Genomic DNA, 57,671 nt, shown 5'->3' with positions numbered 1-57,671 from the left:
CAATGCAGTGTGGCTCAACAGAAATATTTTAATGATGTGACGTTAACAAATATTCCACAAGATACAAAAGCGCATGCTTTGGATGTAATCCTTATCGATGTTGATGCTGATGGAGATCTTGATCTTGTACTTGCTCTAGAATCTGAACCCAACAGATTATACCTTAATGATGGAAGTGGTAAGTTTTCTTGGAAGAAAGGTGTTTTTGCTGAAAAACCGCATGACACCGAGCATGTAAGGGCGGTAGATTTTAATAAAGATGGTTTTATAGACCTTATTTTTGTGGCTGAGGATGATCAGAACCATGAGTATTATCTAGGTAAAGGTGATGGCACATTTATCGATGTATCCGATCGGCTATTAGGCAAAAGCGAAGCTAACGGCCTAGACATAGCAGATGTCAACGGAGATGGTCTTATGGATATTGTTATCGGTAATTCGGGTAAATCACCACAAAATTTTTTATGGATAAATGATGCTAAACGACCTGGTTATTTTTTAGACCATACTTCAATTTCACTTCCACAGGTTGAAGATCAAACTCAATCCATCAAATTTGCAGATTTGGATGCTGATGGTCACATGGATATGATTATTGGTAACGAAACTCCGCCAAATCGCTTATTATTTAATGATGGGAAAGGAAATTTCATAGAACATACCGCAGGATTACCGCTCATGGTCCCCTTACACACCCGCGAGGTGATTGTATTTGATGCAAATGACGATGGGAAACCCGATATACTTTTCGCCAATCTAACAAGTAATGGTGGCGCAAAAGATAAAGATCCCAGAGCCCGATTGTTTATAAATCAGGCGACCGTCGTTTTGTAGATGAAACAGAATCTAGAATGCCAGAACAAACATTTTCTACGTATGCTGCTACTGCAATTGATTTTGATCATGACGGACACTTAGACATTATACTGAGTGCGATCAAGATTCCTCCTTTTGAAGAGATGCAAGTGCAAGCTTTAAGAAACGATGGAAAGGGTCACTTTTCTTTTGTTACTGACAAAACAATCCCTGAGATTACACGTGGTAGAAGCTGGGGTATTGCAGTTGGCGATGTCAACGCTGATGGGATAGCTGATATGGTGATCGGCGGATGGGGCTCTCAGGTTCGTCTGTTATTGGGTCAAAAATAAATTTTAACAAATAGGCTGGGAAAGTCCCAGCCTAAACATTCATTTATAAAACAATAGTACTTTATTGTGCTAATATCTTATTCTTCTTTACATCATCATAAATGACGCTCGTCTTATTTCCTTCAATAAGTAATCCACGACTTTTGCCTCCTAATCTATTTGCTTCATTATTCACATTTACAGCAACAACGCGACCTTTATAAAAAGAGGTAACTTCTGGAAAAATTGTATGTCCAAGATATATTCTTTTTGCACTGTAAATCTGCAGTATTTTTTCTAAATCTGTTTCGTTTAAAGGCTCATACTTTTCTTCTTGACGAACCATGCCGCGATACCACAAAGGTCCTTCACTACCAAATAGAAAAGTACCTGCACGCGACTTATGTCTCTCTTCTTTGGTTTGAAACAAATAGAAACGAACAGAATCATTTACTGCAGGTATTGTCCATTGTGGATCTAGCATGGTATGACTAAGTCCTGCATGTACAAAAAGATGATCTCCTATCTTCTCCATCGTATTTTTACTTTGTAGCCATTTTCCTAATTCAGTATCTAATGACCAGAAATCACGATAATCTTTTCCAATAGCGTCAGCAAGTACCTTATACTTATCTTGGGCATATTTATAATTACCCCGTAAGATCATTTCTTCATGATTACCCAAAAGAAAATGCACCTTACCGCCAGCTTTTTCGGCTTCATTTTCCAATTTATAGATTAACCAAAAGATGGGTAATACGTCTTTACCGCGATCAAATACATCTCCGATAATGACAAGGTTATTTTTTCCAAAAGTCCATTGATAATTACTTCCTATTACTTTCTGCGCTTTTAGAATAGCATAAAAAGATTGAAAATCGCCGTGAGGGTCTGACAAAACAAGGATCTTACTACTTTTTGGAGAATTCCAGCTAGGTGTCTTAACCGGGTGTCGCTTTATTTCAAACTGATGTTCACCATCTTCTGTCACTACTTTAAATGATGATTTAACCGGTACTTCACTTCGAATCTCACCATTCTCGACACGCACTAGCTTCGTTCCTCCATTTTCATAAAAGAAATAGGGACCATCGTTATTTCCCAATGTTGTTTGACTATGTGTATCGGCAATCTGAAAAAGAACAAATACAGCTGTCAAAGCACAAGTTATACTGATCCTAGAAGGACCAGTATAATTGACTTTAAGATATTGTTGAATGCAGTTATACATCATAATATAGTTTAATATCCGTCGTTTGAACGATGTTTTTATTCGCATCAATCTCAATTCGTGGAATAGCCATCAATGTTTTGAAAAAAGTACGATCAAAAGATTTAGTTTCAGGTCTTAAAGATGGCGAAACATGAGCACTACCTTTACGCTCTATACGCATATTGTTGCGTAATGCATCAAATAGTCGATGTCCCTCACCTACAAGTTCACGACGGCGCTCTTCCATAACTCGTTCTAAAGTCACAACACCAGTAACAGATTTTGCAGGATTTGCACGCGAAACTATTGCATTTAGGTATTTCAACGCATTACTATTGTCGTTTAGTTTAACGGCAGCTTCAGCTGCAATTAAATATCCCTCCGAAAGACGAAGGACAGGAACATCTGCAAATTCAGGATTTTCACCATCAGAAGTATTTCCAGGATATTTGTTCAAATAATAATAGTCAACCTGTTTACTGGTATATTTTGTAATGACCTTATGACGGACATCATTGGAGTCATCTTTGATTAACTTCATATAATCGTCCGATAAAATAATGTCATTATATCCATTTCTCCACAATAGGTACCCTATTCCTTCTTTTCCAGGACCGTTTTCAGTCTTTACAATAGATAGCTGAAACAAAACTTCATTTGTAAAATCCTTTGACCAAACAGAAGCGTATTCACTATTTGTCCATAACAGATATTGACCTTTAGTCGAGCTCTGGGTTGTTTGCGCTTCTTTGATCAATTGCATCGCGACAGTTAAAGCTTTGGAATTTTCGCCCATATAAAGATAAGCTCTTGCTAATAGTTGCTGTGCACCAAATTTATTAAGTTTGCCATTTTTTTCGCAGTACTCAATAATATTACAGCATTTTCCAAATCATCTACAATCTGTGTATAGACTTCTTTTACTGAATTACGTGCAGGTTTATTAGTTGAATTATGTTTTTCTATTTCAATCGGTACCCCTAGTGAGGCCCCGTTGTTTTTTGTATAAGGATCTCCAAACACTTTAACCAGATCAAAATGTGCCAACGCGCGAAGTGTTAATGCCTGTCCTTTTATGTCATTGAGTTCATCGGTCAATTGTTCTTTCTCAACTCCATTAACGAAGGCCAAAACACCATTCGCATTTCTTAAAACACGATAAGGCTGATACCACAGTGATGAAGGAGTATTGTCCTTGTTAAAATCAAAAAGATAATATTTTGCAGCACGTTTTGTGTCACCGTTCGACAACATATCTTCTCCAGTTACATCGCCATAATAGGTCATACGAGCTCCATAATATTCATAACCACGTAGAATATCATAAATGCCATTTAAAGCATATTGAGCTTCTCGGGCAGATTTAATTGCTTCAGAACTTTCTGTAGAAGTACTTGGCTGGGATTTCTCCAACCATTGGTCCCCACATCCAACTAACAAAGTACAAGATATCAGAACCGTTGATAATATAAGTTTCATAGTCTTTTTTTAGAATTTAATATCCAAACCAAAAGTAACCGTCTTCAGTTTTGGGGATTCAAAATATACTGTACCATTTACAGGTACCTCAGGATCATAATTATTATAAGCCGCAAAAGTCAAAAGATTGACTCCTGAACAATATGCTCTGATATTACTCACTTTAAGACGACGTGCAATGTGTTTCGGAAGAGATACTCCGAAAGTCAAGTTTTTCAATCGGATATGATCTGTTGAATGAACACGACGTGTATTGGCTACACTGCTCATATCGTAAGTATTTCCAACCATAAACATCTCGATATCGGTATCATCACCTGGCTTTTGCCATCTGCGTTCATAATATTGCGGAATATTATCATAACCCGTTTTTCCAGCAAGCTCTGTTTTACTAGCACCGCTATCGTATGAATAACCACCCAGAGAATATGTCCATGTAAAGTTTAGATCAAAAATCTTATAACGAAGGGTATTAGTAAAACCACCGATCAACTTAGGATCAACACTTTTATAAAGAATTCTGTTTGCTTTGGTATAATCTTCTGTGATATCTCTTGAATCTAGATTAGCTGGATCATTGATGTAATATTGTGGAACACCCGTTTCCTTACTTATCCCCGCAAATTCGATCAGATAATAGCTATACCATGGTTGGCCGACACGGTGAATCAATGTACCGTCCCTTAACTCAGAACTTCCATCAGCTAATGATACGGTCTTATTTCTGTTCATTCCAAAATTTAGATTTGAAGTCCATTTAAATTCAGAATCTCTTAAAATATCTGCATTCAAATCAACTTCTATTCCTGAGTTACGAAGTGCTCCAATATTGGTTAGATAAGCAGAAAAACCTGTTGTATAGGAAGTAGGCATATCGTTCAATAGATCTGACGACTGGCGTCTGTACCATTCGAAGGTAGCTCCCAGACGATCAAAAAGACGAAGATCTAATCCAATATTTAGATTATTTTGTTTCTCCCATTGTAAAGCCGGATTTCCAATCTGAGTTTCTCTTATACCAGGATTATTAAGATAAGGAAAACCAAAACCGGTCAAATCCATATAAGTATAATACGTATTGGGTAGAGTACCATTAGTACCATATGACACCCGAATCTTACCGTCAGTTACAACGTCGCCTACTGATTCCATAAAGTTTTCTTTTGAAAACTTCCATGCTCCTGATAAGGACCAGAATTTTCCCCAACGACTATCACGATGAATACGAGAGCTACCATCCATACGAACGCTACCACCAAAGAAATATTTATCATCATAATTATAGTTTGCTCTGGAAAGGTAAGACAACAAACGCCATTCTGAATTGGAACCAGAAAGATCTGTAATTACAGAACCATTTGAAAGAACAACTTTATCTACTGAAGGAAAATTATCTTTTGCACCATCAATTCCATCTTTGCGAAATTTATTAACCTCATATCCGCCCAATATATCCAAATGATGTTTGTTAGCAAAAGTCTTATTATAAGTTAAACTATTCCGCCATACGATCTGATTATAATCTGTAAAACTTGTAGTTAAAGAACCATTTGTTTTCTCACCGTCTGATGTACGTGGATCTGACCAAGAATTATATTTGGTATTGGTATGGTCTAAACTAAAAGTTGTATTAAAGACTAAACCATCAAAGAACTTATAATTGGCAAATACGGTATTAAAAGAACGATCACCCTGCTCTCTTCGGTAATTATACAAAGAAGTTGCTTTAGGATTACGCGGTCCATTAGAAAAGAAATCTGTGAAAAATGAACCATCTTCATTGTACACCGGCTCCGAAGCTGTAATCTTATGACGAGTTGAATAGATCGGTGAAGTATAAGCTCCTCCTTCTGAATTCACATCTTGAGCAATGTTTGAGTATAGAATATTAGCTCCAAGTTCTATTTTATCGCTCATTTTATATTTAACATTCAAACGGCCAGTTATACGCTCAAAACCAGATTGATAAGACAAACCTGTTTGATTGACATACCCCATCGATGTGTAGTAAGAGAGCTTACCATCACCTCCTGAAGCAGAAAGATCTGCATTTCTAAAAGGAGAATTTTGGCGAAACAATTCTTTCTTCCAATCTGTCCAACCACTCCAAGGTTTAGGTGCATACTTATCGATGTTCGCTTGTGCATATTCTTCTATTAAGTTATCATCGATCACCTTATCAATATAACGAGCGCGGTTTCGAAGTCCTTCCAAAAGCATCTCGCGTCGTTGGGGACCATCCATGACCTCACGGAAATCTGTTGCTTGACTTGAAAGACCATAAGCACCCTTAAATGAGAATACTGGCTTTCCAGCTTTTCCAGACTTTGTGGTAATCAAAATTACTCCACCAGCAGCACGTGATCCATAAAGTGAAGCTGCTGCGGCATCTTTAATTACTGTAATCTGCTCAATATCGGCATTACTCAAAGTAGACATGACATCCAATCCAGCATTATTTGAACTACTTGATGAAATATCATTAGACATTACCGGAACACCGTCGATGACAAATAAAGGTTTGCTAGAAGCATTAATAGATCCCATTCCTCTAATACGGATATCAGTCGCACCACCTGGCTGACCGGAAAGTGAATTAACTTGCACCCCAGGCGCATTTCCCTGAAGCATTGTCGAAAAATCGACAGCAGGCACGTCGGACATGCGCTCAGTACGGATTGTTGAAGCAGATCCAGTATAATCTGATTTCTTAAACGTACCATACCCCGTTACAACAACCTCTTCTAAATTTGCTTGACTAAACTGCAGGCTCACATTTACGGTCTCAGAAACAACTTCTACTTCTTTTCTTTCATAACCTAAAAAGTTAAACTGTAAGATAGATCCTCGTGATGCTACAATCGAAAAATTGCCATTTTGGTCTGTTCCTACAGTATTTTTTGTTCCTTTAATCGAAACACTGACACCAGAAAGCACCTGTCCACTTTGGTCTGTTACTTGTCCATGTACCGATTTTTGTTCGCTTAAGATTGTGATTTTGGAATTCTTAATAGTTTGTTGGTTATCAAAATCAGGTTTACCCGATTTAACGACGATAGACTTTCCATCTTTAATATAAGTCAGTCCACGTGGAGTTAGCAACTCGGAAAGGGCACGGTCTAACGTTACATTATCAAAATCTACACTTACAGAAGGCGTATTGTTGATAATTTCCGATTTACAAAGAACTGTATATCCAGTCTGCTTTTTTATTTCACGGAATACGTCAACAATAGCACTATTCTTCTTCTTAATACGTACCGTTTGAGCAAAACTTCCTGCATGAAGCTGTCCCACGGTAAACAAAAGAAGCATAATAATCATTTTCATAATAATGAGGTATTTATACTTTTTCATTACATTTGGTTGGTTTTGTTAGTTTAATAAATAGTTAGCAAGTATTTTTTAATTTTCGAACCAATTGCTGGGGAAGTACCACCTTCCTCAGCTACTTAAGATTACGAAATATTAGATTCTGAGTGTAATCATTATTTCATAAGCTTTACCCTCCTCCCTTCGATTTGAATTTTAATTTTATCGTCAGTCATTTTTATAATTTTTAACACTTTATCAAAAGTATCAAGTCGGGAAACGGATCCCCATAGCGTAATTTTTGAAAGACTAGGGTCTATATCGATATCTATATCATACCATCTTGCTACCTGTGTCAGCACTGTACCTAGAGGTTCATTATTAAACATAAACTCATCATTTGTCCAAGAGATACTTTCATCTATAGAGACTTGTTGCACACGAAGGTTTTCTCCATTGACCACTGCCTGTTCGCCTGGTGCAAGTACTTTCTCTTCTCCAGTGGGAACAGAAACTTTAACTTTACCTTCTTTTAAAGAAACTTTGGATTCTTTCTCATTTGGATAAGAATAGACATTGAAATGAGTTCCTAACACTTCTATTTTTTCCTTTGCAGTAATAACAATAAATGGTCTACCTTGCGATTTCGCTACTTCAAAGAAGGCTTCACCGTCTAATTCCACTAAACGTTGCTGTTCTGTAAATTTATCTGGGTATTTTAGACTTGTAGATGCATTTAGCCATACTTTTGTACCATCCGACAACTGAATCTCATATTGCCCTCCCCGCGGTTGATAAGGTCATCATCTGTCTTTTATCCGTCGAGCTACCTAAGGCTACGGAACCATCATTATAGGTGATACTACTGCCTATAACTATTCCATTATGGCTTTGATCTAATCCTAAACTGCTCCCGTCAGAAAAATGAAGTGTTGCTTTGTTTCCACCAGGGTGCAGGTTTTCTGCTAATTTTGTAACATCAATATTGTTATTGTGATCTTTACTTTTGATGGTCCAAATACCAAATATTGCTAATCCAATGAAACAAGCAGCAGCTATATACCATAGTGGTAACTTTTTATAACTTGTCGTTTTCTTTAAAGATGGTTTCTCAATTTTTGTCATGATATTAGAGAGTACTCGAGATTCTCTTTTTTCGATATCTTTGACGTGCACACTATAATATTCTAGTTCTTGACGCAAATGATCAGCATTTTCCAACTTTTCTACCATGATTCGTAAATCTGGATATTGTTGAAAAAGCATCCGAAGCTCTCTATCTGTAGTTGGATGAATATTCCCTTTCAAATATTCTTGCAATAGGATTAAGGTGTTGTCTATATGATGCTTCGTGTTTGCCATTATTCATTTTGATAATAGAAACACGAGTTACTTAACAATCTTACAGCATATTTGAGAAAAAAACCTAAATATCTAAGAATGAGTTAAATAAAATATATATTTACTTTTGGCCAACAAAAGATAAAAAAGCAAAAAGTGCTAATGTATTTTTTGTCTTTAACAGGTGTCTAATTGTGTTAATTGCCCGAGAACGGTTAGTGTATACGGCGGAAGGACTCATTGCCAGTTCTTCTGCAATTTCCTCAACGGTCTTATCTTCTAGGAAAGTTAAATTAAAAACTTCTTTTTGTTTTTCAGGTAATTTTTCTACTTCTGTAAAAATAGCATGAACAAGTTCGGCATGAATCAAATTTGAAAAAGCATCCTTGTCATCAACTAAAAGATCTTCATAGTCTGATAAAGATTCATGAATACCTTTCGAACGTTTTGCCCGGATCGTGTTAAGACTTGCATTTTTTGCTGAGATATAAACAAATGCACGTAAATTTTCCATAGTAGGGAAATCCATCCTACGATTCCATACCTTAACAAATACGTCAGCTACGATCTCCTCCGCAACATCTGCTTCCTTGATATACTTCAGTATAAAAAAGAATAATTGCTTATAAAATCGATGATAGATGATAACAAATCCCGTTTGATCGTCTCCTTTCAAACTGTCTATCAATTGTGAATCTGTCATAAGGCAGTGTGAAATTAGATTATTTTTATCAACAAAAACGAAAAGGCATCTTTTTAAAGTGATACATAGGTTAGAATCACTATTTTGGACTAAAATAGAAAAGACTTTTTAGAATATCAAGTTGTTAACAATTATTTAAAACACTCATATCATACCGTTAACTGTTCAAATGCATTAAAACACCGATAAGTTGTATAAACCTCTTTACCATTTAGTCAATATTAAAATTGAAAACTGTTGATTTACTACTTACCAAAAGCTAAATCTAATTACTAGATATTCAAAATCAATGCATTACAAACTGAAAGTTTGAATTATAAATTCCGTTTACCATATATTAAATGATATATAAATAAAAAAAACTAAATTAGTATCCATAATGACATACTCAACCAATATATTTCTCCAAAATTATGGAAGCATCGTACTGCTTATTGTAGGTATCCTCGCAGGGAGTATCTTAGGAATATATTTACCTAACATAGTTCCATATATCAAGCCTATAGGTGATATTTTCTTGAACCTGTTATTTGTTGCTGTCATTCCTCTAGTTTTCTTTGCTATCTCATCATCTGTAGCTAATATTGAAGGAACAAACCAACTCGGCAAGATCATCGGGGCAATGACCGGCGTCTTTTTAATGGGTGTACTCATCTCTGCATGTGCTACGATTGCCGTCCTTTATTTCTTTCCTCTTGACGCTCCCATAGTACCAAATGGTTCAGAACTTCTGGACAATAATCCTGATGACACCTGGAGTGATAAGATGGTTCGCTTTTTAACCGTTTCAGAGTTTGGTAAACTACTATCACGAGAGAATATGCTTGCTCTTGTAATTTTCTCATTTTTAGTGGGTATCGCTACGCGAAAATCAAGTGCTGTTGCACAGCCATTCCTATCTTTCTTAAATGCTGGAAATGAAGTCATGAAAAATCTGTTGATTTTGATCATGAAAATTTCACCGATCGGTTTAGGTGCTTATTTTGCTTATCAAGTCAGTAGTTTAGGACCACAACTTTTTGGTTTCTATGCCAAACCCTTAGGGCTTTATTATTTATTTGGAACCTGTTATTTTTTTGTGGGTTTCACTGTCTTTGCATTTATTGCGAATGGCAAGTATGGAATTACCTCTTATTGGAAAAATAATATTGTTCCCACGCTGACTGCATTAGGTTCTTGCAGTAGTTTGGCAACAATGCCTGCTAACTTACTGGCTGCAAAAAAATTGGAGTTCCAGATACAATCGCTAATGTGGTCATTCCTTTGGGAACAACGCTACATAAACAAGGATCCAGTATATCTTCTATTTTTAAAATATACGTTGCATTTTTGTTAATAGGAAAAGATTTTTTTGATCCGATGACGCTCGTTATGTCACTCGGAATTACTGTTCTAGTTAGTGTGGTAGCAGGAGGAATTCCTAATGGTGGATATATTGGAGAAATGTTAATGATCTCTGTGCTGGACCTTCCAATCGAAGCCGTTCCTGCTGTAATGATTATCGGAACGCTCGTTGATCCATTAGCGACCATCTTAAATTCTACCGGAGACACTGTAGCAAGTATGCTCGTGACAAAATTTACCGGAAATAAATATCAGGTTGTTACAGCGGAGGTTTTAAAATCGTAATCCATAAAACAAGGATCCATATTGATGCGTACCATAAAGCATTTCTTTCGCTTCTCGTGATTGAAAGACATAGGATAATCCTAGGGTTGATCGACCACTTGCCAGCATAAATCCAACTTTATGGCTAGGCATGAATTTCTCAATCGTATATTGATCTCTGAATGTTTTATCATGTCCAATCCCGCCTTGAATAGTGGAGTTATAGCCGTGATAATATAAGGATGGTATATAATAGAAAAATAATTCTCGATCTGTCTCCGTACTTTGAACATGTCCCTTTGTAAATGCAGAATGATAAAATGACCGTAAGCGCCCCCATCTGATAGGCAAACCAATATTTGCATTTACATGGTTCATTCCTAATGTTCCTGAACCTACACCCGAAATTTCGAAACTTCTGCCAGATGATCTATAGAACAGCCTTTGATACTTTAATCCTAGATCAACACCAAATGCATTTGGGATCTGCCCTTCCCAGCCAGATACTTCATAAATATTGAATACCTGATGGATAATTTTTTGCACCTCCTTTCCTTTTGCAAGTGGTCCAACCTGCCCGAATTCAACTTTTAAACTTAATACCTGTTCCTGCCTATAATACTGATTCAATTCACCCGATAGGTATAGATAGGCTGCAAACGGTCTATCCCATTGTGATGATCTATTATTATACAAATTAACCCCGTTGTACATCTTTTGTCCAAGCTCAATATCCAACACACGATTTTTAACTTTCGAAGTATCTGATTTTAAACCTAATCTATAGTTTATATTGATTCCATTTGTATAATAACGATCCTGAGATGTTAATAAATAAACATCATTATCATTTTGGAGAGCAATTTCACTTTTTAAAATTTTGCTTTGCGATAAAGCAAGTTGTAAAGGCAATATACCTACGAGCAAACACACAATACGCAATACGATTATTTTCATTCGATCCAAATGATTGTAAAAATTAAGATATAAACTAAATTAAAGATATTTAATAAGATTAAATGCATGTTGTATAGAATGATTTAAACCTATTTTCAATGCATTACAAATTTATTTAGAAAGGTTATAAATAAACGATCCCGGTTGCAAATTTAGTTACTTCGCCAATCTATTCGTAATTTTGTATTCGATAAAGTGTTAAATTTTTAAAAAATGAAACCATCATGAGCTTAAATCAGCTCATTAATAAAATGAATAACTGCTCATGATAGCTTCATGGCCTTTAAAACCGAGTGTTAGCGAGCTCAATAATACAAATAGAAAGCTGACGCTCATTTATTAAACAAATTATTCTAATGAAAAAAAGTTCCATTATTCTAATCGCCCTTATTGCTGTTGCAATTGCGATGATTCTTGTAATTTACACAGATTCTAGCACCTATCAACTTTTACTGAAGCGAAAGAGAAAAAAACAGAACTCTATGTTGTAGGCGTACTTAATAAGGAAAAAGCATTGCATTATGATCCAAAAACTAATGCAAATCACTTTTCATTTTACATGTATGACAATGATAGTACAGAATGTCAAATTGTATTCAATGGTTCAAAACCTCAGGATATCGAACGATCTGAACAAATTGTATTAACAGGTAAAATGGATGGTAATGTATTTCATGCGTCAAAAATATTGATGAAATGTCCTTCGAAATATAACCAAGATAAAGTCGAGGTTACAGAAACTAACGCTACAGCATTTAATAACTAATATTCATAATCACCAAATAAATGGACGTAAACTACGTAGGCGAGAATCTATTGCCTGGAAAAATAGGTCAGTTTTTTATTGTTCTCTCATTCGGAACAGCATTACTATCTTTCATTAGTTATTATTTTGCTACAACAAATAAAGAAGAAAAATCTTGGTTAAAAATTGCCCGGATTGCTTTCTGGACAAATGCAGCCTCAATCATTGCGATTGCTGCAACGCTTTTTTTCATTATCCATACTCATTTATTTGAATACCATTACGCATGGGCACATAGCTCCAAATCATTGCCTACACATTACATCATCTCCAGTTTTTGGGAAGGTCAGGAAGGTAGTTTTTTACTCTGGATGTTCTGGCAAAGTGTATTAGGATCAGTTTTACTTTTTAAGGCTAAAGATTGGGAGGGTCCAGTAATGACCTTCATCATGTTGTGTCAAGTATTTCTAGCTTCTATGATCGTAGGTGTACAAATTTTTGGATTTCATCTAGGTAGCTCGCCTTTCATCTTACTAAGAGAGGCTATAGAGGGACCAATTTTTAACGATCCAAACTATTTATCTTTAATTCCTGATGGCAAAGGTTTAAACCCACTGTTACAAAACTATTGGATGGTTATTCACCCGCCAACGCTATTCTTAGGTTTTGCTTCTATGGTTGTTCCCTTTGCTTATGCGGCCGCGGCTTTATGGACCAAACGTTATAAAGAGTGGATTACACCTGGATTACCATGGGCACTTTTTGCTGTCATGATATTGGGTGTAGGCATAATTATGGGATCATTTTGGGCGTATGAAGCACTTAACTTTGGTGGTTTCTGGGCTTGGGATCCTGTAGAAAATGCATCTATTATTCCTTGGTTTACTTTAATTGCTGCTGTTCACGTAATGATTGCTTATAAAAACTCTGGGCATTCTTACTTTACAGCTACATTCTTGGCTTTAATCAGTTTCGTTCTTGTCATCTATGCTTCCTACTTAACAAGAAGTGGGATTCTAGGAGAAACATCTGTGCACTCATTTACTGATTTGGGGTTAAATGTTCAACTTATTGCCTTTAATGCGACCTTCTTTGTGATTATGGTTGTAGCTTTGGTTGTCCGTAAAAAACAAATGCCGACGACTCAAAAAGAGGAGGATATCTATTCAAGAGAATTTTGGTTGTTCATAGGCGCTTTGGTTCTAACTGTTGCCTGCGTTCAAATGATCTCTTCAACTTCAATTCCAGTCTTCAATGCTATTTTTGGAACCAAGGTTGCTCCACCTTTAGATCCGATCCAACATTATAACAAATGGCAGTCGGGATTTGCGGTCATTATTATGATTTTAACTTCAATCACCCAATTCTTGAAGTATAAAAAAACAGATCCTAGAAAATTTTTCGCGTCAACCATCGCTTCTTTAATCGTAGCTATTGTATTAACTGCTGCAGTTTCTTACATCACGAAAACATACACAAATTTAATTTTCATCTTAATAACCTTCTCTTCCCTATTCTGTATTCTCGCGAATATTCGCGTATTAGCAGATGCCGTAAAAGGTAAGTGGAAATTAGCGGGGTCAGCTATTGCGCACATTGGATTTGGATTATTATTAATTGGAGCCATGATAGCAGCATCTACCAATGAAGTGATTTCAATCAATAATACGGGTTATATTGCTGTATCTGGATTTGACAAGGTTGAAAAACCTGGTGACAACCTGTTCTTAACAGAGGGTGAACCGGTGCAGATGGGTGAATACCGCATCACTTATATTGGTGATAGTGTAGCACAACCCAATGTGTTTTATAAGATAAAATATGAAGCAATCGATGAGGAAAGTGGAAAAGTAAAAAATTCGTTTGTACTTATGCCGTTTGCTCAGAATAATGAGAAAATGGGAGGCTTGATCGGTACTCCTGCGACAAAGCACTACTTCACACATGATATTTACACCCTAATAACTGCGGCAGCTTCGGACTTACAGGCGAAAAATGCAAATATCCCTGCCGATCAGAAAACAGGCTTTGAGGATTATGAAGAACCGGCAACTTATGAGGTCAATGTTGGTGACACCCTTCGTTATAGAATGGTTTCTTTGTCATTGAAGGTATTAACAGAAATGCTCATTTAGAAAACATCCCTAAGGGAGAGAAAGATGTCATTGTAGGATTAAAAATCAAAGTTATCGCTTCTGATAAAAAAGAATACAACGTTGAACCGGTGTTTTTAATCAAAGATGGTACTTCATATGATTTTAATAAAGATGTAAATGAAGAAGGACTACGTTTCCGTTTTTCAAATATCTTGCCTAAAAAAGATAAATTAGAAGTTATGGTTTACCAAAAACCACTTCCAGAGAAAAAATGGATTGTATTTAAAGCGATTAAATTTCCATATATTAATTTCTTCTGGTGTGGAACTATTGTCATGACAATCGGATTTTTCATGTCTATTTTTAGAAGAAATAGTGAGGCAAAAAGATTAGATAAAAAACAAAGCTAATGAATATTGTCATCTTAGGAAGTGGAAATGTTGCAACACACTTTGCACATAACTTCCATAACAAAGGTCACAAAATCTTGCAAATATTCAGTCAACAGAAGGTCAATGCTCAAGCATTGGCCTTTGCTGTAAATGCAGAGGCTATTTCTAAGGTATCAGAAATAAATAAAGAAGCTGATCTCTATATGATCGCAATTCCGGATCATGCTATTCCATCACTTATTGAAACCATATCTACAGCTATCTCCGGCATTGTTGTGCACTGTTCTGGAGCTACAGATATACAAGTTTTAAGTAAATTTCAGCATTATGGTGTGATATATCCTCCGCAGTCCATTTCTAAAAATGATCAATCCGACTTCAGTCTGATTCCATTTTGTATTGAAGGAAATGACTCCATAACATTTAATATTCTGATGAAGCTTATGGCTACTATAGCACCAAAATCTATCGCTTGTAGCTCAAGTCAAAGATTAGCTATTCATATAGCCTCAGTATTTGCGAATAACTTCACAAACGCACTCTTTCAAATCAGTTATGACCTCTTACAGCAGCACGATTTACCGTTTGATATAATTAGGCCAATTATTCTTGAAACTGCACAAAAGGTACAATCTAAGCTACCTAGTCAAGTTCAGACCGGACCAGCTGTTAGAAATGACGAAATCACGATAAAAAAGCATTTAAATTTTATCAGCGAACATGATGATTGGAAACAAATCTATCAACTATTATCACAAGAGATTGTAAAAAGAAAAAGCTAAATATCATTTCTTTACCAAGATTTTAAAACTTCTTCATAACGGCCATTAATTTTCTTTTACAACAAGTAACTTAGTACTTTTGCTTTGTATAAAATGAACATTGGTTCAATATTTGAAAGCATAGTAAACATTAAAATTGTAACAGATCAATCGATTACATTTGATTGATATTTGATCAAATTTTTATTAAAGTAAGAGTCTAAATACTATTTAAATTATGACCGTTAGAAAATTAATTCTTGGCACCATGACTGTAATCAATTTGATTATAATCTCTTTTGGGCTTATTTTTACACCACAGTGGTTTTGGTTGTTAGTCATACCGATGCCTCTTTTATTTGTGGCGATATATCACAGTTTCCAACATAAACATGCTATTTTAAGAAACTATCCTTTAGTTGGATATTTCCGTTATTTCTTTGAATCCATTCGTCCAGAATTACGTCAATACTTTTGGGAGTCTGATACTGATGGACGTCCTTTTAATAGAAGACAACGTTCTATCGTTTATCAACGCGCTAAAAACCAACGGGAAACTGTTGCTTTCGGTATGCAGACAGATCCACAAACAGTCGGTAATGAATGGGCAGCTCACTCTGTCTTTCCTTGTCACATTGATAATCATGACTTACGTACTACTGTAGGGAATGCAGCTTGTAAACATCCTTATAGTTTAAGTGTATTTAACATTTCTGCAATGAGTTATGGCGCATTGAGTAAAACAGCTATTACCGCATTAAATAAAGGTGCTCAATTACAAAATTTTGCACACAACACTGGAGAAGGTGGTATCAGTGACTATCATAACAGTGGTGGCGATTTGATCTGGCAGGTAGGTACGGGTTATTTTGGCTGTCGTACGCATGACGGTAAATTTGATGGTGAACTTTTTAGAGAAAAAACTTCACGTCCTAACATCAAGATGATTGAACTGAAAATATCACAAGGTGCTAAACCTGGCCATGGAGGTATACTACCTGCAGCCAAAAACACACCCGAAGTTGCTGCAATTCGCCACGTCATCCCAGGTACAGATGTCATGTCACCTCCTGCACACAGTGCATTCTCAAATCCAATTGAAATGATGGAATTCATTCATAGATTGAAAGAATTAAGTGACTTCAAACCTGTGGGATTCAAAATGTGTATCGGTGATAAACAAGAGTTTATTGAAATCTGTCGTGCAATGCAAACAACACAGATATTCCCAGATTTTATTGCTATTGATGGTTCCGAGGGTGGAACAGGTGCTGCACCACTCGAATTTACAGATAATCTAGGAATGCCATTATATGATGCTTTAGCTTTTGTTACAAAAACTCTAATTGCTTTTGGTCTTAAAAGACATATCAAGCTCTTAGTTTCGAGTAGAATCGTCACTGGTTTTGATTTGTTAAAAGTAATTGCTCTCGGAGCAGATGCATGCTATAGTGCCAGAGGAATGATGTTTGCATTAGGCTGCATTCAAGCTTTGAAATGTAACGAAGATACTTGTCCTGTAGGAGTTGCAACACAACAGCCCCACTTGTATAAAGGATTAGATGTTAACGATAAATATGTACGTGTCGCACAATTCCATCGTAACACTTTACGTGCTACTGTAGAGATTATGGAAGCTTGTGGATTTAAAACTTTATCGGATGTCAGTGCCGATAAATTTTTCAGAAAAGTTGATGCTGTTAACACATTAAGTTTTCAAGACATCTATTTTGGAAGAGAAGGTCGTCTAATCGAAAGTCATACTGATTTTGAGGCAAAAATATTTTAATAATAAAGAAGGGCTTTTCATAAAACAAAAGCCCTTCTTTATTATTTTCTCAAATTGCAGATAACTTGTTGAAGCGTTACTTGCGCCATATCAATTGTATCTGGAGATACCCCATCCAATGCTTCAGCAATAGTCTTATTAGCTTGTTGCATACCCATCTCTTTTAACTTACGGGCAGACTTAGTTAAATAAATCAAATTTGATCTACGATCATCTTTATCATTTACTCGGATAACTAAATTTAATTTCTCCAAATTATTAATTAAACGCGTAATACTTGGTTTATCTCTAAAGGTTCTAATGGCCAACTCTTGTTGTGTAAGTCCCTCCTCTTGCCATAAATTGTACAAAATACTCCATTGCTCAGCCGTAATATTGATTCCCACATCTTTTAAATTACGCTGCATTCTACGCGATATGGCTGTAGTCGCTTTTCCAGTTAGAAAATCATAGAACTCTATCTTTCCAATTAAATCTTCATTAAGCATAATAATCAAAGTCTTTTTAGGTTATACTATATCGTACTTTTTAGCCAACGGATCTTTATTTTCAAAAAAGATAAAATTAACTATAACTCGTTGGCCAAATAGGTTTATATTATAAATATAATGCTTTACATGGTATAACAAAAATTAAATTGTTTTTTTTGTTATCTTCATGCTATGGAAAAGTTGGTCCCCCTATTAATTGCATTAGCAATCTTTGGTTTTAAGTCATATCAGAACTATATGAAAGAGCAAGATGCTGCGCTAAAAAGAAGAAAGGCAAATGCCCCTATTCCTAGCAAAAACAAAACAGAACCACCTGCATATCAACCCTCTCAGAAAGAAAAGAATGTGGTTACCCCACCACCTTTTTACTCAGAAAAAATAAAAGATACAAACGAAATTCAGCGATTTAAAAAAGAAAGAGAAGAGCACCGCTTAGCTTTGAATAAAAAAAATAAATTACCACAATCTTTACAAAAAGAACCAATGGTAACAGAAGACTTTGATTTAAGAAAGGCAGTCATAATGTCTATCATTCTTGATAGACCCTACAAATAATGACATTAATCTATTGTGAAGCTATCTGCATCCTGTAAAAATGGAAAAGATTTTCTTGCTTCATGAAGATCTTTGGGATGAATAGTAAATGTATACAGATCTTCATCTTCAGGTTTATAATAAACCACATCTCCTACAGGAGAAATACACATAGAACCACCTGAATAATAAATATCATTACCATCGTGACCTACACGATTAACACCAATAACAAAAGCTTGATTTTCTATAGCACGTGCTGGAATTAAGGTTCTCCAATGAGCAGAACGTTTATCTGGCCAGTTTGCAGTATATATCAATAAATCATAAGCGCCACCAATATTTCTTGACCATACCGGAAAGCGTATATCATAACAAATCATAGGACATATATTCCAACCTCTGATGTTTACAATAATACGTTCTCGTCCAGCTGTAAAATAGAGGTCTTCTTTTGCCATTGCAAACAAATGTCTTTTATCATATTTTACGTAGGTTCCATCTGGAGACATCCAGACAAAACGATTAAAGTATTTCCCGTCTTCTGTTATAATCAATGAACCTGCTATCACACAATTTAAACTTTGGGACATGTGGAACAGCCACTGCATGGTTTTACCATCACTTGGTTCTGCACACTTCTCTACATTATTTGTAAATCCGGTGTTGAACATTTCAGGCAAAATAATAAGATCCGTTTTTTCTCTTAAATTCGAGAGTTTAAGCGCGAGATTACTCAAGTTCTTATCGACATTTTCCCAAAAGATATATGCTTGAAAGATTGTTACTTTTAACGGTTCCATTGTAGTTGTTTCGTAAATTATGATGACCTAAGTCTACAAATTAAGAATTTTTTAAATAAATAAAGATTAAATAGACAATTAATAGCTATTACTATTGTTCCCTGATGAGGAGTTGAGTCGATAATGTTATTAACGTCTCTTTCTTGTGATTTGGTATATTAATCGCCGATAATCTTTCAAATGCACGTTGTGTATATGCATCTTTTAATTTGTCTGCATATTCTTTAATGTTATAGCTGTGGTATAGTGATAACATATCATGCAATTTGTTTGGATTATCCTGTATTGTTGCGTTTAATAAATTCTGAAGCCTTGGAAGATCCTCTTCCTTTATAATTTCCATTAATTTGACCAACAGATAGGTCTTTTTATTAATTAGAATATCTCCTCCAATCTGTTTACCAAAAGTTTCAGGGTTGCCATAAGCATCTAGTACATCATCTTGAAGCTGGAAAGCTATTCCTATATATTCTCCAAATTCATAAATTAATTTTTGATCACTAAGATTTGCTTCGGCCAATATTGCCCCCATCTGTAGTGCACCTCCTAACAGTACTGAAGTTTTAAGCCTAATCATCTCAATATATTGATCCATACTAATTTTATCAGTATGTTCATAATCCATATCCAGTTGTTGGCCTTCACAGACTTGCATAGCAACTCTATTAAAAGTTTTGAGAAGATCTGCTATATAAAGCGGATTGCTATTGGCCAATTCATCATAAGCTTTTACCAATAATCCATCTCCTGAAAGGATAGCGACATTCAAATCCCATTTTTCATGAACGGTTGCTTTCCCTCTTCGTAGAGGTGCTTTATCCATAACGTCATCATGAACTAAAGAAAAGTTATGAAAATATTCAATCGATTTTGCAGCGGGTAAAGCATCTGTAATTTCCCCAATATCAAACATTTCAGCGGCAACCAATGTCAAGGCCGGTCTAATACGTTTACCACCTAAACTTAAAAAATAGCGAATTGGATCGTAAAGATTAGTCGGTTGATTCGGAAATTGACTGTTTTGAATCGAGTCAGAGATTAGTTTTTGTAAATGCTGCATAGTATCTAGTCATCTTCTCCTAATGATACGCGAAGATAACAATTATAAAAACAAACTTTTACTAAGTACCGTTGAAAACAGTTTAATTCATTTCAAATAGTATATATCTCCTACACCTACTTTCCTAGTGAGAAAAAGATAAAATATTTAAAGTTAATGAATCGTGAGCAGATAGATACCTTACCTAGGATCGATTATATTTGTTGTTACTGCACTGGAATTAAAATTGCACATAAAACAAATTTATCTAAGTTTGTAAAAAAGCAAGCATATATGCGCATTCTAATCATCCATACTTTTTATCAAGGGCCAGGAGGTGAAGACACCGTTTTCAAACAAGAAAGTGAATTACTCGCTATAGATCATGATGTGGAGACGCTTACCTTTCAAAATAAGAAAGGATGGAAAGGTGCTTTGCAAACACTTTTTTCTTTTTGGAATATTGCAGCGGCTTATCGCGTACGAAAGTGCATTAATAATTTTAAACCTCAGGTTGTCCATATTCATAATACACATTATGCAAGTGGTCCTATCATTGTAAGAACAATTCACAAATTGGGCGTTCCACTCATCATGACCTTGCACAACTTTCGTATTCTTTGTCCCTCTGCTATATTATATCATGATCAGCAGCTATTCCTTTCCAGTTTAAAAGAAAATTTTCCATGGACAGCCATTAAAAAGAAAGTACTAGACGGATCTACTGTCAAGACTTTTGTACTTGCATTGAACTATTGGTTTCATAGACGAATTGGAACATGGAATATGGTAGATCGATATATAGCTTTATCAAGTTTTGCGAAAAAACTTTTATAGATTCAACCTTACATGTTCCTGCACAAAAATTTACAATCAAACCAAACTTTACCTTTCCTATTAAAGATACAATCGATGCTCAGGAAGACTTTTTTATATATATCGGAAGACTTACAGAAGAAAAAGGTATCGTAAATCTTTGAAAGCATTTTCAAAAACAGATAGCAAGATCATCATTATAGGTGACGGACCTTTAAAACAAACAGTAGTCGATACTGCAAATCGTCATGCCAATATAAAATATATGGGTTTTAGAACCGTGATGAAATACTGCCATTAGTTGAAAAAGCCGAAGCATTGCTCGTGCCCTCAGTATGGTTTGAGGGCATGCCAATGACGATCTTAGAGGCTTTCTCAGTCGGAACCCCAGTGATCGGCAGTGATATCGGAGCTTTAAGTGAATTAATTATCCCAGATAAGACAGGATTACTATTTAACCCACAAAGTGTGGATAATATGTTAAAAACTGTACAGCAATGGAAAAATTACAGTATTAAAGAAAAATATAACATTAGACAAACAACAAAAGAGTTCTATTTTAGTAATTTTACTCCAGAAGAGAATAAAAAGAAATTGCTTGAAATATATAATGAAGCAATTGAAGATAACATAAAACGATCTTAAAATGAGTATTATAATTTTAGATAAGTTAAATATTGCGCCAGCTATCCAGGAAGCATTAGAAACTGTTTATGATCCAGAATTAAAACCGGCAAATATTGTCGATTTAGGATTGGTATATGAAATCATAACCAAAGAAAATGGAACCGCTAAGATAGTGATGACATTAACTGCGCCAGGATGTCCAGTTGCTGGTCAGATCATGGATGAGGTACAAAGTAAGGTTGCTGCTGTACCTGGCGTTACAGAAGCTCTTGTTGAGCTTACATTCGATCCACCGTGGACAAGGGATATGATGAGCGAAGAAGCAAAATTAGAATTAGGCTTCTTGTAATGGTAAAAAAGGGAATCTATAATAGATTCCCTTTTTTTATAATGTTTGACCAGACTCCAGATCACTTAGCCTTTTGACTGTTTTTGGTTTAATTTCATCCTTACCGAATAATTTTGTCCATAGATTACGGGATTCTTTTGTTAACAGTGGTGATACAATTGACAGAATCAACACATACACAACGACAAACGACTGGATAACAGGCAATAACCCTCCTGCCTTACCAATATTGGCCATGATAATGGAAAACTCACCTCGAGCAGATAATGTAAATCCGATATCAAAAGCTGTTTTATTCTTCATTCCTGAGAACCTTGCCGCAAAGTATCCTGAAGCCAAATTACCGAGGATAGTAACCAGAGCAGCAATTGAGGCCCATAATACCGCACCACCCAAGGATAGTATATCTATTGATAAACCAAAGCTAAAAAAGAACATTGCTCCAAAAAAATCTTTGTAGGGCAATACCATCGCTTCAATCTTCTTGATATATTGCGAATCTGCTAAAACTAATCCTGCCATTAATGCTCCAATGGCTTCCGCAACGTGAATAGTTTCAGAAAATCCAGCTGTTATAAATAGTAGTGCAAAGATAACAAGGACAAATAGTTCAGAAGATTTAACCTGCAATAGCTTATCAATTGCAGGAACTAGCTTTCTTCCCAGAATTAGAAATGTTAAAATAAATCCCAATGCTAGCAATGAAGTTCCGGCAACAGTCCAAAAAGAACTACTTCCCGTTAGAATCAATCCCGAAAGGAAAGAAATATGCATGGCAATAAATAAATCATCAAACATAATCATTCCCATAATCACCTCTGTTTCAGGATTTGCAGTCCGTTTCAAATCTGTCAATACCTTTGCTACAATGGCTGTGGAAGAACTTGTCATAATACCACAAAGTACCATCATCTCCTTAAATGGCAGATCCATCATCCATCCAATGAGTAACCCAGACACAAAATTGAGTAAAACATACACTGTTCCACCTGTCACGATTGATTTTCCGGACTTAATTAATCGGCCAACCGAGAATTCCAGTCCGAGATAAAACAACAGAAAAAGTACGCCTAAGCGTCCCATAAAATCAATAAACGGTTTACTTTCCGTAAATGTCAGGTCTATATGACCAATTTGGGGAGCATGCTGGCCCAACACCATACCTATCAATATAAAAAATGGAATAACTGAAAACTTTAACTTATTGGCGATTAAACCAACAAATGCGACAAGGCCTACTGCGATTCCAATTTCTAAAATAAGTGTGTGTGATGGCATATATATTTATTTAGTTTACAATGTTTACAATAATATCTCTTTCAATAATTTAATATTATTCTTTTTTCCGGCAATAACTAAGGTAGTCCCTGGACTAATCATATAATCAGGTCCTGGATTAATAACCGTATTATCACCTAGTATTCCTGCTATAATAGATGCTCCTGTACGTTGACGAACTTCCAATTCGCCAATCGTTTTATTGGCTCCTTCAAATTTGCCTTCAACTTTATACCATTCAATTCTTAAATCATCTAAAGCGACTTCAATTGTTTCTAAAGCTTTAGGCTTATAGGACAATCCTCCGATAATACCGGCAACCTGTCTTGATTCCTCATCGCTTAAGGTCATGACACAGCGAGACTCACTCTCTTCCTCATCATAACGATATAATTCTCTTCGACCATCGTCATGAATAACCACGACCATATTGTCTCCAGCTTCAGTTTCAATTTGATACTTTTTTCCAATACCAATAAGATCCGACTCTCTTACAATAGACATATTTTTTTGCTTTATTATAAAACTTAATTTTTCAATAGCTGAAGTAAAAAGGCATACTATACAGCTTTATACAAACTTAACCAAAAATCCAGTCATAATAGAATTTATATGACGTGACCATCGGATTAATTCAAATACAGATACAATGAAGTCCTTGTACACAGGTCTTCCTTAAGTTAAGAAAAGATGCGGTATTTTTTATCTTTTCTTGATTTTTATTTTGCTTCAATCACTGTAAAACCTCTATCAAACTGCATGGTAGGCTTTCCTATTGCTATACTTGTGGCATGATAAAAAAGATAAATCCAATCGTTTGGAGCTCCATTTTCCCAGTACTCCTGACGTAACTTTCTTGACAAATGTCCATCATAGTCATATTTTGCGCTCTGATTTTGAAAGATCATCTCTGGTTCCGGCAGGACGTCTCCTCCAAAAAAATAATGATCTTTTCCATTATTAATGTGGAAGGTCTGATGATGTTGGGTATGCCCGCCACTTAAACAATATTCAACTTCTTCATTAACTTTACCATCTCCTTCAACAAGATTCAGATTACCGCTCCTTTGCAGAACATCAAAAATTTCAGTACGGTAAGAGCTATTGATTCCGGAATAAGCATCTTCCCATTCACCTCGTTGCACTATATACTCTGCTTCGGGAAATGCAATCCTTCCGACCTGATCAGTGAAACTCACCATACCACCAGCATGATCTTTATGCAAATGTGACATCAATACATATTTCACATCTTTGGGGGAATAACCTAATTTTTCAATATTTTCATAGAGAAGTAGTTTCCCATCACTGTTTGTTAATCCAAGTCCAGTATCACATAAAACCAATCCATTTGCGGTCTCGATTAGAAACGGATGCACTTGAATAAACATAGAAGCTGGACGATCATTTTTACTATCAACAGCAGGGTCAAAGGGAATAAATTTTTTAGAAACATCGACCGAAAATGAGCCTTCGAATAAGGAATATACTTGTAACATCTTTAATTTATTGGAAACTTGCGTGTTAGACACAACGCTATGATTACCCTAGTGTATAATTAGGTTAGTCAATAGACAAAACGTATATTTACACATAATTACGATGCAAAGATATGCAAAAAAGGTGGGTACTAAAATCTAAAAGTGAGGTCAAAAAAGTTAATCAATTAGGCAATGAACTTGGTATTAATCCAGTATTAGCAGAATTGTTAGTCAGTAGAAATATTGAGACTTTTGATACTTCAAAACAGTTTTTTAGACCTTCTCTAGACCAACTGCACAATCCATTCTTAATGCAAGATATGGAAAAAGCCATTGCGCGAATTACGACCGCAATCGGCCAGAATGAAAAGATCTTAATTTATGGAGATTATGATGTAGATGGCACTACTGCTGTAGCTGTTGTGTATAGTTTTTTTCGAGAGTTTCACTCGCGCATTGAATTCTACATTCCTGATCGTTATGCTGAAGGATATGGTATCTCTACACAAGGTATAGATTATGCTGCAGAAAACGGTTTCTCATTGATCATTGCACTTGACTGTGGTATAAAAGCAAACGATAAAGTTGACTATGCCAATTCTAAGAATATCGACTTCATTATTGGTGATCACCATTTACCTGGAGATGAACTTCCAAAAGCATTTGCTGTACTTGATCCAAAAAGAAAAGACTGTGCTTATCCATACAAAGAATTATCGGGCTGCGGTATAGGATTTAAACTTATCCAAGCCTTTATCATGAAAAATGATATGTCTTTGGATATTTGCTATCAATTTTTAGATCTCGTTGCGGTAAGTATTGCATCGGATATTGTACCTATAACTGGAGAAAATAGAATTCTGACGCATTTCGGACTCATTAAATTAAATACCAATCCTTGCTGCGGTCTTCAAGCACTTGTTGATTTATCCACCAATAAAACAAAGACATTCACAGTAAATGATATTGTTTTTCAAATAGGTCCGCGGATCAATGCTTCTGGTCGTATTGATCATGCTAAAGATGCGGTAAAATTATTAATATCAAAATCATTGCAAGAAGCAAAAGATTTTAGTATCAATATTGATGATCAAAATAATGTTCGTAAAGATTTTGACCTTAGAATAACCGAAGAAGCTCTAGCGATTATAGATCAAAATGACTCGCTAAAAACACGAAAATCAACTGTGCTCTATAAATCAGATTGGCATAAAGGTGTTATCGGCATTGTGGCATCAAGGTTGACTGAAAAATACTATAGACCAACGATTATTCTGACCGAAACCAATGGTCATATCGCAGGTTCCTGTAGATCTGTAATTGGGTTTGATTTATATGAAGCCTTAAGTGAATGTAGCGATCTATTAGATCAATTTGGAGGGCATAAATATGCAGCAGGGTTGACGATGCAGATCGGAAATATCAAATTATTTCAGGATCGTTTCGAAGAGGTTGTTTCTAAACTCATTACTCCTCAGATGTTAATACAAGAGATCTTAATTGATACTAAACTGAACCTGCAAGATATTGATGCCAAATTTCACCGCATTCTAAGTCAATTTGAACCATTCGGGCCTCAAAACGAAAGCCCTATTTTCCTTAGTCAAAAAGTTAGTTTAATCGGACCGGCCTATTTAGTAGGATCGAATCACTTAAAAATGACCATCAAACAAGAAAACTCTCCTTCTTTTGATTGCATTGGTTTTGGATTATCTGAACATATACAGGCTATTAATAGTGGTAAGCCATTTGACATCTGTTATAGCATAGAAGAAAATGTATGGCGAGGCAAAAAGAATTTGCAATTAAATATAAAAGGAATCCGATATTAAATATATTTGTAATTATCAGATTGTTTTTTTGAGTTAAAACACGAATCAAATGATACTAAGAGCAGAACATCTAATCAAAAAATATAAGCAACGCACTGTTGTAAACGATGTTTCTTTCCAGGTAGAGCAAGGAGAAATTGTTGGTCTTCTAGGACCTAACGGAGCAGGAAAGACGACTTCTTTTTATATGATTGTTGGATTAATAAAACCTAATGAGGGTCATGTTTATTTGGACGATCAAGAAATCACACAGGATGCCATGTACCAACGCGCTCAAAAAGGAATCGGTTATCTTGCCCAAGAAGCTTCCATCTTTAGAAAACTATCGGTTGAGCACAACATATTATCTGTACTGGAGATCCATTATCCAAATAAAAAGGAACGCTTAGAAAAACTGGAAGAACTTTTAACCGAATTTAGCTTGCACCGTGTTCGTAAAAATAGAGGTGATCTTCTCTCCGGAGGAGAAAGACGTCGTACAGAGATCGCACGGGCATTAGCGGCAAACCCATCTTTTATCTTGTTAGATGAACCTTTTGCGGGTGTCGATCCAATCGCTGTAGAGGAAATTCAAACAATTGTCGCAAAGCTAAAAACACGTAATATCGGAATTTTAATTACCGATCATAACGTACAAGAAACGTTATCCATTACAGATAGGGCTTACTTATTGACAGAAGGTAAAATTATGCTTGCTGGAACTCCAGAAGAAATTGCCAGTAATGAAATGGCCCGTACATTCTATTTAGGCCAACATTTTGAACTCCGTCGCAAAAAGATAATTATTTAACGTTAATTCTACCTTTATATGGCAATATTAGACTCCCTACTTACTTGGTTCATGAAAAAACGGATTCATCAGATTGAATTATTCATGAAATATCCACATGATGTACAAGAAGAATGGTTTCAAAGTTTAATATCATCAGCCGAAGCAACAGAATGGGGGAAAAAATACGATTACAACAGTATTTTAACGCCTGAGGAATTTAAAAACAGAGTTCCAATTCAAGATTACAATTCATTGAAGCCTTATATCGATCGGATGATCAAAGGCGAGCAAAATATACTATGGCCATCTGACATCAAGTGGTTCGCCAAATCTTCGGGAACTACCTCAGACCGTAGCAAATTTATCCCAGTCAGTGAAGAGTCTTTAACAGAATGTCACTTTCAGGGTGGGAAAGATATGTTGACAATTTACTTCAACAATAAACCCGAAAGCCAGATTTTCTGTGGAAAATCGGTCGTATTAGGAGGGAGTTCTCAGATTAACAGTTTTAGTTCAGACTCTTATTATGGTGATTTATCTTCTATTCTATTGCGGAATCTCCCTTTTGGGCCGAATTTAAGCGTACTCCAAATTTAGAAGTAACTTTACTTCCTGATTTTGAGGAAAAAATAGAAAAGGTGGCCAATATCACCATCCATGAGAATGTCACCAATCTGGCTGGTGTTCCAACATGGAATATTGTTCTAGCAAAAAAGATATTGGAAATCACAGGTAAGAATAATTTGCTTGAAGTCTGGCCTAATCTGGAATTTTATACCCATGGTGGCGTAAGTTTCAAACCTTATCGCGAACAGTTTAAAAAACTGATTCCTTCTGATAATATGTATTATTTAGAAAATTATAATGCATCCGAAGGATACTTTGCTCTTCAAGATCTGCCCGACTCAGAAGAATTATTATTAATGCTTGACTATGGCATTTATTACGAATTCTTACCGATCGAAAATTTATATGATGAGAATCCGCAAACATTAGGATTACATCAAGTAGAATTAAATAAAAATTATGCTTTGATCATTTCGACCAATGCTGGTTTATGGCGGTACATGATCGGTGATACGATTAAATTTGTAACGCTATCTCCATACCGTATTCAAATAACAGGACGGACAAAACAATTCATCAATACCTTTGGCGAAGAACTTATCGTCGATAATGCAGAGGATGCTATAAAGAAGGCTAGTGAAAGTACACGTGCAATTGTAAAAGATTATACTGCTGGACCGATTTACTTTAAAGAGGGTGAAGCTGGAGCTCATGAATGGATTATTGAATTTGAACAACAACCTGATAATTTTGAAACGTTTTGTAAGATATTGGATCAAACATTGAGAGAGATCAATTCGGATTATGATGCTAAACGTTATAAAAATATGGCATTACAATTTCCGGTTATTCACAATGCCCCTGCATACACATTCTTTCAATGGATGAAATCAAAGGGTAAGCTTGGTGGGCAAAATAAAGTACCGCGACTGTCGAATAATCGTGATTACCTTGAGCCTATATTGGACATAATAAAGAAGTAATGTACCTTAAAAGTTTATAGGGAAAGATTTTAATAAAAAATGAGATTGATCAGTTTATGAGCAATCTCATTTCAATTTTTTAGTACCTGCTAAATTTGAAAAATAATAAAATACCCTAGGGTTTGATAGCCGTTTTATAAAGAAAAACAAAAAAGCCTAAAATAAAATTTAGTGAAAATCCTTTTTTCTCCACAGCTGTGTTTTGATCAAATTCTAATTCATCATTTTCCAATGCATTGTTTTTACTGTTTAATCGGTGCATGGTTTTTAATCGTTTAGTTTGTTTTTTATTAGTAATATCTGTTTAGAAGTGTTAGCCCTTTTTAAAACCTACCATTTTGATGATAGATTAGTGTTTCCGTTAATCCAAATAACATGCCACTTTACAATTACTGTGTTAATTCATCTAAAATTAACACAGAATAAAGGAAAAGGTAACAAAACAGCTAAAAAAGCCTAAAAAATGATAATCTCTAGTAATTCAAATGATAATCTGTCCATAAAATAAAACGTAAAATCCTAAAAAATAGACAAATTTACTGTGTAATAATAAAATTTTCTCACTCAGAATAATATTTGATAAACAAGAGGTTTATCATTCAAATTCGTGGTTTTTTTCATACTTTAGCATTTGTAATTAAAATACAATGAGCGCGACAGAAAATTATTCAATTCGCGTAGAGCCCACACAACAATCGAGACTCTCGCAAGTAGATTTTAACAATCTAAAATTTGGAAAAATATTATCCGACCATATGTTGGTCGCTACCTATGAAGATGGAGCATGGACTGATGTCAGTATTGTGCCTTATGGTGATATTAATGTAAGCCCTTCTATGTCGGCTTTACATTATGGCCAAGCAATCTTTGAAGGTATTAAAGCATACAAATTTCAAGATGGAACTATTAGTATTTTCCGTCCTGACAAGAACTGGGAAAGATTCAATACTTCTGCAGCTCGTCTGGAGATGCCAGAAGTTCCTGAAGAAATCTTTTTAGGTGGATTAAAAAAACTATTAGCCACCGATAATAAATGGATTCCAAATGCTCCAGGCACATCTTTATATATCCGTCCATTTATGTTCGGTACTGAAGCGGCTTTAGGAGTACACCCTTCTAATTCCTACAAATTTATAATTATCACTAGCCCTGTAGGTGCTTACTATAGCAATCCTTTAAAATTAAAGGTAGAAACACATTATACCCGCGCAGCAGAAGGCGGAGTAGGTTTCTCAAAAAATGCAGGTAACTATGCATTGTCACTATACCCTACTCGTTTGGCAAATGATGAAGGTTTTGATCAATTGATGTGGACTGATGCTTCGGAACATAAATATATTGAAGAGGCTGGAACAGCCAACCTAATATTCCGTATCGGTGACAGTATTATTACTCCTCACGGTGATACGATCCTACATGGTGTAACAAGACGTACAATTATGGAACTGGCGGCAAGCTGGGGATATAAAACGGAGCAACGCAGAGTATCTGTCAAAGAACTTATTGATGGAATCAAAGCAGGAATTGTAACAGATGCATTTGCTGCTGGTACAGCTGCAACATTAACACCAATTGCCACTATTGGTTATGAAGGTGAATTGTTTCAATTACCTCCTGTAGAAGGTCGCGATTTCTCTAAAAAAGTATTAACCTATTTAGATGATCTTCGATATGGCAGAATTGCTGACGAATTTGGATGGAATTTGATCGTGGAATAATTATATTTCATTTCGTAGAAAAAAGGGCTTGATTACCATTGTAATCAAGCCCTTTTTATGTTATCAACAGAGTTATTAACATAATGTGGATAACTCTGTTGATATCGTATAAAATTATGATTGAATATAATCTATAATCTGGTTTTTGTCCTTAGGATCAAACCAAACTGTACTGATATCTTTCTTAAACCAAGTGAGTTGCCTTTTAGCATACCGTCGCGAGTTTTGCTTAATTTTATCTATTGCTTCTTCCCAAGATATTTTCTCATCTAAGAAATCGAACAGCTCAGAATAACCGACAGTCATTAAAGCAGGCTTATGTTTAAAAGATATTAATGACTTTACTTCACCCAATAAACCATCTTTCACCATCAAATCGACACGCATATTAATGCGTTCGTATAAAGTTGTTCGGTCCATTGTAAGTCCAACTGTAATGATCTTAAAGGGTCTCACTGCTTTTGTCTTTTGAAGAAAATTAGAAATGGTAATCCAGTAGTTTCAAATACTTCCAGGGCTCGAATTACCCGTTGAACATTTGAAATATCTACCTGATCATAATAAACAGGATCGACTTCTTTTAAATAAGCTTGAAGTGGCACAATTCCCTCGTTATCAAACCTGTTATTTAACCGTTCTCTTGTTTCTGGAAGGGCCTTTGGTAAATTATCCAAACCTTCACATACTGCTCTCACAAATAAACCAGATCCGCCTACCATAATGACTATATCCTTTTTTTGAACAGCGAGCTTATTGTTTCTAATGCCTCTTTTTCAAAATCACCGGCAGAATAATCCTCTTCTATAGAATGTGAATTAATAAAATGATGAGGCGCCTGACCTAATTCAGATGCAGTAGGTTTGGCCGTACCAATACTCATTTCACGGTAAAACTGTCTTGAATCGGCTGAAATAATCTCCGTATCAAAATATTGAGCAAGCTCAATTGCCATAGCAGTCTTACCTACTGCAGTAGGCCCTACTATAGCAATTAAAGTTTTATTATGTTGATCTGTGGTGCCTAACATTAATATTCGTCAAACGAACCACTACTTTCCTCTTCAGACTTTTCTCCACTTTCTTCTTCATCATCCCCGTCAAACAAATCGAATTCTTCGTCATCATCAACGCCATATTGCGTTTCATCTACCAAAACTTCATCTTCTTCATCGTCATCCAAAGGATCTGCAACAGGAAAATTCGCTGCTGCTAAAGATTTTGGTGCTTGACCCACCGTTTTAAAAACAGTAGGATAAGTTTTGCCTTCCTCTTCTTTTAAAATTTTGATCAATTCCACATGAAATTCATAAGGTCTATCAAAATTATAGATGTAATAAAACTTTTGGTGGGGATCGTCAATAAACTTGCTTAAACGAATATTTTCCATTAGTAAAACACCATCTGAAATTTTACGAGCAGTTGGTAAAAGAGCAATTTCAGTTCCTTTTTTCCATTGATCGTTACTAACATAAAAGGAAGATGAACGGTCAGCTTCATAAGCAGTTGTCTTATGAATAGCCTCATGTAATTCTAAGAAAGTTTGTTTCGAAAGCATATCGATTTCTCTATACACATCCTCATAATCTTCAAAAGTGATTCTGAATCTATAAATAGCCATTTCTAATATTCGTTTTGTTTGTTAACAAGATGAGCTTCAATAAGAATTGAAGCGATTAAAGATACTTTTTTTATTTAACTGTTGTATTCAAATCCCATGCCTTTCTAATAGTCAAGCCCAAATCTTGAGCTTTGTTGACCATAAAATGATATGCGTCCATCTTAGCATTAGGAATCTCTCCTTCTAAGATCGCTTCTCGGATTGCATTTTTTATTTTCCCAACTTCACGACCTGGCCCAATACCAAAAACTTCCATAATATCTTCTCCAGAAATTGGAGGTTGCCAATTTCGGATCTGATCACGTTCTTCAACATCTTTTAGTTTTTGCTTGACCAATTCGAAATTCTGACGATATTTCTTCTTTTTATATTCATTTTTTGTAGTTACGTCGGCATGGCATAATTGCATCAAAGCATCAATATCATCACCGGCCTCAAATAACAAACGACGTACAGCAGAATCAGTAACAATATCTTGAGCCAGTACAATTGGTCTTAGATGTAATAAAACTAGTTTCTGAACAAACTTCATTTTTTCATTCAATGGAAGTTTTAACTCAGCAAATAATTTAGGAACCATTCGTGCCCCTTTATCTTCATGACCATGAAAGGTCCATCCTAGCTTTTTATCAAATCTTTTTGTGGGAGGTTTTGCAATATCGTGCATAATAGCAGCCCATCTTAACCACAGATCATCGGTTGTTTCACAGACATTATCCAAAACTTCCAGCGTATGGTAAAAATTATCTTTATGTCCTTTTCCATCGATGATTTCTACACCGTATAAGTTTTGCATTGCAGGAAAAACCAAAGCCAATAACCCTGTATCAAATAAGTATTTAAATCCAATAGAAGGTTTTTCTGACAAGATAATCTTATTAATTTCGTCAGTGATGCGCTCTTTTGATATAATACGAATACGATCTTTAGTATCTGTGATCGCTTGAATCGCCTTTGTATCAATCTTAAAGTTCAATTGTGTAGCGAAACGAATAGCACGCATCATACGCAAAGGATCATCGGAAAATGTCACGATTGGATCTAATGGTGTACGTATAGTACGTAATTCAATATCCCTTACTCCATCAAATGGATCAAGCAACTCACCATAATTATCCTTATTCAGTGAATATGCCATAGCATTGATGGTAAAATCACGTCGATTTTGATCATCAACTAAAGTTCCATCTTCAACAATTGGTTTTCGGGAATTAGCACGGTAAGATTCTTTACGAGCTCCTACAAATTCCACATTTAATCCTTCAAAAACTAACATTGCTGTTCCAAAACTTTTGTAAACAGCAACTTTAGTTTTCAATTTATTTCCTAAAGCTGTAGCAAACTCAATTCCACTTCCAACAACAACAATATCCACATCATTTTTAAAAGGCCGGCCCATAATATGATCGCGTACATAACCGCCAATGACGTAGCACTCCGTATTTGTTGTTTCGGCTAACTCTTTAATGATTGGGAAAATAGGATGTTGTAAATTATCACTCATAGCATGAATCTAGGTCCTTAAAAAAACACTAGGATGCAAAAGTAAGGAATTTATTATAAAATAGATATTAGTCTTGCGATATAAGCGCACAAGACTAATAATATTACGTCTTTATATTTAATCGCGATCGCGAGAAAGCTTGCGGAAAGCTAGTGGATTTTGAGATAGCTCTGCTTGTTCACGACGACGCTTTACAATGTGAACTGCCTGAAATATAGCTTCCATGAAAGACTCATGAGCAGCAACATTTTGTCCAGCAATATCATAACCCGTTCCATGATCTGGAGAAGTACGAACAATCGGCAAACCTGCAGTAAAATTTACACCATTACGATTTGCAATATGTTTAAAAGGAATCAATCCTTGATCATGGTACATAGCTAATACCGCATCAAATTTTTCGTAAGCATGATTAGCAAAAAACCATCTGCAGGATAGGGTCCAAAACACAATATTCCTTTTTCTTTTGCTTTTTCTATCGTTGGTCGGATAATCATATCATCTTCAACACCAATAACACCATTATCTCCTGCATGTGGATTTAATCCGAGTACAGCAATTTTAGGTTTCTGAATCCAGAAGTCCTTTTTAAGACTCTCATTCATTAGCTCCAATTTATTTAAAATTGCTGCTTCTGTAATATGATCGGAAACATCTTTTACAGGTATATGGCCAGTAACAACACCCACCCGCAACTCATCACAGATCATAAACATCAATACATCATCCGCATTTGTTTTTTCTTGCAAATACTCCGTATGTCCTGGAAAATGAAATCCTTCCTGCTGGATATTATGTTTATTAATAGGGGCAGTGACCAAAGCATCAATCTTTCCTGCATTTAGATCTTCAACCGCTTTTTCTAATGAAATAAAAGCATATTTACCACCGATCTCATTTTCTTCGCCTAAAGTTATCTTGACATCCTCCTGCCAGCAATTAATCATGTTAGCCCGTTTAGGATTTGCCTGCTCAGGATCATTGATGACATTAAAACTAAAATCACTGACACCTAATGCTTTTCTATGAAATGACGCAACTTTTGTATTACCGTAAACAATCGGAGTGAAAAATTCTAAAACACGATTGTCCAATAATGATTTTATAATTACTTCCAATCCGATACCATTGATATCGCCTACTGTAATACCTATTTTTAATTTGTCAGCCATAGTAAAAAATGAAATTATTGACTCAAAAGTAATTAAAATTATATGAAATAGTCAAGCATCACTTTAATTTCCAATTCATATAAACCACCTTCAAGAGAAACAGATGATAAATTGCCACTCATTTACCTTACCTGTTTATTATCCTCCACAAGTTAACTATATTTGTACCAAATTCGAGCATATATGAGTACAGTAAGAGCCAAGAAACATTTAGGACAACATTTTTTGAATGATAAAAATGCGGCAAAAAAAATAGTTGATGCTTTGGATCCAAAATTAGGATTCACGCAGGTGCTTGAAGTCGGTCCTGGAATGGGTGTTCTTTCCGATTTTCTTCTACAAAATGATACTTACGAAACATGGATGATCGATGTAGATGATGAATCTATTGAATTTTTAGCAGATAAATATCCGCAGCTGGAACACCGTCTGATTCATGGTGACTTTTTAAACTTGGATTTTTCACAACATTTTGGCGAAAAGATGGCCGTAATCGGTAATTTCCCTTATAATATTTCTTCTCAGATTTTATTTAAAATATTGGATGAACGCAACCGTGTTGTGCAGATGACCGGTATGTTTCAAAAGGAAGTTGCAGAGCGCTGTACAGCAAAGGCAGGTAGTAAAGAATATGGTATTTTAAGTGTGTTCTTACAGGCTTACTATCATGTAGAATATTTATTCACCGTAAAGGCTGGTGCATTTAATCCACCACCAAAGGTACTTTCTGGTGTCATTCGAATGACGAGAAATGATCGCACAGCACTTGCGTGTGATGAGAAATTATTCTGGAGAGTTGTAAAATCTGGTTTCAACCAAAGACGTAAGACCTTAAGAAACTCGCTGTCGGCGGTAGTTACAAAAGATAAAATGTCGGACAATCCATTATATGAATTACGCGCTGAGCGATTAACGGTTAATGACTTATCGTTCTAACAAACGAAATTGCGAATGCCTAAGATCTAGCTCCATGAAACGCTTTACCATTATCGGAGGTGGTGTTGCTGGTTTGACTGCAGCCATTGGCCTTAACAAAATTGGTATACAAGCCACTATCTATGAAAGTGCTAAGGCATTAAAAGGTATTGGAGCTGGTTTTGGTTTAGCGGCCAATGCCATTCAGGCATTAGAATACTTGGAACTTAAAGCAGGTGTCATCCCCCTAGGACATTATTTAGAAAACTATAATATTCTGGATAAGCAGGGAAGGATTCTTGCAGCTCCCGAAACCAAAACCATTAGTGACAAGTATGAACAGGATAATTTTGCTATACACCGTGCAGATTTACATCAGTTTCTACTCGCACAAATTGAATATGAAAACTTACATCTTGGAAAAAGAGCTCTTAAAATAGAATACCGAGAAGGAGAAATTGACATCTTTTTTGAAGATGGGACCATACATCAAACGGACTATCTGATTATTGCTGACGGTGTTAATTCTCGATTAAGACAACAATTGATTCCTGGTTCAGCACCACGCTATGCAGGTTATACCTGTTGGCGTGCAACCATTGATAATGCTAATATAAACCTCAGCACTGGTTCAGAAACATGGGGGAACAAAGGACGCTTTGGCATGACTCCTCTTGTTGGAAACAAGATTTATTGGTATGCTTGTATAAATTCTCCCGCTCATAACAAAGTATTCAGTCGTTACACAATCAAGGATCTGCAACAAAACTTTGCGTCTTATCATGATCCGATTACAAGCGTCCTTGCTGAAACAAATGACCAGCAATTGATCTGGAATGATATCATTGATATTAAACCTCTAAAAAATCTAGCTTTCGGTAATATCTTATTTATTGGCGATGCAGGACATGCAACAACCCCCAATATGGGTCAGGGTGCGTGTCAGGCAATTGAAGATGTATCCGTATTGATAGACGAATTAAAGAAAACGACAGATGTTGCTCTTGCTTTTCAAATATTTGAAAGAAGGTTAAAAAGAACACGTTATATTACCGAAACATCATGGTCTATCGGAAAGGTCGCACAATGGGAGAATCCGATAAGTATTATCATCCGAGATACATTGATGCGTATACTACCTGAAGAAGTTAAGCAGTATAAGCTTAAAAAACTGCTAAGTGTTGATTTTATGAAATTGTAATTATATTGAATCGCATAAACCAGTATGTGTCTTCGGTTTATGATCACTTCATTGCCACTAAACTATAATTTATTTTAATGTAAATAAATAATCATTATGAAAACAAAAGTATTAATCGTTGATGACGCACATGCAGTGCTTACTCAAAAATTGGATCAAGCTGGAATTGCCTACGATTACAAACCTGAGTTCGATCGCGCAGATGCTGAAAAATACATTTCTGATTATACGGGATTAATCATAAGATCTAAATTTCAAGTCGATCAGCACTTTATAGATTTAGCAAATAATCTCCAATTTATAGCACGTTGCGGAGCTGGTATGGATAATATTGATGAGGCTTATGCACAATCAAAAGGAATTGAACTCATAAGTGCAAATGAAGGAAACTGTGATGCCGTTGGTGAACATATGATCGGTATGTTGCTTTCTCTTATGAATCATCTTAACAGAACCAATCAGGAAATTAAGACCGGTTTATGGCGTCGTGAGGCCAACCGTGGCTATGAATTACAAGGTCGAACTGTTGCCATTATTGGTTATGGTCACAATGGCCAGGCTATGGCAAAGAAACTCTCCGGCTTTGGTGTAAAGTTATTGCATATGACAAGTACAAAACTGGCTTTTCAGATCAATTCGCAAAGGAAGTCTCCATGGAAGAAGTTGTCAAACATGCAGATGTACTTAGTTTTCACATTCCACTAACCAAAGAGACAAAAGGATTGATCAACGAAGAATATTTATATCATTTTCGCAAACCCATATTTTTCCTTTTAGGAGCTCGTGGTGGTATTGTTCAAATTCCTGCTGTATTAAAGGCAATGGATGAAGGAAAAATCATAGGAGCTGCTTTTGATGTCCTTCCCGTAGAGAATTTTCCTGGTCTTAAAGAGCAATCTTGGTTTTCAGATCTAACAAGTAGAGACAATGTAATTTTAAGTCCTCATGTTGCAGGATGGACATTTGAAAGTTACTATAAATTATTTGATGTAGTTGCGGATAAGATTATCTCTTTTTTGAACAAGTAATCGTTTTAAGATAAAATCAAGCAAAATTTTTAATAAACACAATGATTAAAAATTGGAGCACGAGACTTACATCTAGTAAGTAAGCATAATGATAGTGTTCATTTGTTCTGAAAACAAGAAATCTCAAAATGAGGTAAATAATTGTGTTCGTAACAAGAAGACCAACTTTTATAATCAATAAATAAGGAGCACATAAAATCAAGAGACTATGTATGCACAGTAAGATGTAACATAGGCTCTTTGCTCTCCCCTCTCCGAGCATATTGGGCAATGTTCGGAGATGATAATAAGAATCCTGCTTGATATCACGAATGTCAAATGGCAACGTACAGATAATCAAGAAAACGAACTTTAAACAAGCGAGGTAATACAATAAATGCAGGTTTACTGACATAGCATTACTGTAAAGCTCTATATAGGGAAGAAAAACACTGCTTAATACCCATACCAATGCAATATGAAAAATTTTCATTGCCGGAATCTGTCTTAATCCCCCCCATCGATCTTTTAAAGGAATAATAGGAAGACTATACAATACGCTGACCAATCCAATAACACCTAAGAAAAAGATAGAGTAAACGTGGATATGAAAAAGACACCATAGGCAAATACCTGTTGCTATAAATGTGTTGATCCATAAAATACGTTCATATTTAAAAACCCACCTTGTACGGGCATAAATTGATTTCTCCGGATGTTGTGGTTTAGATAAAATCAAGCTAAAATTGTAAAGCGCAAGTGTAGCCGCTCCCTCAATTAATGCGATATAACCATTAATCTCCTGATCAAGTATAATGTACGTCAATACACACTGCGAAGCTGCCGCCAATGCAATTAATATATTGCTAAAAATTAAAAATAGTACATTTTTTAATACATCCATATAGATCAATCTATTATATCATGAGCAATATAACAATAGTGTTATAAAAAAGTTAAATTTCAAATTATAAATTTTATAAATTGGCAATTGTCTCAAAAAAACTAAATTAGCTGATTCCAAATGAACTTGTTTAATCAACCAAATAAGTTTTAAGGGATTGAATTTAATAAAACCAAAATATGAGTCTACAAATCAAATCATTTGAAGAATATCAAGACGTTTATAAAAAAAGTGTAGAAAGTCCGGAAACTTTCTGGGGAGAGATAGCGGAAAACTTTTTTTGGAAAAGAAAATGGACAAATGTTCTGAATTGGAATTTTACAGAGCCTAATGTAAAATGGTTCGAAGGTGGAAAATTAAATATTACAGAAAATTGCCTTGACCGCCATATCTATAATTTAGGGGATAAACCTGCGATTATTTGGGAGCCAAATGATCCAAATGAATCGCATCGCATTTTATCTTACAAACAACTTTACAGAAAGTTGAGCAATTTGCCAACGTTCTAAAAAATAACAATATCCGCAAAGGAGACCGTGTATGTATTTATTTACCAATGGTTCCCGAATTGGTTATTGCGACTTTAGCCTGTGCACGTATCGGTGCTATTCACAACGTAGTCTTCGGAGGTTTTTCCGCACAATCTATCGCTGACCGTATCAATGATGCGGCCTGTAAAGTAGTTGTAACTTCTGATGGTAGCTACCGTGGTCCAAAAGTATTAGAACTAAAGAGCATTGTTGATGATGCATTAATGCAATGTGACTCTGTTGAAAAAGTCATTGTATTAACAAGAACACGTACACCAGTCTCCATGATTAAAGGTCGTGATGTATGGTGGGAAGATGAAATTAAGAAAGTAGAAACACAAGGAAATCCAGCTTGTCCCGCAGAAGAAATGGATTCAGAAGACACATTATTTATCTTGTATACTTCTGGCTCTACAGGCAAACCAAAGGGTGTTGTCCATACCACTGGTGGCTATATGGTTTATACTGGTTATACTTTTGCAAACGTATTTCAATATCAGCAAGGTGAAGTATACTTCTGTACTGCAGATATTGGCTGGATTACAGGTCACTCCTACATTGTTTACGGACCTCTTTCACAGGGAGCTACTTCATTAATGTTTGAAGGTACACCAACCTATCCTGACGCTGGCCGTTTATGGGATATCGTTGATAAATATAAAGTCAATATTTTATATACAGCACCAACAGCTATCCGTTCACTGATGGCTTTTGGAGACTCATTTATTGATGGAAAGGATTTGAGCAGTATCCGTAAACTGGGATCAGTTGGTGAGCCTATCAATGAGGAAGCATGGCACTGGTATAACAACAAAGTCGGTAAAGGAAAAGCTCCAATTGTTGATACCTGGTGGCAAACTGAAAATGGGGGTATCTTAATCGCTCCTATGGCTGGTATTTCACCAACTATACCAGGATATGCGATGTTACCATTACCAGGTGTTCAACCTGCGCTTATGGACGAGAATGGAAAAGAAATTGAAGGAAATGATGTTTCCGGAAATTTATGTATCAAATTCCCATGGCCAGGTATGTTACGCACCACTTGGGGAGATCATGAGCGTTGCCGTCAGACCTATTTTGCAACTTATGAAAATATGTATTTCACAGGTGATGGCTGTTATAGAAACCCTGAGGGTTATTACAAAATCACAGGTCGTGTGGATGATGTATTAAACGTATCTGGACACCGCATCGGGACTGCAGAGGTAGAAAATGCAATCAATATGCACTCTGATGTTGTAGAATCAGCTATTGTTGGTTACCCGCACCCCGTAAAAGGACAAGGTATCTATGCTTACGTTATTGCCAATCATCATATTGATGAAGAAAGTACACGTAAAGATATCATGCAGACGATTACAAGATTAATTGGTGCTATCGCTAAACCAGATATCATCCAATTTGTATCTGATCTTCCTAAGACACGTTCTGGAAAAATCATGCGTCGCATTCTTAGAAAAATTGCAGAGGGTGAAAGATCCAATTTGGGAGACACTTCCACCCTTCAAGATCCAGCTGTCGTTGAAGCGATCATTGAAGGTGCAGAAAAGATGAATAAGTAATTATATTATATTTCTAACTGAAGAAGCCTGCGCATGCGCAGGCGCGCAGGCTTCTTTAGTTAGATCTTTTCACCTATATTCTCTCAAGAAAAAAATAAAGCGCTCCAAAGAAAAATAATATAGAAATGAGAGCTTGAAAAAATCAATTATAATAGACCTTCGAATCGAAATCCTCACCTTGATCATAAAAGATATCTGCGCATACAAAAGTGAGAACTATTCAAAATAAATATCCAAATTAGTTAACGCTGTTTTTAGTTTAGCTATATTCTGTATTGAAAAAGTGACTTTCTTCTTATTCTCAAAACAGAAAGTAACAATATAATTTGAACTAAAAATGTAAGACCAACCGTACTTCTTGCTATATCTTATTCCCCAGCCACCAAAATATCCTAAAGCAGATATGCTATCAAATTTGCAACTGTCAATTTTTTTAAATCATACTTTCTATTAAAAAAATAAAAAAATGAATTTGTTAGAATAACATCATCGTTCAAAATTAACTTAGATCTGCAAATAAACAACAAAATACCTATAATTATAGCTGGAATGTGGTAGTACAACGACATCACATCCATTTTTAAATAATATATTGTTAATACCACATATTGAATAATATATATAATCAGAATAAACTTAGGAAGTCTATGTTTTTCCTCAAAAATGATCATAATAAAAATACCAAAAAACAAAGTGTATGGAAAAATATCATGCCTTTCTATTCTGTTTGAGATAAACAAAGCGTCAATTTACTTCTGCAGATTTGTTACAACCAATTTATAGCTTTATTATTCCAAAAACTAATTGGTCATTATATCACTGTCAAATCTTGATTTTTTAATTTTTTATCGATATTAAGGTAATTAATTGCTGTAAACAAAATAATAAACACATAATAGATGAGTGGGATTGTAAAAAGAACATATGCATTCAATATCTTATCCAGAAATGCGGGCATAGTAATATTTAAAAGACCTGTCAGGAAAAGATATGAAATAGAAATACTTAAAAAAATAAAGCCAACGCGTGTGCTGTTATCATTTTTCTTAATTCCTTTTTATAAAAGTCGCTTTTGTTTTGTTTAGTCGAACCAATTATTGCTGGCACTAAAAGTCCTAAGAGTGGATTCACAAATAATAGCAATGATGATAAGTAAAGTCCTTTAATACTTCCCGTTTGATCCTTGTCTATACTTATTTGGTTTACATTTGGCATGATTAATTGCTCTAAAGGTATTTCTAATACCTGACTAATTTGTTTTAAACTAAATCCACTAATTTCTTCTGTTCCCTTTTCAACTCGTTGTATCGTCCTTAAGGAGATACCAGCCACCTCTGCCAGATCCTGTTGTGTCAGTCCCCTCTGCTTTCGCATGAATTTTATCTGTTCTTGAATATTTTGTCTTTCCATAAGACGAAAGTGTAAAATGTTATTTATATAATGAATTATAACATGTGCCAAAAATATGTCAAAAACATGCAAATGCATTTAAAGGGCATTATTGTATTAGAATACCTTTGGAGATAAATATTTTAACATTTGATAATTATTGATATTCAACTTTTCTATTCCATAAAATGTCGTAATCGTCTATCCAAAACTTGTTTTATGTTAGATGGAAAGGAATTATAGACTTTGATATACCTTTCAAAATCCTGCTTACTATTTACTTGAAAATTATATATCTGAATAATAACATCGCTAGATATGTGTTTCTTCATAAATAGAATTTCTTGAGTAATCAATTCATTTTTCACAAGATCTAGCCAAGGTTCATGTAACGTTGCGCTAACTATCTTGGCTTCATCGTACATTTTATGCTCAATATAATAATTCTCTACCTGTTGCAAGCTATCTTTCTGATGTCGGTTTTTATGCTTAAATCCATCTAATAAATCAAGGTATTGACAATACAGCTTATTATTTAATCCATTAGATTTTACCCACATGTGAGTAGGTTCGTCCGCCACTTGATTAAATAATATCTCTTCCAACTCGTCCTGATTATAAACTTTATCGAACGATAAGTTGTATTCATTGGCCTCTTCATTGTCTAACCAAAAAGTCGTTGATAAAAAATATTTTGGGACTCCTAACTCAGGCTGTCGTGAAAATCGTTCAATATCTTGAGGTCTAAGTAAGTCCCTTTTCCATGAAAACACCGCTTGATAAATCCCTTTTGGAAGATTCTTTATAGATATGTTAAAATCATTACTATTGAGACTATCCGAAAATACCTTTCCTCCACTATTTAAGTGATACAAATCGATATAAAATGGTGGACTAACATTGAGATTGCCTGAAAAATAATTACTATTTGAGACGTTACAACTGACTAAATAAAAAATTCCAAAATAAATAAAAGAATATCTCTTAAAAATAGTCCTTTTAAAACACCAAATGATATCTTTAAACATTATTGCACTGTAATAATTTAAGAAACATTGGATTGAGAATTGAAAAAAGTTATAGCAAGCCAAAGCAGTAACTTTTTTTATAATTTCAAATCTACCCAACAAATTCCTATAACATATTAAATTAAGTATGGTATTGCTATGTAAATACGTCCACAAAATCAATCATTAATTATATTGTGGACGTATTTATAAAATTCACCCTTCAATTAATAAACAAAAGAAAAATAATAATTAGGATCTTCTACACTAGTAAATTGAATACCCGGACCAAAATTTTCATCTTTTATAAATGACAATTTAAAATCGTGATTTATCATCTTTTTGAAGAATGTTTGGTTCATGTATGGCACCATTATTCCTCCATTATTTGTAGTATTTTTGACAGAAAGGAAACGTATTGTACCATTCTCAAGGTCGATTGAATAATTCATTACATATCCACCTATAAACCTTGTATTATCTTGATAAATATACCCATCCATTGTAATCAATTTTTTAGCATCATTGAAGTTATAAAAAGATTCACCAACGGTTAAGTTATACCCTCCTGTTTTTGAAAGCCGTACATATTCATTCCAATCAACAGAATAACTGGTAGACCATGTTTTTAGCGGAAGATAAGAACTATAATTATAGACACCTGGTTGGTACATATCTGTAATTGCAGTTCCTAGTTTATATTGAGGAGGTAGCAAATATTCTTCGGACTTATTAATAGTGAATGACTTGCCAGATACAGAATGTAATTTATAAACACCATTTTCCTCAGTAACATTAGTAAATTTTTCACCATCAAAAGAGACATCACCTAGTAAAATCAGGTTTTTATTAAGGCTGTAAAAATATGGAATTTGAACACTTTCTACCTTACCATCAATCATTGCCATAAGATTTATCTGCTTGGCAGCAATATTTAAAGTAAATTCACAATTTGCCTTATTTAAAGAAACTACATTAATTCCTTCTTCAAAATAAGTATTTACATCTTCAATACTAGTCAATAACTTTTTAGTTAAAAAAGCATTTTCCTCAGCAGCCGTAGCTTTAACCAATATAAGAGGCTGAACAAATTTACGCCCCTGAAAAAATAGTGTATCTCCATGAGTCTTAACATAATCATACTCATTATCGCTACCCAACCCCTTACCTGGTGCACCTCCGTACACGTCAGGATTAGGATCTTGTAGCTTGGTTATATAATTATATGTATCGAAAGACAAAGTTGCATACATGATTTGGCGTATACGATAGGTAGACTCTTTTATTTCAGAAGCACTCGTTTCGTCCAAATCAGCAACCATTTTCAGCCTGTCATTTTCACCAAATTTCATATAAAATCCATATCCTCCATTGCTAATAGAGGTAGTTGTGTAGGCTTTCCATCCATTCGCTGCAGCTACCAAAGTATTTTTCACATAAGCTAATGTATCCGCAATGCGTTGCGTGGGATCCCCAAAAATGGGATCGACTTCTTTTGGTTTACTACAGCTAATAGTTAATAAAACCAAAAACATTAAATAAAATATATTTTCATAACTTAATACTTTCTCAAATTAACTTTCCCCATAAATGTTACGCTCGGATCCTCAGTATTTTTCAATACAAAATATTGCAAATAATCAGTTGGATTAACGGTCAAATCGACGCTCTTCCATTCGGCAGAAAAGCTGGTACTACCCAGATAATCTATCAAGGGTTGTACATCTTGCAGAATCAAACTTCTATTACCGTTATTATAAATTGCGCCCGTTCCTTGTACTGCTGATTTAGAGATCTTAAACGTATTATCATCATTCTTAACAATATCAAAATCATAAGCGGCATTATAAGTACTATTATCATCTCCGTATCCAATATTTAGTGTTGCTTTTGTTTCAGAAACGAATTGAAACATCATTGTTTTAGTTCTATACCCTTCTAATCCGTCAAGAATATTCATAAAAAGATCTCGTTGTTTATTAGAAATTGCATTTTCTAAACCCCAAGTACTCCTGATATCCCAATCCAATGAACCTAGATAATTACTATTAAGTGCCGTTGCAGCAGAATATCTTGTCGAGTTATACGTTTCGCTCATTATACGCTGAAATTCAATTTGCAATTGCGTAACATCAATATTAAAGTTTTGCATCATATAGTCCCGAACAATTGACTCCTTCTGTTTAAATTTAGGATAGGCATCTTTTCCACTATTGTACGCAAAATCATCATAATACAATTGCCCAGCTACTATCAAGTGAGATAACACTTCCGCAAAATCTTCACCTATGGACTTACGGGCATAGGGAGTAATGAAGCCAAGAGAACGTGCCAATGCTGTAGTATTCTCTTGTGCAGTCCAATTCGAATAATAATCTCCCACACTTACCCTTCCATATTCGCCAGGAATAAATCTATTTTGATTCAGGATATGGGTAAACTCATGATGGATTACCTGTAAATTCCCAAGAACAGAATTGGCGTTCTCAGTACTAAAGTTATTTATGCCATACAATGTAATCCTTCTTCCTCCATCTGCGGTACCACCTTTTACAGAACCATCTACATCATAATCACCTGATCCAAATAAGGCAAATTGTTTGGGTGTATAAGTTTTAATAAAAGGAATACCCCCGATCTTTTGTAAAGATCCAAAACCCCTTAATAACAACGTCCATTTGTGGAATCACTTTAGCTTCATCTGCTGGAGCTATATTTTTATTGATATCATGCATATTACGCTGATACCGGTAAACCACCTCAATATTATAGGGATCTGTTAAATTAGTTGTAATCCATTTATCAATTTCCCCGGGTACGAATGTATCGTAATTTTCAATTTTCACATTGAGTTTTTCCTCCTTTGTACAAGAGTATAAGCCAGTTATTAAACTAACTAGTATAAATATTTTTACTGTCGTTTTCATAATTTACCTTGGATTTTGTTCAACACCGGACAGTTTCGCTTCTTCCGGAATTTGGAAAACGCGTCTTGGATCCTCTGGTTTCAATTCTATATAAGACTCACTTTCATCATTTGCTATGACAAGGTGCTTTACCGTAATTCCCTTACGAATAATATCCAACCACCTTAATCCCATAGACATAAAACCGACTTGTTTAAATTGTAACACCGTTTGAATAAGGGCTTCCTTATCATCCTGTACACCAAAAAACAATTTGGATTTTTCTGTAGTTACGGCATGGTTTGCCGGATTGTAATTCTCAATTCGGTTGCTTGCCATTAAATTCATATCGGCTATACCAGCTCCAGTATTTCCGAGCTCTAAATATGCTTCTGCTCTATTCATCAAAGCTTCATCCGTAATTAAAACTGGAACCATTAACATGGGGAAACCCGTATTGGCAGTTGTATTGGTGACATACCAATATTCTTTCCATATATACGTAGTATAATGAGGGGCACCATAAGAAACTCCAAAATTATAAAATTTACCACCGGCTGCTGTATTGCCATTATATATGTCTTGAAATACGTTTATACCCATAGCATAACGATTATTCCACCACCTCTGATAGCCACTATAGGTTTCATTTATTAATAAATTATAGGGCTGCTCGGCTTTTGCGAAAACCGTGTGCACCTCTTCAAATGTCATTTTTTTAAATGTTGAATTATAAGGGATCAGCTTGCCCGCAAAATTGCCACCTGCAAAAATCTTATTTGCATTGTCAATGACTTTCTGCCATTCGCCAGTAAACAAATAAAATCTCGTAGCGAAAGCATGGGCCGCAGCGGGCGTGAAATGGTATTTAGGTACTGTCCACTCAGCAGGGTTAGCATCTAAAAGGGCTAGTCCTTCTTCTAAATCCTTCCGGATATTTTCATAAACAGACTGAACTGTCCCACGATCATACTTTTCTATAACTTTTGTTTCTGGTTTTGTTACATAAGGGATTCCTGGAGACGTATTACTTTCTGGTTTTTTATGATCATATACTTTTGCAAAAAAGTTGACAAGCATAAAATGTGCATATGCACGTGCTACTAATGCTTCTCCTTTATATGCCAAAACCTCGTCTCCAAAGTTATTTGATTCAATTGCATCCAAAGCATGATTGCTGCAGCAATAGCTTCATAACATTTATTCCAATAACCAGTAGGTGTATCAGAACCGCTATCTTTAACATCTTGCCAACGGTACAATGCTGGAACCGGTTGATATAAATCTCCTACACCTTTGTCTTCCACATTGTCTGAATAAGTCTCAGCCATAGCAAGATAATTATTAAAAGGATAGGCAGAAGTAATGAGTCTCTTAACTTTATCGACTGTATTAATTTCTGCACGCATATCCGGTTGTTGATCCAGATATTTACTACAACTGCCTAATAACAATGTCGATGAGATTATTAAATATTTAAAATTTGAAAGTTTCATAGTTTAGTCTTTTAGAATCCTAATTTTACAGATAATGTCACTTGTTTCGGAACTGGAAGAGCTACGCCTCCATTGCTATAAAACTCAGGGTCGACACCGTTTAACTTTTTGTCCGAATGCAGCAACCAAAGGTTATTACCAACCAAATTGAACTGAGCGGTTCTAAATTTAATCTTAGAAACTAATTCTTTTGGAACATTATAACCTACGGAAATCTGTGATAAACGAATATAATCACCCTTAGCTACACGTTCGCTAGAATAGTTGTAAGCGTTATAAGTATAATTTGATGCGTTACGATCGCCATTGGAATTCTTAATATCAAATTCGGAAGTTAATCCATCTAATGTAGAAGGGATGACTGTTAGGAACTCATCACCTTTAAAAATAAAGCGGTTAACTAAATCTCTTGATACATTATACATATCCAAATAAGTTGCTGAATATGTTGGCTGCAAACGTACTTTACTTCCAAATGCAAATTTTAACAAAAACGACAAATTGAAATTTTTATATTCTAGACGGTTATAATATCCTCCAGCAACGGTTGGATCAACTGGACCTTCATATTTTAAGAAATTTGTTTCATTATCCTGCAACCAAAAGTAAGTCTCACCAGGAGTTCCATCCGTTCCAATATAAGTGGGATATCCTCCATTTGTTGCCAATTTATCAAAATCTATTGAGTATAATCCGCGATGAGGTCGTCCAAGCATAGCGCCACCTTCAGCAGAAACAAGATTCCAGATATTACGTGTTACATCAAGTTTTGTAATTTCAGTTTTATTAAAACCTAAGGTAAATTGTGTCCGCCAAGTGAAACCTTCTGGATTTTTGAAAGGATAACCGCCTAATTGAATATCTATACCTTGGCTTTTCATATCGGCATAATTGGCTAATTTCTCAAATTTCCCTCCGATACCCGATGTGCGTATTGGGCCAATTAGATCAAAGATATTACGCTTATAGTAATCAAAATTTAGATCAATTCGATTGTTCAAAAATGATAAATCCGTACCAATATTCAATTCGTACATCTTTTCCCATGTCAATTCTGAATTTTCTAAATCATCGAGGCTGATTTTTCCTTCTTTTTCTCCCTCAAAAGGTCTATACGTAGTAGCATTATAGAATACTGCTGAAGAATTGGATGCATTCCCCATGTTAGCAACTAAGCCATAGGTTCCACGTAATCGCGCACCAGAAAGAATACCATTGTCCTTATTAAAGAAGTTTTCTTGATCAATATCCCAAGCTCCAGACAGATTCCAAGTAGGTAACCACCTTGCCACATTTGTCCGTCCCATTTTATTGGATCCATCATAACGTGTGGTAAAGTTAAATGAATACTTATTCATATAGTTGTATGCACCTCGAATAGCATAAGCAATCTTACGATCATAAGTATAATTCATCGCGAACGGTTTATCGCCTGATTCTATCAATTTTTTATAATAGCGAGAACTAGGTAATACCAAATTACCATTACCATATTCTATACCTGGCCCGTTAAAATCATGACTTTGCTTATCTCCAAACTGAAGTTCGTATGTACCAAATAGATTTAAAGAATGGTCATTCCAGGTTTGATTATATTCCAAATTATGGCGCATATAATAACTGATCATATTATTATTTGCCAAATTGAAAAATCCACCATTTGGAAGGATAACATATTTATCTGTATTTGGAAAATCAGGATCTGCATATAAAAACCTATTTCCACTGTTTACAGTTTGATCTTGGTTCGCCCGATATGCTTTTGATAAATTAGCATTCTCTGTAATCATATGCTGCCTTTCCGAATTGTAATAACGATACATACCGTTTGCAGAATAAGTTAAGGAAGGTAAAATTTTGTAGGTAATCCCCGCCTGAACTTTGATATCCATTAATTTGAGTTTGATATAGTTATTATCTAACTCATTTAGAATATTGAACGGTGCATAATCCCGAGTAAAAAACTCACGATCACCATTTTCATCAAAAGCCGTAATTATCCGACTGGTATTTAAGGAATAAGAATATGGATTGATATCAAAATCACGCGAATAGCTTCCATACACGGCATCAGAGTTACGGTTCAGCGTACCTGGAGCCCGTTGATCTCTAATATTTCCCTGAAAGATAAACTCTGTACTTAGTTTATCACTGATTTTATAATTATTTCGAATATTAGCAGTAAAACGTCTCGCTTGATTACCAAGCGTGTAACCTGGATCATTCATAAAACTAGTAGAAGCATAGGTTTGTGCTTTACTTGTACCTGAACTCATACTCAAAGAATGGTCATGTGCTATATTACTTTTAAACAGCTCATCAAACCAGTCCGTATTTGTATTAGCGTAACGTTGCAAAAACTCATAGCGGGAAGGGGCGTCATTACGTAACGCATATGAATCCGTTTTCGGATCATAATCATACATTAAATTATACATTTTATTAAATACTCCTCCTGTAGGGGCTCTTGAAACTTGTGAATGATTCAGATACCCTTTATTCTCCATATCAATAATCAATTGCATCTGCTCTGCAGAATTCATGATATCAAATTGATTATAATTAGGTTTAATGTAAGTTGTAAAATTACCTGAATAATTAAAATTAACTGCACCGTCTGTATTGCGCCCTCTCTTTGTATTTACTACTACAACTCCATTCATCGCTGCTGCACCATACATTGCTGTAGCGGCAGCATCTTTTAAAACTGTAATAGATTCAATATCATCTGGATTTAAACCGGCTACGGAAGATCCTAATAATGTGTTGGCATCACCTGTTGAAAGTGCTTCATTCGAAATATTAACAGCTTCGTCCAAGATAACACCATCAATAACCCAAAGGGGTTTATTATCTCCCGTAAGAGAAGTTGCTCCACGGACACGAATCTTAGGTGCAGCCCCAAATGTTCCGGATACATTTTGTACTGAAACACCAGCAACCTGTCCTTCTAACATTCTCGATATATCTGGCACTCCTGCGCGCTCTGCCTCTTTAGCATCAATTTTTGATGATGCCCCTGTAAACAGCTTGCGATCCAAATTTTGATAACCTGTTGCTACTACATTAACAATGTCCAATTGTTGTTCTGTACGATTCAATGTTATTGAAATAACATTTCTTTCATTAATAGCCGTTTCAATTTGAGTAAAACCTACATATCGAATAATTAAGGTAGCATTGGCAGGAGCATTTATTTTAAAATTACCACTATTATCTGTTTGTGTTGAAACGCTTGTTCCTTTAACAGTTATACTCGCTCCTGTCAAAGGTCGCCCTTCCTTATCTTTGACTGTTCCACTAACGGTATTTTGCAATACAACCTCTGAGGTTTTATTACTACTTTTTCAATATTATTGATAGTAATCGTATTGGCAATGACTTTATAGGTATAGTTATTATCACTTAAAACTTCTTCAAGTGCATCTTCAAGACTTGCGTCTTTTAAATTTAGACTTATTCTCTTCGCACCTCTAGTGACATCGTCACTGTAAAGGAAACGATGCTTTGTCTGTTTGCCAATAGCTGATAACGCATCTTCGACCCTAACATTTTTGAGTTTAAGGTTGACCTTTGCGCAATCCCTTCAGCCTGGACACCAGTAACGAAAGCAAACATTAAAAAGGTACTAATTTTCATAATACGTAAAGGTTTGCAAAATAACGAGTCTTGAGAATCCCAAGGTCGTTTTTTGCCAAATGGTAAGTTATTCATACATTTACATTTGGTTAATGAGTTAATTTTTCGGTTAGCTTCTTAATTAAGAATAGATACAGGGATGCTGCAACATCTCTGTATTTTTGTTTAATAATTAGGTTTAGTATTTATTCTCCATATCGTGTTATTTATTTTTAATAATTAATTGATCTCCATCTATCTTAAACCGCAAATCACTTACATATTCTAACATCTCTAATACCTGCGAAAGTGGAACATTGCGATCAACTGATCCGGTGATTGCTTTATTTCTATTGACCCCTTGGTCAAATTTAGCTTCTACATCATACCAATTAGATAACTGATCGACAATGGATTGAACATTATCTTTATTAAAATAAAATTCATTATTATGCCATGCCAGGTCCTTTGCCAAATCTGCATAACCTTTATTGAGTCTTCCATCAACAGATTCTGCAAACTCTCCTGGCTGTAATATGATAGCAAGATCAGCATTGGACACTTCAACTTTTCCTTCTTCCAAAGTTGTTCTTACTTTTTTACTATAAGCGTCAACATTAAAATGTGTACCTAAAACTTTAACGTCAGTACCATTCGCTTGGACTATAAAAGGACGATCAACATCTTTAGATACTTCAAAATAAGCTTCGCCATCCAATTGTACCTTACGCTCTCCTGATCCAAAAGACTCAGGGAACTTCAATCTGGACATCGCATTAATCCAGACCTTAGTACCATCTGATAGTTCGAGCTTATAATAACCGCCTTTCGGAACAACTAAAGTGTTATACCTGAGTTCTGCACCTCCATAATGACCTTTTACATACTCCAGCTGATCATTGCTAAGCTTAATGTTATTGGCTATTTGCCCGTTATTACGATTACTGAGATCAAAAGTTTCACCATTATCCAATATTAACAAGGCATCATTTGAAGCTGGCTTTATATCATTTTTATGTTTGGTAGATTGGATGGCAATTATCTTTGAATTCTTAGGTGATTTATTTTGATATAAAAAGAGGAAACACAAGACTAAACATGAGGCAATAAGTGGAATCCAAATTTTAAGATTAAAATTATTTTCAACTTTTTGCGTGCTATTTTGCTTTTTTTCTAAATTATTCCAAGCTTGCTCAACATCAATTGATCTTAAAAACTTTAAATCTTCTTCAACTTTATGGGATTGCTTAAAATTAGCGTACAATTTTTTGTTTTCATCCGTTAAATTTATCCAATTTTCAAGCACAGTTTTTTCTTCAATAGACAGTTCCCCGACTAAAGATTTTTTGATGATTTCAGCAATAATAAAAGGTTTACTCTTCATAATATATAATAAAGAAACTTTGCTCGCCCGAATGGGTGACAACAATTTTTAAAAAAAGTAAATTTCTTGAAAGAATAAAGTGAAACAGGCTTATAGAGATTATATAACACCATTAACATAAATATATAACAGTGATTCATAAAAGATATGAACCTAAAAAAATAACCTGCTTTTGACTAATAAAATACTGGTAAGAGAAAAATCAATTTGAGTTTGATCTATATAGAATGCGGGAAGCATCTATCGAAACATGTTATAGAAAATCAACGCTAGGGGCAACAATTCAGGATTCATTTTCTTCATAATTGTTTTTAACCCACGTTGCTTTTGAGTTTTCACAGTATTAACACTAATATTTAGCTCTTTAGAGATATCCTGATTACTTAATCCTTCAAAGTATCCCATTTTAAATACGATACGACAGCCTTCAGGCATGCTTTGCATAATTTTATGAACCTCTGCGATAACTTCCGAATGAATAATATCTAATTCTAAAGAATCGTTGCTGCACTCATTAAATGGAGAATTTAACCAATACTTCTCAACAACCCTTTCTTTCCGCTTGCTATTTAAAAATGCATACCTCACAGAAGTATAAAGGTAATTCTTTATAGCACCCTGATGTGTAGAAATATGATCTTCATGGTTATAATAAGAAATGAATGCATCCTGTGCCAGATCTTCAGCTTCTGTAGCGTCCCCACATAGCTTCCATGCAAAATGACATAGGCTTCTATAATGTTCTTCAAATAATTGTTTATGGACGTTACTGTTCATTTAAAACATAAATTTGGTCAAGTACAAATTATTAATTAGGTAGTTTTTAAACGGTTTAGCATGTTAGTTCAAAACGAAGTTAATGTTAAATTTTGTTAAATACTATAGTCATTCGAAATTAATTTCTCATAAAATTACACCTCCAATTCAGAAATAACCGTCAATTTTTCTTATATTGTAGCCTTTCACAAATATTAAAAACAAAGACTAAATGCTATTTACCGTTCTAATAGGACTAATAACATCGAGCCTTATTGTTCCATTTGGCAAATTCGTAAAAACTAAATGGGGAATTATTCTCGCATTCATACCGCTACTTTTATTTCTTTATTATCTCCAATATCTACCATTAATAAATTGGGATAGATCATATGTACAGCATATTGACTGGATACCCTCACTAGGTATAAATTTTGATTTTAGACTAGATGGATTATCACTCCTTTTTTCTTTATTAATAACAGGAATCGGAACCTGTATATTTTTTTATGCTAAATCATATTTAAAAGATGATCCATATATCGATCGTTTTTTCGGATACTTATTTATGTTCATGTCAGCTATGCTCGGCCTTGTACTGTCTGACAATATTTTTCTATTATTTACCTTCTGGGAACTGACCAGCATCAGCTCGTTTTTCTTGATTGGTTTTAATAATGAAAAAATAGAATCTAGAAAAAGTGCCCTGACAGCATTAAGCGTAACTGGACTAGGAGGCTTCTTTTTATTGGCAGGTCTTGTTCTAATCGGTAATATTGCCAATACCTATTCCATCTCCGAGCTCGTAAGTAAGGCTCAACTAATTCAGGAACATCAGCTATTTCCTTATATATTAGGTCTTATCATCTTAGGTGCTATGACCAAATCTGCACAATTTCCATTTCATTTTTGGTTACCTGGTGCTATGAAAGCGCCTACCCCAGTATCTGCTTACCTGCACTCAGCAACTATGGTAAAAGCTGGTATCTACCTACTTGCACGTTTTTATCCCATTTTAGGCAATAATACAGCGTGGACGTATAGCCTCATGATTATTGGTGGAATCACAATGCTATATGGAGCTTTTCATTCTCTTTTTAGAACTGATATGAAGGGCGTACTCGCTTATTCAACCATATCGGCATTAGGTATTTTAGTTTTTTTGTTAGGTCTTGGCACCCAAGATGCCATCATCGCTGCCTCTGTTTTTATTGTTGTGCATGCACTATATAAAGCAACATTATTTTTAATTACAGGTATTATTGATCACGCCACCCACACTCGGGACCTATCTGTACTGCAAGGATTGAGAAAGGTTTTATTACCTGTTGCAATTGCTGGTTTTTTAGCCGCTATATCCAGTGCCGGAGTACCTTTAACATTTGGATTTATTGGAAAAGATTTAATATATGAAGCGACATTACATAGTGAAAAACATTTAGCTATTTACCTGACTGTTGCAGCAGTAATAACAAATATTTTATTGGTATCTGCGGGTTTCATGGCTGGTATCAAACCATTTTTTGGGAAACTTCCTGAAAATTTGAGAAAATAAAACTTCCTGCAAAATCGCTTTGGATACCTCCGTTTATACTTGCACTCTTAGGAGTCGTTTTTGGTTGTTTCCCAACTTTATTGGCGATCTGATCGCACAACCCACCGTAAATAGTATTATGTCCGTTAAAAGTGATTTTCAACTTAAAATATGGCATGGATTTAATACTATTTTGCTATTAAGTGCCATAACTATAGTACTGGGCACAGTTATCTATTTTATCAATAAGCCAAATGAACATAAATTAAAATGGATTGAACAATTAAATTTCATAGCGCCGATTACCATTTTTCAAAAATGTTATCGGACCATTTACAATTTCTCGACAAGTTATTCGCATTATTTCCATAACGGATATCTTCGCTCTTACCTATTGAAGATCATCATATTTGCAGAGGTTCTTTTAGCTTATCAACTTTACCTTGGTGGCCCACTACATATCAACTGGGAACTACTATCAGCAGTAAGCGTATACGAAGTGGTTACTATTCTGATCGTATTTGGAGCTGTCGCTCTCACCTTGAGCACTTCTTCAAGGCTAACCGCTGTAGTTTCAACTAGTGTCATTGGATACGGTATCTGTTTACTTTTCGTATTCTACAGTGCTCCGGATTTGGCTATGACACAATTTACAATAGACACGCTAACAGTAGTTCTATTTGTTCTTGTTCTCTTTAAATTACCTCCATTTCTAAATCTTGCCAATAAAAGAGTACTGATAAGGGATGCGGTGGTTGCCATCATATTTGGGATAATCTTAGCTTTGGTGGCCATTCGCGTACTACATGTTCCTACGAATATTGCGATAAGTGACTTCTATGGTAAAAATGCATATCTATTAGCGAAAGGTAGAAATGTCGTAAATGTACTGCTTGTTGACTTCAGGGGGTTTGATACCATGTTTGAAGTTGTTGTATTATCGATCGCTGCATTAGGTGTGTACAGCTTATTAAAATTACGTTTAAAATCATCGGAGAAAGAATAATATGAAAAGTACTATTTTACAAACAGCTTCAAAATATTTGTTGCCTATACTTCTTTTATTTTCCTTTTTTCTATTATTAAGAGGACATTACTACCCAGGCGGTGGTTTTGTCGGAGGTTTGGTTGCATCCATTGCTTTTGTCTTACACAGTTTCGCTCATGGTACTGAAGAAACAATGAAGATATTGCGTTATAAACCCCTATCCTTACTTCCTATCGGATTAGGAATATCTGCATTCAGTATGTTTATGCCAGCACTTTTCGGACTGCCTGTAATGACTGGATTATGGCTGGAACATCCGATCCCAGTTATTGGTATGATTGGTACAGCACTACTCTTCGATCTTGGTATTTACCTCGTGGTCATCGGAGTTGTTTTAACCATTTTATTCACCATTTCACTCAGTTCAGATTAACATTGCAATGGAAATACTACTTATTTTACTCATAGGCGTATTATATGCGACAGGCATATATCTTATTTTAAGAAGAAGTATGGTTAAACTACTTCTAGGAATTATGCTACTTGGAAACGGCACCAATATTTTGATATTTCTCTTGGGTAATATCACCAAAGGAAAACCGCCGATCATTAGAGATGGATTGAAAGTCTTTCAAGATATATATGCAGATCCAATACCTCAAGCATTAATTTTAACCGCAATTGTCATTAGCTTCGGCTTAACTTCCTTTGCTATTGTACTATTAAAACGTGTTTATGCACTAATTAACACGGACGATCTAGACAACTTAAACACACCCGAAGACGAAGATATATGATTGATAATCAAATTATAGCAACAGTACTTGTACATTTATTTACTGCAATCATACAGTTAGGTTTTTGGAGAAAAACAGGTCCACAACGTATCCTCAGCATTGGCGGCAGTTTCATAAGTTTAATTTTTGCCATCAAATTATTTGCTAAAGTATTTAATGGAGACATACTCATTATGCATGCGGCCAATTGGGAGGCTCCTTTCGGAATTGTATTTGTAGCAGATTTACTAAGCTCCACCTTAGTTCTGCTCACAGCGATAGCGACTTTAGCAGTATCTATTTTCTCTGCAACAGGTATCGGCCGGCAACGTATACTCTACGGTTACTTCCCTATCTTCCACTTTTTAGTGATGGGATTAAATGGTGCATTTTTAACCGGAGATATTTTCAATCTTTACGTGTTTTTTGAAGTTATTATTATTTCATCCTTTGTATTAATGACCCTGGGAGGTCGGAAAGCACAATTAGACGGGCGCTGTAAAGTGATATGGCGATGAATATACTCGCTTCTACTTCTTCTTAACTGGAATCGGTATTCTTTATGGTATATCGGGGTCTTTAAATATTG

General features: G+C 35.2%; 53 protein-coding genes and 5 pseudogenes (1 of these 58 running past the window's edge). 26 read left to right on the top strand and 32 right to left on the bottom strand.

Features of this window, described 5'->3' with window-relative positions; translation table 11 throughout:
* A protein-coding gene (locus tag L950_RS04800; RefSeq protein ID WP_197086248.1) for an FG-GAP repeat domain-containing protein crosses the window boundary here: on the top strand, nt 1-834 show its 3' portion. The gene continues 63 nt to the left of window position 1, outside the view; 834 of the gene's 897 nt are visible here — the last part of the coding sequence; the start codon falls outside the window, past its left edge; it ends in the stop codon at nt 832-834.
* 17 nt (nt 835-851) lie between these two features.
* Nucleotides 852-1,148: an FG-GAP repeat domain-containing protein gene (locus tag L950_RS25840; RefSeq protein ID WP_052764308.1), complete on the top strand. Its 297-nt coding sequence runs from the start codon at nt 852-854 to the stop codon at nt 1,146-1,148.
* A 61-nt stretch (nt 1,149-1,209) separates the two neighbouring features.
* On the opposite strand, the gene L950_RS04795 is transcribed toward L950_RS25840, so the two are convergent.
* The 7 genes from L950_RS04795 to L950_RS04770 form a co-directional block, all read right to left on the bottom strand.
* Nucleotides 1,210-2,361 carry a metallophosphoesterase gene (locus tag L950_RS04795; protein WP_197086247.1) on the bottom strand — a complete coding sequence of 384 codons (1,152 nt, stop codon included), beginning with the start codon at nt 2,359-2,361 and terminating at the stop codon, nt 1,210-1,212.
* Nucleotides 2,351-3,136, bottom strand: a complete 786-nt coding sequence (locus L950_RS25835) for a RagB/SusD family nutrient uptake outer membrane protein (protein WP_052764307.1) — start codon at nt 3,134-3,136, stop codon at nt 2,351-2,353. Before L950_RS25835 ends, L950_RS04795 begins: the two co-directional genes overlap by 11 nt.
* 17 nt (nt 3,137-3,153) lie before the next feature.
* Nucleotides 3,154-3,819, bottom strand: coding sequence for a RagB/SusD family nutrient uptake outer membrane protein (locus L950_RS25830; protein ID WP_052764306.1), 666 nt, complete (start codon nt 3,817-3,819; stop codon nt 3,154-3,156).
* Between the two features lie 9 nt (nt 3,820-3,828).
* Nucleotides 3,829-7,176, bottom strand: a complete 3,348-nt coding sequence (locus L950_RS04785) for a TonB-dependent receptor (RefSeq protein ID WP_021190470.1) — start codon at nt 7,174-7,176, stop codon at nt 3,829-3,831.
* 131 nt (nt 7,177-7,307) lie between these two features.
* Nucleotides 7,308-7,895 (bottom strand): FecR family protein, encoded by a 588-nt coding sequence (locus L950_RS04780; protein ID WP_021190469.1) that lies wholly within the window; start codon nt 7,893-7,895, stop codon nt 7,308-7,310.
* Between the two features lie 7 nt (nt 7,896-7,902).
* Complete coding sequence (locus tag L950_RS04775; RefSeq protein ID WP_021190468.1) at nt 7,903-8,493, bottom strand: hypothetical protein; 591 nt, start codon at nt 8,491-8,493, stop codon at nt 7,903-7,905.
* A gap of 100 nt (nt 8,494-8,593) precedes the next feature.
* Entirely contained in the window at nt 8,594-9,175 is a 582-nt protein-coding gene (locus L950_RS04770; RefSeq protein WP_021190467.1) for an RNA polymerase sigma factor, read from the bottom strand.
* Nucleotides 9,176-9,554: 379 nt separating this feature from the next.
* On the opposite strand from L950_RS04770, the gene L950_RS04765 reads away from it, so the two are divergent.
* Both L950_RS04765 and L950_RS31925 read left to right on the top strand, forming a co-directional pair.
* A complete protein-coding gene (locus L950_RS04765) occupies nt 9,555-10,511 on the top strand; it encodes a dicarboxylate/amino acid:cation symporter (RefSeq protein WP_231576862.1) in 957 nt (318 codons plus the stop codon).
* On the top strand, nt 10,427-10,804 hold the full coding sequence (locus L950_RS31925; protein ID WP_231576861.1) for a cation:dicarboxylate symporter family transporter: 378 nt from the start codon (nt 10,427-10,429) through the stop codon (nt 10,802-10,804). The genes L950_RS04765 and L950_RS31925 overlap by 85 nt, the downstream gene beginning before the upstream one ends.
* On the opposite strand, the gene L950_RS04760 is transcribed toward L950_RS31925, so the two are convergent.
* Nucleotides 10,793-11,740 (bottom strand): lipid A deacylase LpxR family protein, encoded by a 948-nt coding sequence (locus L950_RS04760; protein ID WP_021190466.1) that lies wholly within the window; start codon nt 11,738-11,740, stop codon nt 10,793-10,795. The genes L950_RS31925 and L950_RS04760 overlap by 12 nt on opposite strands.
* A gap of 514 nt (nt 11,741-12,254) precedes the next feature.
* Here L950_RS04760 and L950_RS37075 point away from each other — a divergent pair.
* The 5 genes from L950_RS37075 (at nt 12,255) to L950_RS04740 (ending at nt 17,523) form a co-directional block, all read left to right on the top strand.
* Nucleotides 12,255-12,506, top strand: coding sequence for a cytochrome c maturation protein CcmE (locus L950_RS37075; RefSeq protein WP_021190465.1), 252 nt, complete (start codon nt 12,255-12,257; stop codon nt 12,504-12,506).
* A gap of 20 nt (nt 12,507-12,526) precedes the next feature.
* The gene (gene ccsA, locus L950_RS04750; protein WP_316930534.1) at nt 12,527-14,620 is read left to right on the top strand and encodes a cytochrome c biogenesis protein CcsA; all 2,094 of its coding nucleotides are present in this window, start codon (nt 12,527-12,529) and stop codon (nt 14,618-14,620) included.
* Between the two features lie 89 nt (nt 14,621-14,709).
* A complete protein-coding gene (locus L950_RS36250) occupies nt 14,710-14,991 on the top strand; it encodes a hypothetical protein (RefSeq protein ID WP_316930533.1) in 282 nt (93 codons plus the stop codon).
* Nucleotides 14,991-15,755, top strand: a complete 765-nt coding sequence (locus L950_RS04745) for a Rossmann-like and DUF2520 domain-containing protein (RefSeq protein WP_021190464.1) — start codon at nt 14,991-14,993, stop codon at nt 15,753-15,755. The genes L950_RS36250 and L950_RS04745 overlap by 1 nt, the downstream gene beginning before the upstream one ends.
* Nucleotides 15,756-15,972: 217 nt before the next feature.
* On the top strand, nt 15,973-17,523 hold the full coding sequence (locus L950_RS04740; RefSeq protein ID WP_021190463.1) for an FMN-binding glutamate synthase family protein: 1,551 nt from the start codon (nt 15,973-15,975) through the stop codon (nt 17,521-17,523).
* A 41-nt stretch (nt 17,524-17,564) separates the two neighbouring features.
* On the opposite strand, the gene L950_RS04735 is transcribed toward L950_RS04740, so the two are convergent.
* Nucleotides 17,565-18,011, bottom strand: a complete 447-nt coding sequence (locus tag L950_RS04735; protein ID WP_021190462.1) for a MarR family winged helix-turn-helix transcriptional regulator — start codon at nt 18,009-18,011, stop codon at nt 17,565-17,567.
* 240 nt (nt 18,012-18,251) lie between these two features.
* Here L950_RS04735 and L950_RS04730 point away from each other — a divergent pair, with 240 nt between their 5' ends.
* The gene (locus L950_RS04730) at nt 18,252-18,569 is read left to right on the top strand and encodes a hypothetical protein (RefSeq protein ID WP_132769107.1); all 318 of its coding nucleotides are present in this window, start codon (nt 18,252-18,254) and stop codon (nt 18,567-18,569) included.
* A 5-nt stretch (nt 18,570-18,574) separates the two neighbouring features.
* On the opposite strand, the gene L950_RS04725 is transcribed toward L950_RS04730, so the two are convergent.
* Both L950_RS04725 and L950_RS04720 read right to left on the bottom strand, forming a co-directional pair.
* The gene (locus L950_RS04725) at nt 18,575-19,351 is read right to left on the bottom strand and encodes an amidohydrolase (protein ID WP_021190460.1); all 777 of its coding nucleotides are present in this window, start codon (nt 19,349-19,351) and stop codon (nt 18,575-18,577) included.
* Nucleotides 19,352-19,442: 91 nt separating this feature from the next.
* The gene (locus L950_RS04720; RefSeq protein ID WP_021190459.1) at nt 19,443-20,411 is read right to left on the bottom strand and encodes a polyprenyl synthetase family protein; all 969 of its coding nucleotides are present in this window, start codon (nt 20,409-20,411) and stop codon (nt 19,443-19,445) included.
* A 273-nt stretch (nt 20,412-20,684) separates the two neighbouring features.
* Here L950_RS04720 and L950_RS25825 point away from each other — a divergent pair, with 273 nt between their 5' ends.
* The 3 genes from L950_RS25825 to L950_RS04710 all read left to right on the top strand — a co-directional run bounded on the left by L950_RS25825 (nt 20,685) and on the right by L950_RS04710 (nt 22,182).
* Nucleotides 20,685-21,227: a glycosyltransferase gene (locus L950_RS25825; protein WP_197086246.1), complete on the top strand. Its 543-nt coding sequence runs from the start codon at nt 20,685-20,687 to the stop codon at nt 21,225-21,227.
* A gap of 267 nt (nt 21,228-21,494) precedes the next feature.
* Nucleotides 21,495-21,851: a glycosyltransferase gene (locus L950_RS25820; RefSeq protein ID WP_084825373.1), complete on the top strand. Its 357-nt coding sequence runs from the start codon at nt 21,495-21,497 to the stop codon at nt 21,849-21,851.
* Between the two features lies 1 nt (nt 21,852).
* Nucleotides 21,853-22,182, top strand: coding sequence for a metal-sulfur cluster assembly factor (locus L950_RS04710; protein WP_021190454.1), 330 nt, complete (start codon nt 21,853-21,855; stop codon nt 22,180-22,182).
* A 36-nt stretch (nt 22,183-22,218) separates the two neighbouring features.
* Here the strand turns inward: L950_RS04710 and L950_RS04705 are convergent, their stop codons facing one another.
* The 3 genes from L950_RS04705 to L950_RS04695 form a co-directional block, all read right to left on the bottom strand.
* Nucleotides 22,219-23,460, bottom strand: a complete 1,242-nt coding sequence (locus tag L950_RS04705; protein WP_021190453.1) for a cation:proton antiporter — start codon at nt 23,458-23,460, stop codon at nt 22,219-22,221.
* A gap of 24 nt (nt 23,461-23,484) precedes the next feature.
* Nucleotides 23,485-23,964, bottom strand: a complete 480-nt coding sequence (locus L950_RS04700) for a cation:proton antiporter regulatory subunit (protein ID WP_021190452.1) — start codon at nt 23,962-23,964, stop codon at nt 23,485-23,487.
* A 215-nt stretch (nt 23,965-24,179) separates the two neighbouring features.
* On the bottom strand, nt 24,180-24,959 hold the full coding sequence (locus tag L950_RS04695; RefSeq protein WP_021190451.1) for an MBL fold metallo-hydrolase: 780 nt from the start codon (nt 24,957-24,959) through the stop codon (nt 24,180-24,182).
* A gap of 113 nt (nt 24,960-25,072) precedes the next feature.
* Between L950_RS04695 and recJ the strand changes: the two genes are divergently transcribed.
* The 3 genes and pseudogenes from recJ to L950_RS04680 all read left to right on the top strand — a co-directional run bounded on the left by recJ (nt 25,073) and on the right by L950_RS04680 (nt 29,095).
* Nucleotides 25,073-26,773, top strand: a complete 1,701-nt coding sequence (gene recJ / locus L950_RS04690; protein WP_021190450.1) for a single-stranded-DNA-specific exonuclease RecJ — start codon at nt 25,073-25,075, stop codon at nt 26,771-26,773.
* A 49-nt stretch (nt 26,774-26,822) separates the two neighbouring features.
* Nucleotides 26,823-27,563, top strand: a complete 741-nt coding sequence (lptB, locus tag L950_RS04685; protein WP_021190449.1) for an LPS export ABC transporter ATP-binding protein — start codon at nt 26,823-26,825, stop codon at nt 27,561-27,563.
* Between the two features lie 18 nt (nt 27,564-27,581).
* Nucleotides 27,582-29,095: pseudogene (locus L950_RS04680) on the top strand (GH3 auxin-responsive promoter family protein).
* A gap of 115 nt (nt 29,096-29,210) precedes the next feature.
* Here L950_RS04680 and L950_RS28425 read toward each other — a convergent pair.
* A complete protein-coding gene (locus L950_RS28425; RefSeq protein ID WP_021190448.1) occupies nt 29,211-29,357 on the bottom strand; it encodes a hypothetical protein in 147 nt (48 codons plus the stop codon).
* A gap of 385 nt (nt 29,358-29,742) precedes the next feature.
* Here L950_RS28425 and L950_RS04675 point away from each other — a divergent pair, with 385 nt between their 5' ends.
* Nucleotides 29,743-30,813 (top strand): branched-chain amino acid aminotransferase, encoded by a 1,071-nt coding sequence (locus tag L950_RS04675; protein ID WP_021190447.1) that lies wholly within the window; start codon nt 29,743-29,745, stop codon nt 30,811-30,813.
* A 114-nt stretch (nt 30,814-30,927) separates the two neighbouring features.
* Here L950_RS04675 and miaA read toward each other — a convergent pair.
* The 4 genes and pseudogenes from miaA to pdxA all read right to left on the bottom strand — a co-directional run bounded on the left by miaA (nt 30,928) and on the right by pdxA (nt 35,106).
* Nucleotides 30,928-31,765, bottom strand: a pseudogene (miaA, locus tag L950_RS04670) (tRNA (adenosine(37)-N6)-dimethylallyltransferase MiaA).
* A 74-nt stretch (nt 31,766-31,839) separates the two neighbouring features.
* On the bottom strand, nt 31,840-32,430 hold the full coding sequence (locus L950_RS04665) for an IS1096 element passenger TnpR family protein (RefSeq protein ID WP_021190443.1): 591 nt from the start codon (nt 32,428-32,430) through the stop codon (nt 31,840-31,842).
* 70 nt (nt 32,431-32,500) lie between these two features.
* Nucleotides 32,501-33,934 carry a CCA tRNA nucleotidyltransferase gene (locus tag L950_RS04660; protein ID WP_021190442.1) on the bottom strand — a complete coding sequence of 478 codons (1,434 nt, stop codon included), beginning with the start codon at nt 33,932-33,934 and terminating at the stop codon, nt 32,501-32,503.
* Nucleotides 33,935-34,051: 117 nt separating this feature from the next.
* Nucleotides 34,052-35,106 (bottom strand): annotated as a pseudogene (gene pdxA / locus L950_RS04655) (4-hydroxythreonine-4-phosphate dehydrogenase PdxA).
* A 183-nt stretch (nt 35,107-35,289) separates the two neighbouring features.
* Here pdxA and rsmA point away from each other — a divergent pair.
* From rsmA to L950_RS04640, 3 genes and pseudogenes are all read left to right on the top strand, one after another.
* Nucleotides 35,290-36,042 carry a 16S rRNA (adenine(1518)-N(6)/adenine(1519)-N(6))-dimethyltransferase RsmA gene (gene rsmA, locus L950_RS04650; protein ID WP_021190441.1) on the top strand — a complete coding sequence of 251 codons (753 nt, stop codon included), beginning with the start codon at nt 35,290-35,292 and terminating at the stop codon, nt 36,040-36,042.
* 34 nt (nt 36,043-36,076) lie between these two features.
* On the top strand, nt 36,077-37,222 hold the full coding sequence (locus L950_RS04645) for an FAD-dependent monooxygenase (protein WP_021190440.1): 1,146 nt from the start codon (nt 36,077-36,079) through the stop codon (nt 37,220-37,222).
* Nucleotides 37,223-37,318: 96 nt separating this feature from the next.
* A pseudogene (locus tag L950_RS04640) lies at nt 37,319-38,250 on the top strand (NAD(P)-dependent oxidoreductase).
* Between the two features lie 16 nt (nt 38,251-38,266).
* Here the strand turns inward: L950_RS04640 and L950_RS04635 are convergent.
* Complete coding sequence (locus L950_RS04635; protein WP_021190439.1) at nt 38,267-39,133, bottom strand: hypothetical protein; 867 nt, start codon at nt 39,131-39,133, stop codon at nt 38,267-38,269.
* A 179-nt stretch (nt 39,134-39,312) separates the two neighbouring features.
* Between L950_RS04635 and acs the strand changes: the two are divergent.
* Nucleotides 39,313-41,228 (top strand): annotated as a pseudogene (gene acs / locus L950_RS04630) (acetate--CoA ligase).
* Between the two features lie 1,005 nt (nt 41,229-42,233).
* Here acs and L950_RS04620 read toward each other — a convergent pair.
* From L950_RS04620 to L950_RS04575, 12 genes are all read right to left on the bottom strand, one after another.
* A complete protein-coding gene (locus tag L950_RS04620) occupies nt 42,234-42,638 on the bottom strand; it encodes a helix-turn-helix domain-containing protein (protein ID WP_197086244.1) in 405 nt (134 codons plus the stop codon).
* Between the two features lie 155 nt (nt 42,639-42,793).
* Entirely contained in the window at nt 42,794-43,492 is a 699-nt protein-coding gene (locus L950_RS04615; protein ID WP_156169524.1) for a hypothetical protein, read from the bottom strand.
* A gap of 359 nt (nt 43,493-43,851) precedes the next feature.
* Nucleotides 43,852-45,159 (bottom strand): DUF4302 domain-containing protein, encoded by a 1,308-nt coding sequence (locus L950_RS04610; RefSeq protein WP_021190434.1) that lies wholly within the window; start codon nt 45,157-45,159, stop codon nt 43,852-43,854.
* Nucleotides 45,160-45,182: 23 nt separating this feature from the next.
* Nucleotides 45,183-46,295 (bottom strand): substrate import-associated zinc metallohydrolase lipoprotein, encoded by a 1,113-nt coding sequence (locus L950_RS04605; protein WP_021190433.1) that lies wholly within the window; start codon nt 46,293-46,295, stop codon nt 45,183-45,185.
* Nucleotides 46,240-46,551 carry a putative zinc-binding metallopeptidase gene (locus tag L950_RS04600; protein WP_021190432.1) on the bottom strand — a complete coding sequence of 104 codons (312 nt, stop codon included), beginning with the start codon at nt 46,549-46,551 and terminating at the stop codon, nt 46,240-46,242. The genes L950_RS04605 and L950_RS04600 overlap by 56 nt, the downstream gene beginning before the upstream one ends.
* 3 nt (nt 46,552-46,554) lie before the next feature.
* Nucleotides 46,555-47,658, bottom strand: a complete 1,104-nt coding sequence (locus L950_RS04595; RefSeq protein ID WP_052764305.1) for a RagB/SusD family nutrient uptake outer membrane protein — start codon at nt 47,656-47,658, stop codon at nt 46,555-46,557.
* Nucleotides 47,634-48,026 (bottom strand): hypothetical protein, encoded by a 393-nt coding sequence (locus L950_RS28420; protein ID WP_156169523.1) that lies wholly within the window; start codon nt 48,024-48,026, stop codon nt 47,634-47,636. The genes L950_RS04595 and L950_RS28420 overlap by 25 nt, the downstream gene beginning before the upstream one ends.
* 11 nt (nt 48,027-48,037) lie before the next feature.
* Entirely contained in the window at nt 48,038-51,343 is a 3,306-nt protein-coding gene (locus tag L950_RS04590) for a SusC/RagA family TonB-linked outer membrane protein (protein ID WP_021190431.1), read from the bottom strand.
* Nucleotides 51,292-51,486: an STN domain-containing protein gene (locus tag L950_RS37070; RefSeq protein ID WP_410528092.1), complete on the bottom strand. Its 195-nt coding sequence runs from the start codon at nt 51,484-51,486 to the stop codon at nt 51,292-51,294. The genes L950_RS04590 and L950_RS37070 overlap by 52 nt, the downstream gene beginning before the upstream one ends.
* A complete protein-coding gene (locus L950_RS04585) occupies nt 51,483-51,740 on the bottom strand; it encodes a hypothetical protein (protein WP_031288534.1) in 258 nt (85 codons plus the stop codon). Before L950_RS04585 ends, L950_RS37070 begins: the two co-directional genes overlap by 4 nt.
* Nucleotides 51,741-51,867: 127 nt before the next feature.
* A complete protein-coding gene (locus L950_RS04580) occupies nt 51,868-53,028 on the bottom strand; it encodes a FecR family protein (protein WP_021190429.1) in 1,161 nt (386 codons plus the stop codon).
* A 240-nt stretch (nt 53,029-53,268) separates the two neighbouring features.
* The gene (locus L950_RS04575; RefSeq protein WP_021190428.1) at nt 53,269-53,805 is read right to left on the bottom strand and encodes an RNA polymerase sigma factor; all 537 of its coding nucleotides are present in this window, start codon (nt 53,803-53,805) and stop codon (nt 53,269-53,271) included.
* Between the two features lie 211 nt (nt 53,806-54,016).
* Here L950_RS04575 and L950_RS31920 point away from each other — a divergent pair, with 211 nt between their 5' ends.
* The 5 genes from L950_RS31920 (at nt 54,017) to L950_RS04555 (ending at nt 57,600) form a co-directional block, all read left to right on the top strand.
* Nucleotides 54,017-55,339, top strand: coding sequence for a proton-conducting transporter membrane subunit (locus tag L950_RS31920; RefSeq protein ID WP_231576860.1), 1,323 nt, complete (start codon nt 54,017-54,019; stop codon nt 55,337-55,339).
* A gap of 64 nt (nt 55,340-55,403) precedes the next feature.
* Nucleotides 55,404-56,324, top strand: coding sequence for a hydrogen gas-evolving membrane-bound hydrogenase subunit E (gene mbhE / locus L950_RS31915; RefSeq protein ID WP_231576859.1), 921 nt, complete (start codon nt 55,404-55,406; stop codon nt 56,322-56,324).
* 1 nt (nt 56,325) lies between these two features.
* On the top strand, nt 56,326-56,739 hold the full coding sequence (locus tag L950_RS04565) for a Na+/H+ antiporter subunit B (protein ID WP_021190427.1): 414 nt from the start codon (nt 56,326-56,328) through the stop codon (nt 56,737-56,739).
* Nucleotides 56,740-56,746: 7 nt separating this feature from the next.
* The gene (locus L950_RS04560) at nt 56,747-57,103 is read left to right on the top strand and encodes a Na+/H+ antiporter subunit C (RefSeq protein ID WP_021190426.1); all 357 of its coding nucleotides are present in this window, start codon (nt 56,747-56,749) and stop codon (nt 57,101-57,103) included.
* Nucleotides 57,100-57,600: a hypothetical protein gene (locus tag L950_RS04555; RefSeq protein ID WP_021190425.1), complete on the top strand. Its 501-nt coding sequence runs from the start codon at nt 57,100-57,102 to the stop codon at nt 57,598-57,600. The genes L950_RS04560 and L950_RS04555 overlap by 4 nt, the downstream gene beginning before the upstream one ends.
* Nucleotides 57,601-57,671 lie beyond the last annotated feature (71 nt).

Source organism: Sphingobacterium sp. IITKGP-BTPF85, from assembly GCF_001006065.1.
Classification (GTDB): domain Bacteria; phylum Bacteroidota; class Bacteroidia; order Sphingobacteriales; family Sphingobacteriaceae; genus Sphingobacterium; species Sphingobacterium anhuiense.
This window is presented reverse-complemented; position numbering and strand designations above follow the sequence as displayed.

Bases quoted from the DNA above. Each gene is read 5' to 3' on its own strand.
- L950_RS04675 (WP_021190447.1), top strand. From the start codon at position 29,743: ATGAGCGCGACAGAAAATTATTCAATTCGCGTAGAGCCCACACAACAA.
- L950_RS04565 (WP_021190427.1), top strand. From the start codon at position 56,326: ATGAAAAGTACTATTTTACAAACAGCTTCAAAATATTTGTTGCCTATA.
- L950_RS25830 (WP_052764306.1), bottom strand. From the start codon at position 3,819: ATGAAACTTATATTATCAACGGTTCTGATATCTTGTACTTTGTTAGTT.
- L950_RS04575 (WP_021190428.1), bottom strand. From the start codon at position 53,805: ATGAACAGTAACGTCCATAAACAATTATTTGAAGAACATTATAGAAGC.
- L950_RS04555 (WP_021190425.1), top strand. From the start codon at position 57,100: ATGATTGATAATCAAATTATAGCAACAGTACTTGTACATTTATTTACT.
- L950_RS04775 (WP_021190468.1), bottom strand. From the start codon at position 8,493: ATGGCAAACACGAAGCATCATATAGACAACACCTTAATCCTATTGCAA.
- recJ (WP_021190450.1), top strand. From the start codon at position 25,073: ATGCAAAAAAGGTGGGTACTAAAATCTAAAAGTGAGGTCAAAAAAGTT.
- L950_RS04600 (WP_021190432.1), bottom strand. From the start codon at position 46,551: ATGAAAACGACAGTAAAAATATTTATACTAGTTAGTTTAATAACTGGC.
- L950_RS04705 (WP_021190453.1), bottom strand. From the start codon at position 23,460: ATGCCATCACACACACTTATTTTAGAAATTGGAATCGCAGTAGGCCTT.
- lptB (WP_021190449.1), top strand. From the start codon at position 26,823: ATGATACTAAGAGCAGAACATCTAATCAAAAAATATAAGCAACGCACT.
- L950_RS04730 (WP_132769107.1), top strand. From the start codon at position 18,252: ATGAAAGAGCAAGATGCTGCGCTAAAAAGAAGAAAGGCAAATGCCCCT.
- L950_RS04735 (WP_021190462.1), bottom strand. From the start codon at position 18,011: ATGCTTAATGAAGATTTAATTGGAAAGATAGAGTTCTATGATTTTCTA.
- L950_RS04585 (WP_031288534.1), bottom strand. From the start codon at position 51,740: ATGAATAACTTACCATTTGGCAAAAAACGACCTTGGGATTCTCAAGAC.
- L950_RS04560 (WP_021190426.1), top strand. From the start codon at position 56,747: ATGGAAATACTACTTATTTTACTCATAGGCGTATTATATGCGACAGGC.
- L950_RS04795 (WP_197086247.1), bottom strand. From the start codon at position 2,361: ATGATGTATAACTGCATTCAACAATATCTTAAAGTCAATTATACTGGT.
- L950_RS04580 (WP_021190429.1), bottom strand. From the start codon at position 53,028: ATGAAGAGTAAACCTTTTATTATTGCTGAAATCATCAAAAAATCTTTA.
- L950_RS04725 (WP_021190460.1), bottom strand. From the start codon at position 19,351: ATGGAACCGTTAAAAGTAACAATCTTTCAAGCATATATCTTTTGGGAA.
- L950_RS31920 (WP_231576860.1), top strand. From the start codon at position 54,017: ATGCTATTTACCGTTCTAATAGGACTAATAACATCGAGCCTTATTGTT.
- L950_RS25835 (WP_052764307.1), bottom strand. From the start codon at position 3,136: ATGGGCGAAAATTCCAAAGCTTTAACTGTCGCGATGCAATTGATCAAA.
- L950_RS25825 (WP_197086246.1), top strand. From the start codon at position 20,685: ATGCGCATTCTAATCATCCATACTTTTTATCAAGGGCCAGGAGGTGAA.
- L950_RS04785 (WP_021190470.1), bottom strand. From the start codon at position 7,176: ATGAAAAAGTATAAATACCTCATTATTATGAAAATGATTATTATGCTT.
- L950_RS04745 (WP_021190464.1), top strand. From the start codon at position 14,991: ATGAATATTGTCATCTTAGGAAGTGGAAATGTTGCAACACACTTTGCA.
- L950_RS04695 (WP_021190451.1), bottom strand. From the start codon at position 24,959: ATGTTACAAGTATATTCCTTATTCGAAGGCTCATTTTCGGTCGATGTT.
- L950_RS28425 (WP_021190448.1), bottom strand. From the start codon at position 29,357: ATGCACCGATTAAACAGTAAAAACAATGCATTGGAAAATGATGAATTA.
- L950_RS04710 (WP_021190454.1), top strand. From the start codon at position 21,853: ATGAGTATTATAATTTTAGATAAGTTAAATATTGCGCCAGCTATCCAG.
- L950_RS04660 (WP_021190442.1), bottom strand. From the start codon at position 33,934: ATGAGTGATAATTTACAACATCCTATTTTCCCAATCATTAAAGAGTTA.
- L950_RS04700 (WP_021190452.1), bottom strand. From the start codon at position 23,964: ATGTCTATTGTAAGAGAGTCGGATCTTATTGGTATTGGAAAAAAGTAT.
- L950_RS04740 (WP_021190463.1), top strand. From the start codon at position 15,973: ATGACCGTTAGAAAATTAATTCTTGGCACCATGACTGTAATCAATTTG.
- L950_RS04665 (WP_021190443.1), bottom strand. From the start codon at position 32,430: ATGGCTATTTATAGATTCAGAATCACTTTTGAAGATTATGAGGATGTG.
- L950_RS04635 (WP_021190439.1), bottom strand. From the start codon at position 39,133: ATGGATGTATTAAAAAATGTACTATTTTTAATTTTTAGCAATATATTA.
- L950_RS04620 (WP_197086244.1), bottom strand. From the start codon at position 42,638: ATGGAAAGACAAAATATTCAAGAACAGATAAAATTCATGCGAAAGCAG.
- L950_RS04765 (WP_231576862.1), top strand. From the start codon at position 9,555: ATGACATACTCAACCAATATATTTCTCCAAAATTATGGAAGCATCGTA.
- ccsA (WP_316930534.1), top strand. From the start codon at position 12,527: ATGGACGTAAACTACGTAGGCGAGAATCTATTGCCTGGAAAAATAGGT.
- L950_RS04720 (WP_021190459.1), bottom strand. From the start codon at position 20,411: ATGCAGCATTTACAAAAACTAATCTCTGACTCGATTCAAAACAGTCAA.
- L950_RS25840 (WP_052764308.1), top strand. From the start codon at position 852: ATGCCAGAACAAACATTTTCTACGTATGCTGCTACTGCAATTGATTTT.
- L950_RS04645 (WP_021190440.1), top strand. From the start codon at position 36,077: ATGAAACGCTTTACCATTATCGGAGGTGGTGTTGCTGGTTTGACTGCA.
- rsmA (WP_021190441.1), top strand. From the start codon at position 35,290: ATGAGTACAGTAAGAGCCAAGAAACATTTAGGACAACATTTTTTGAAT.
- L950_RS04610 (WP_021190434.1), bottom strand. From the start codon at position 45,159: ATGTTTTTGGTTTTATTAACTATTAGCTGTAGTAAACCAAAAGAAGTC.
- L950_RS04760 (WP_021190466.1), bottom strand. From the start codon at position 11,740: ATGAAAATAATCGTATTGCGTATTGTGTGTTTGCTCGTAGGTATATTG.
- L950_RS28420 (WP_156169523.1), bottom strand. From the start codon at position 48,026: ATGAAACTTTCAAATTTTAAATATTTAATAATCTCATCGACATTGTTA.
- L950_RS04770 (WP_021190467.1), bottom strand. From the start codon at position 9,175: ATGACAGATTCACAATTGATAGACAGTTTGAAAGGAGACGATCAAACG.